The following is a 57,671-nucleotide window of genomic DNA, read 5'->3' on the forward strand; positions in this document are numbered from 1 at the left end:
TCCTGGAGCTATAGTTATAACTCTTACATTTGATTTTGCAACTTCTTTTCTCATATTTTCTGTTATCGCATGAACTGCAAACTTTGTACCACAGTAAACCGCATGATTATCAAAAGTTTTTCTTCCCGCTATAGAACTTATATTAATAATTGTTCCTTCATTTCTCTTAACCATATCATCAAGTACTATATTAGTTCCTGTAAGTATCCCTTTAATATTAACATCTATCATGTTACTCCATTCTTCATAACTTTGTACATTCGGCTCCCCTAATAACATTATACCTGCACAGTTCACTAAACAATCAACTTTTCCAAATTTATCTTCTGCCTCTTTTATAGCCTCTTTCATTTTATTTAAATCCGTAACATCTACTGACTTACATAATGAATTAGGTAAATTTAGCTCCTCCATTTTATCTAATCGTCTTGATAATAATAATACTGGATGTCCATTATCCGATAACTTTTTAGCTATTTCTTTTCCTATACCTGAGCTTGCTCCTGTTATTGCTACTAATTTTTTCATAATTAATCCTCCAAATCATTTCTTTTTTATTATGGATTAATTATATATTCTCTGATAATATATTATAAGTACGCACATAATTGTTATCTAGTGAACTAAAGGTAACTTTTATGTAGTTTCAATAGGTTCACCGGAGGAATTTTATGAAAAAGACTAAATTAACTTGTGAAATAGAAATAACTTTAAGTGTAATTGGTGGTAAATGGAAACCACTAATACTTTATTATTTAATAGAAGAAGGAACTAAACGCTTTGGAGAAATACGTTCATTTATATGCAATACATCTCATAAAACTTTAACTAATCAGTTAAGAGAGTTAGAAGATGATGGTTTGATATACAGAACTGTCTACCCTGAAGTTCCACCTAAAGTGGAGTATACAATAACAGAAAAAGGTATGAGTTTATACCCTATACTTGAAGCTATGTGCGAATGGGGAGAACAAAATTTATCAGATAAATACGAACTTATAAATCCTCAATGCAAATAAAATAATTTTAAAGGGCTTTTAAGCCCTTTATTATAAAATCTCAATATAAACTCCTTTTTTTATCTTATTCATTGCATTTTCGTTTACTTGTTTTATATCTGCATCTACCTCAGATAAAGCAAGTACTTTATCATTAATATAAATACTTGGATCTATTAATCTTACTTTTCCTTTTATATGTATATCATATTTTTCTTCATTTATTCTTAAATTAACATTACTATTTAATGAATCAATTAATTTTAAAATTCTGTTATCATTTGAATTTTTTAATATATTCATAACTTCTTCATCAGTCTTTAAAATATCTTCCATAGTTAATTCATTATTTTCCATTGCAATCTTAATAGCTTTTGATAGCTTATTATATGAATATCCATTCATTGGCTCCATAAAAAAGTCTACTACTTCTTTATAATATAAATCTAAAAACCATTTCGCTCTATCTACACTTTTAACAACAATTTCACCGTTTACTACATATAACTCATTTGTAAATAAATCAATTTCAGATTTGTTAGTATATCCATATCTATACATATCTCTTAATGTATAATCAATTCTGTCTGCACATAACTTAGGAGCATCCTTTTCTAAGATAGTCCATTTTGTCTCATCGTCTAATATATCTTTATAGTTATATTCATATTTTTTTAATATTTTAGGTATTTGAGAATTCGAAATAACTTCATCGTATATCATTTCATGATAATCTTCATTTTTATTATTTAATGCAAAATCTATTACATGTGAAAATGCTGTATGAGATATATCATGAAGCAATCCTGCAATTTGCTCTTCTAAGCTCCCCCCCAACAGTCTAATCAATAACATAACACCTATAGAATGTTCATATCTTGTTACATTTAGCTTTGGATCAATTAGGTACGTTGCACCTACTTGATGTATACCTTTTAATCTTTGAACTGCATTGCTATTTATAAGCTCAACTAAAACTTCATCAATTTCAAATTCCCCATATATACAATCTTTTATTTTATTCCCCATTGTTTTCCTCCTTATTATGTCATTATTACTATTATATATTAATGAATAAAAAAATGTTAGGAATTTAATCCTAACATTTTAAAATTTAAATACTGCTTATAATTTTATGTTTTAACAATTTAAATTCACTTTCATCTATTATATTTAGGTCTAATAAATTTTTTAAATTCAGTAAATTTTCTACTACATTATTATTTTCTTTTTTAACTTCTATTTCTTGACCATAGTCAATTCCATCTTCTAAATCCATAACAGTTTTTACATTTTTTTCACTACTTATTTTATTTTTATTACAATCTAAACTATCTACTGTATTTTTATATATAAATTCAACTTTGCTTTTTATGATATCAGTTTTTTCTATAGTATTTATATCTTTTGAAGCCACTGAGTCATCATAAATTCTGGCACTTTGAACCCTTATTAAATTATCTAAATAGCTTTTTATCATAAGAGCATTTTTTATGATAATATTTTTATTTCTATATAATTCATTTAAAGTTTCTTTTAATGTATCATAGCTATCGTTATTAATTACAAATCCTTTTCTATTTAGTATATCTAAGGATATATCATATATTTCTTTTTCATTGTAATCATTAAAATCAAGGTATAATGGGAAGCGATAGTTTAATGGTTGATTTTGTAAAACTACTTTCTCCATGCCTTTTTTAGATCCAGATAATACTATTATTATTTTATTTTTATTCTTATCAATAAATTTAATTAACATAGATATCATTTCATTGTAATTATATTCATTAATAAGTAAATCAAACTTGTCTATTAATACTAACTTACCTATAGATTTATTTAATATATCATCTATATCTAATCCACTATTTATATTAGCTACAATTTCATCCTTGTCTATTTCTACAATCCCTTTTGACTTTAATATACCTTTGCTATAATACATTTCAGATAGTATGTTAAGTACTGTTTTTTTACCCGTACCTACATCTCCTGTAAATATTATATTTTTATATTTATTTATGTTGCTTCTCTTTCCTATCTTATCTCTTTTTTCCTGTATTCTAATAAACTTATATTGATTTATTAGAAATTCTTTAGCTTCTTCATTTCCTTTTAAAGATTCTAATTTCTCTTTTAAATCAAATGTACTTTCATATTCTAATACATTTATCTTTTCTATATCTTTAACCGTTATTAAGTTCATTTCATATACACTTATATCTTCTTCAGCAATTCTTATACTCTGATTTCTAATTAGATTTTCAACATAATTTCTAACCATTCTTCCGTTTCCAGATTGAGAATCTGCTTCCTCATAAATTGCTTCAAAACTTTTCTTAAGTGATAAATATGCATTTTTAGATAACTTAAATCCTTTATATTCAATTAGCTTTATAGCCATTTCCAGTAATTCATTCGGATTATAATCTTTAAATACTGTCCAAATAGGAAATCTTGATTTCAATCCAATATTAACATCAAAGAAATCTTCCATTTCATCTTCATATCCAGCAAGTATTACTACAACATCTTTCCCGTAATCTTCTATTAATTTTAACAATGTTTCAATAGCTTCTCTACCAAGTGAGTCATTAGCTAGTGTGTATGCTTCATCTATAAATAATACTCCACCTATTGCTTCTTTAAATTTTTCCTCCGTCTTTCTTGAGGTTTGTCCAGGTATTTCTGATACAAAGCTAGATCTATCAGTCTCAACTAACTGACCAACTTTTAAAAGTCCCATACTATTTAACATTTCTGCTACTAATCTAGCTATACTAGTTTTCCCAGTTCCTGGATTTCCTGCAAACACCATATTAAGATTTTGTTCAATCTTAGTATTAACTCCTGCAGATTTTCTTTTTTCTTGTGCTATAATTAATTTATATTGACTTCTAAGTAAATTTTTAACTTCATTTAGTCCTACTATCTCACTTAATTTTTCTTCTAAGTCGAATTTAGTTTTTGCTTTAAAGTTAAAATTATCTCTTTCTAATAAATCGATTTGTTTTGATTTATTAGTTAAGTATTTCTTAGATGCATCAAGAATTGCATTTTCAACTATATTTCTAACAAACCTAGCATTTCCTAAGTCATTCTTTCCACTTATTTGATTTTTTGCGAATAAATCAATTAAATCATTTTTTACATTTTTAGCTATTCTATATCCTTTTGATTTTGCAATATTCACCGCTATTTCATACATTTGTGTAGGTGTATAATCTTTAAAATTTATAACATTAGGAAATCTTGATTTAAGTCCTGGGTTAAATGTTAAAAATTCTTCCATGTCTTTTTCATAACCTGCAAGTATTACAATCAAATCGTCTCTGTTATCTTCTACACCTTTAAGTAGTGCATCTACTATTTCCTTCCCAACCTTATCATTATCACTTTCACATAATGAATATGCTTCATCTATAAATAGTACTCCTCCTATTGCCGAATTTATAATATCTATAGTTCTTTTAGCTGTATCTGCTGGATTTTCGGTTACAAAATCTGCTTTACTTACTTCTTTATAAATTCCTTTTGATAAAACTCCTAATGCATTTAAATATTCAAATGTAACTCTAGCTGCATTTGTCTTTCCAGTACCTGCATTACCTGCAAATATCATATTTAAAGATATATTAGAAGTTTTAAGACCTAGCCTTTCTCTTATTTTTTGAACTTTATAATTATTTTTCACATTATTTAAAAAGTTCTTTAAATCTTCAATTCCAATTATAGAGTTTAACTTATATTTAGCTTCATCTAGAGTAGGCATAGAATACAAACTTAGGTTAAATTCTTCTTTATCCAATTTGCAATATATATCATTATCTTTAACATAAATTATGATATTTTCTCCTGATTTTATGTTTTCTTCTCTTATAAAATTAGTTAGAGGTTTACATAACTTATATGATACATACTCACTTATCCCAAAATTCGAATCTTTTTTATACGTTTCCTGTAAGAACTTACAAATGCCAAAGTAATCATCACTTTTATCATTTTCATTTATATCTAATATTATTTCTATATGATTTTCATTTTCTTTGTTTCTAATTGTTTTTAATACTTCTTTTTTTACAATCTTATTTCTTTCTAATTTGCTAAGTGGTTTTGTATGTAGTATCTTATCTATATTAGATTTAAATTCCTTATTGAAATGCATATCTACATCAAAATCTTCATCATTGCTAGTATATACTAAAAATTTATTATGACAAACTATCTTATCTATTATATCTTTATCTCCATAACTAGCTTCTACCAAAAATTTATTCTTTATAGTGTATTCATCATTTAAGTTTAAACAAGTATTTGGGTATACATTAGATAATATAGATAATATTTCGCTACTTGCATTTTCTATATTCTTAAACATTACACATGCAGAGTTAGAATTAAGCTTTTCATACAAGTCTGTTAAAAAAGCATTATATCCTAAGTTAAAATTGTATGACCCTAAATTTATTTCATCTACATGTGTGCTTTCAACCATTTTAGTATCTTTAAGATATTCAAAAATACGTCTTATACTAGTTTTTTTAGCAGTTTCTTTTTCTCCTACTAAAATTAAAATTCCTTTTTCATTTTTTTCAAATTTATCCTTAAAATAAGTACATAACTCATTTACAAACTCTTTTTGCCCTATTAGCTCTGTATCTAATTTTTTTTGTATTTCTATAAATTTTTTATTTATATCAGTCATCTTTATCCCCTTTTCTAAAAGTTTTATAAATACAACTTTGTATCTAATTTTCTATCATAATCAGACCATCCTTCGCCTTGTGCATTATCTTTTATCTGAACTATTTTATTCATAGTTGCATCTATACCATCTGCAAAATTAATTATAAAAGATTCTTCCATATTACATTCTCTTGGTGATCCATATTCAAGTTTTCCATGATGTTGAACTATACAAGCTTTTATTCGTCTTATAAAGTCTTCATCAAAATCATAATCAATACTATTTATAGCTCTATCAATAAGTTGAACTCCAATAACTATATGACCTTCCAATTCTCCTTGCAATGTATATTTAAATGGTCCATTAAAATCTAGTTCGTATAATTTTCCTATATCATGCAACTTTGCTCCTAATATAGCTATCTCTTTATGATTGCAATCATATCTATCACAAAGTACTTTAGTTATATACATAACACCTAGTGTATGTTCTGCAAGTCCACCTATATAGTTATGGTGCATTGATACCCCACCTATACCCTTTTTAAACTTATCTATAAATTCTTCATTTTTAAAAAAGTAATCATTTAACACTTTCCCATCTTCTGATTTAATATACTCATTACTTATATTCTCTATATCTTTCATTATTTCATTTATCGATCTTTTTACCGTTGGAAGATAGTCATCTAGTTCATAATTAGTTTCTATTATTTTTACGCTTTTAACTTCGTCCATAGTTGGCTCTTTCTTACTATCTACTTCTATAACTTGTCCTGGTTTTAATTTAAACTTATTCGGTATTCTTGCTTTTATTTGTTCGCTACTATCTGTAAGTATATAAGTTGTCATATTGCTATCTCTATGTATCCTTTTCATAACCATAAGAGTTGTTTTAAATTGTTTATCCATTTCTATATCTTTTAAAAATATTTTTTTATGAGTCATGTTAATATCTCCTTATTTTTAATTTAATAAATTTTATACCTATAAACTTAATAAAATATCTTTAACTACTTCTGATGCCATAATTAAACCACCACTAGATGACATAAAGGATATACTTCCAGGTAAAATTCTATGCCCATTTGATATTTTCTCTTTTAGTTCTATTGGATTTTCTGTAGAGAAAACTACCTTTAAATTGTTTATACCTCTACATCTAAGCTCTTTTCTCATTACTTTAGCAAGTGGACAAGTATGTGTTTTAGATATATCACTTATCTCAATTTTTGTTGGATCTAATTTGTTCCCCATTCCCATAGAACTAATAATAGGTATTTTTCGTTTTTTACACTCTTGGATTAAATGTATTTTAGATGAAACCATATCTATTGCATCAACTACATAGTCAAATTTATTATCTTTAAATATAGTTTTACTAGTATCTTCATTAAATATTTCTTTTATAGCTTTTATATTTAAATCTTTGTTTATATCTATTAACCTTTCGTTTACTACTGTAACTTTATCTTTTCCTAAGTTTGAATTGAGACCTGGAATTTGCCTATTCATATCACATTCTTCAACTTCTGAATAATCTACTATAGTTAAGTTTCCAACTCCAGCTCTAACCAATGCTTCTACACAAAAACTTCCAACACCGCCAACTCCAACAACTAATATATGTGATTTTTTTAATTTATATATTCCTTCTTTTCCAATTATCAGTTCTGTTCTTGTTGTAAATTTTCTCTCCATTTGTTTGCTCCTTATCTATCATCTAATAATTATTATTTGCAAAATATATAGAATATATAAAAATTTCATTCTCAAATAAAAACTCTTGATATATCTAATCTTTATAAGTTATATATAAATATTCATTAAAAGTAAAAAAGTGCCTTAAATTTAAGGCACTTTTTTATATCTATCTTTATTTATATTAAATACTCTTATTTAAAATTTAATTCTATATTTCCTAAACTACAGTCTAACTTTATATTATTTTTACTATTATTATTAACTTCCTTAACTTTATTGTCTCCATCTACTTCTCCATTTCCTAAATCACAATCAACTTTATAATTATATAATTTTTTATTTTCATTTATAGTTAATTCTATATTTCCTAAATTATTTTTTAAATCTATATCTCCATAAATCTTTCCATTTACTTCAATGTTTCCCATATCATTTTCTATATTTAGACTATCTGAAATATCATTTTCATTCATAACAATATTTCCTAAATTACTATATGCCCCAATATTTAATGCGTTTATATTATATAGCTCTATGTTTCCTGCATCAGCCACCACTTCTCCATTTTTAATTTTACAATCTCTTACTAATATATCTCCTAGGTTACTCAATATATCTAAAGAATCTATATCCATGCCTTCAATTTCTATATTTGATGCATCACATTTTATATTTAAATTATTCACTTTATCATTTGTCGGTATATATATTTTTATATTATTTCTATTTTCATTTTTCAATAGTTCTAAATCATGATTCTTCATTTTAGTTCTAGGTTTTTGAGTTACTACAAGTGTTTCTTTATTTACTTTATAATTAATTTTCCCATAAGAATTATCATATTTTAATTCTATTTTATATTTATTTGATGGTATAATTTCAATATTATTAAATTCCGTATCAATATCTATATTTTTAAATTGTTTAAGTTCTTTTGTTTCATTTATTAATTCTATACTTTTTTCTTCTTTATTATTAAGATTTCCTAAATCATTTAAACGTAATCCTCCATTCATAGCATATCCAACCCCTGTAAATATAACTCCGACTATCATAAGTGCTATAGAAACTTTAAATATACTTTTTACTTTCATTTATATCACTCCCAATTATATTTTATTTATTTTCTATTAAGCTTCTCGCTTGAAATTTTCACTATGAACTTAGATAATTTACCTACTATTAAAACAAAAGTTGTAAATATTAAAACACTAAATCCAATTATTAAAAATCCTATTCCTAAAGAGCTCAGTGTCATCCCTAAATCACTAAATGCATAACTAAAGCCATCAACTAAAATTGTAAAACCCGCTGTTATCAATGACATACAAACTACTACAAATACAAATCCTAAAATAAAAGTTACAAATATAGAAACTAATATTGTTATCAATATTGGAAATGCCAATGGGAATGCCAGTGGAGAAACTGCTATGGCCAGTATTATAAACCATATAGACGATATATTGTTTTTTATAGATTTATTTTTTGAATCCACTCCTTTTATAGCATGTTCAGCTAAAATTTGTGATGCTATCTCCGAAGGCTTGGAAAGTTCATATAAAACGTCAGTATCATCTTCTATTTGTGCATCATCAAAATACTCTTCATAATACCTTATAGCATCATCTCTTTCACTTTTAGGTAGGCTTTTTAACTTTCTTTTTAATTCTTTTAAAAACTCATTCTTATTCACCTTTGCATCCTCCTAGTAAAATCTTATCAATACTTTTTTTATAATCTTTCCACATTATTAAATATTCTTTATACTGGGATTTTCCTTTGTCTGTTATTCGATAATATCTTCTATTTCTACCTTGAAATGCTTTATCATATGTAATTAGAAATTCATTTTTTTGAAGTCTTCTTAGTACTGGGTATAGAGTTGATTCCGATATTTCCACAACTTCTTTTACCTGTTGTGTCAGTATATATCCATAAGTATCTTCTTTACTTAATATAGCTAAAACACAGGCATCTAAAATTGCTGATCCTAATTGAAAAGACATATTTTTCCTCCATATATATTATTATATCTTTTTATATATTATATGCCGTATAGTATGTTTTGATACTAATATTATACGATATATAATATTAGTATCCCTTTATTTTTTGTAAATTTAAATTTTATAAATATATTTTTAGAACAAAAAAATGCCTTGTAAAGGCATTTTTTTATTCTATTAAATATTTATTTACATTGATATACACCACTTAATTAAATTTGGTATTCCAATCATTATAAAAATAAGAGCTATTATAATTTCCATTATTAAGACAAACTTATCTTCATTAGTCAATTTTGCCTTTGTTATTGCTTTTATGCCTGTAACTTTTTCTACATTTGATACAAACCTAACCGTACTCTCCTTATACCTATATTTCAAATGATTTAAATATATAGTATTTTTATCATAAGTTTCTATGAATGAAGTATAGCCACTAGTTGTATTTACGCCCCAAGCTAAACCTCTTGACCAGCTTCTATTTTTAACAGCTTTACCTATAGTCTTTATATTTTTTACATCTATAATTTTTTTATTGGTTATTTTAAATCTATCAGATATACAGTAATATATCAATTTATCTTTTGTTAAATAAAGTTTGAAGAAAAATGTTGCATCATAGTTTATATAAGATGTGTTTACCTCTGGCATAGATATAAAACTTGGCACAAATAATTCATCTATTATTTCATCTTTTAATGGTTCCATATCTATTTTTATTGTTTTTAAAATTATATATTTTAATATATTAGCATTTTTTATTCCATGTTCAACTTTATCTCCACTTGTACCTAAACTTTCTTTTAAACTCATTATTTCATTTAAAGATATATCTATATTATATTTATCATTAGCTTCTTTTAATTCTTTTAGTAATACTTTCATTTTCTTCTTAGCTTTTTCTAATTGTTGTTTATCTAGTATATCCTTTGATAAATTATCTTCTGTAAATTCTTCTATTTCAAATTTAAAATCATCACTTTTATAACTATCACTCACTATATTTCCCCCCTAATTATACCTTTTTAATTTATTTTTTATTCTCATTATTCTAAGGCTTATTGCCTTTGGAGTTTTTCCTATATCTTTTGCTATATCACTCACTTTTTTATCATTTTCATATCTATCTATAAATATCTTTTTATCTATATCGTTCAAATTTTTAATACTTATCTTAATATTTTCTATAATTTCTTTTGTTAATATAATATCTTCAACACTTGTGTTTTCTTTTAAATCTTTTTTGATCTCAAAATTGTTTTTTATATATTTTTCTTCTTTTCTCATAATATCTATAGCTGTATATTTAGATAATGTATATATCCAGTTTTTAAATAAGCCTTTATCTTTATTGTAAAATTCAATTCCTTCCCAAATTTTCATTAAAACTATATTTAAGCATTCTTCGCTAAGTTCTTTATTATTTAAAACTTTATTAGAAGCTCTATAAATCAAGTTTCCATATAAATCAATCAATTCACTCAATGCAGCTTCATCTCTATTTATAAGCCCCTCAATTATATCTTTATCATGCATACATGCCCCTCCAAATTATCTTCTCATTAATATAATCGTAAATTTTTTAATAATACTTCAATAAATTTTATTCCTAAAAACAAAAAAGACCTATTTAATAGGTCTTTTTATAATTCAATTAATACCTTAATTATAAATTTTTTTACTCTCTAAATTTTGTTGTTTATTTAAATAAGTAAAAATTCCAAATGCTCCTATTCCTAATACTAAAAAGCAAAACATAAAAGTATATTTCAAATATATATCTGCTAAAAAACCAATTCCTATATTTATAAAAGCTGAAAATATACTTCCAACCATTGAGTAAAAAGATAAAATAGTTGCTCTATTTTTACTTATCGATTTATTTTGTATATCTAATACTATAGGATTTATCATAGATACAAAACCACTTATAAACGCTATAGACACAATGCTTAAAATTATGCTATTTGTTAATATTAAAACTCCTACACATAAAATTATACCTATAGTTAATCCTTTTAGTGTATTTCTTTGACCATACTTCTTACTAAGTATATACGTTTTACTAGATAGCATAGACATTATTTCAGATAATGCAGTTATATATCCCAATAATCTAATATCAAATCCTATACTTTCAAAATGTAACTGCCCTAGCGTTATGCTTATTCCATATCCAATTTCTGAAATAATAGCTGTAGATATTACAAATAAAATTATAAATTTAATTGATTTTATATCTCTAAAACTATCTTTTATTTTTATATTTTCTTTTATATTTTTATATTCTTTTTCTGCCTCTTCTGTAAAACACATGAAAATTATACTCATTCCATATGCAATAGCAGTCATAAAAACTGTTAACTCCATTGATACTTTCAATATAAATATAGATAATATTGATGATATAAAAAAACCTATACTGCCATATGTTCTATATCTCCCAAATACCTTTTCATTATCACTTTCATCACAGTTTTTGTATAAAAATGCTATATCACACCCTGATATACCTGATACTCCAAGTGCTATTAATTCTGTTTGTATAAAAAAATCTATAAAACTATCACAAAATAATAAACTCAATCTTCCTAAGAAAAACAATGTAAATCCAATTATTAGAGTTATTTTATATCCATATTTGTCAGCAAAATATCCCCATAAAACTTCAGTTATTACAGTCGTAAGTAATAGTACAAATTCCAAAAAGAAAAACTCACTTACAGAAAGTCCTCTTTCTATTCTATATATTAAACTTACTGGTGCATAAAATACCAACCCTTGAAGAAATGCTATTATATACATCAGTTTTAAATTTTTGTTCATATTTATCACCCCTGGCATAATTAATTTAATTATTCAGGGGGTTAATCATGCAGCATCAATTTTAATCCCTCCAATTTGATAATTCTTTAATATATATTCAATAATTCATGTGTTATTCCTTTAAATTTATATATAAAAATAACTGCCTTAGTTATTTTTAAGGCAGCTATTTTTACTTTAACATTTCTTCTATTGTTTCTTCATTTAATATACTTTTTAAAGTTTCTTTATTTATATCATAATAATTCCACTTACCATGTGAAGTTTTTATTATAAGATTATTATCTAGTAACAACTTAAGATGATATGATAATTTAGATTGAGATAGATCAAATTCATCTACTAATTTACATACACACGTGCTACCTTTTTTATTTAAAGTCTTAAGTATATCTATTCTCTTTTTATCACCTAGTGCTTTAAATATTTCTTCGTAATTCATATGTTCCTCCAAAAAATTGTAATATATATTTACTATTATACCACTTTATATCTACAAAATTATAATAAATATATATTAAACTAATAGTTATTTATTCTTTTAACATAAAAATCGCTCATAAAATATAACAATAATTTATATTTTATGAGCGATTTTTTATTTATATAAGTTCTTTATTAACTATGTTTATCATATTTTCTAAAGCTTCATTTACTATTAATTCACCTTTTTCTTTAGAACTAGTTCTACCTATTGCAAGTAATCCTGACTTAGGAACTAAATCTTTTGGTATAGGATAAACATGGTATGTTGGAACTTGTTCTATTTTCTCATCTATTAGTCTATCCATATGAACTAAATTTGGAGCAAACTTAAGTATCAATGAAGTCTCTGTTATTGCTGCATGTTCTAATGCCCAACCAGGAAATTCTATTTCATCAAATATCTTATCTATAGTTTTTTGAGTTATTAAATCCCACCAACTCATCATTATTATTTTAGTATCTTTAGGCATTCTTTTACTTACTATATCTATTGCTTCTAATAAAAATGCTTGATTTTCAAAATGTGAATTAACTATAGCTATCTTCTTTACTCCATCTCTTATTAATTCATCTAATATATCCATAACTAAGCTTATTAAGGTATTTCCATTTAAGTCTATTGTCCCTGGAAATAGTGGTCCTCCTCCAGAAGCAGGCTGTGACTTATATCCATAGTTTATAGCTGGCATTACTATACCATTAACTTTCTCTCCTAACAATTTAGCAAATCCTTCTGATATTATAGTATCTGTAAAAAGAGGCAAATGTGGTCCATGTTGCTCTACTGATCCCACAGGTAATATCACTACATCTTTATCTTTTCTTTCATTAAATTCATACCATGTCATTTCTGCCATTAGTGTCATATATATATTCCTCCTATATTATTTATTTTCTAAATATCTTATATAATCATCTATCATAATTGCATTTATAAGTTCATTTTTGCTTAAAGCACTATCTAAGTTTATATCTAAAATATTCTTTATCTTATTTATCCTATATATTAGTGTATTTCTATGTATGAATAGCTTATTTGATGTTTTTATTAAATTACAATCATTGTATAAATATACCTTCAACGTTTTTAGCATATTAGAATTTTTATCTTTATCATATTCTAATAGTTTTCCTATTGCTTCATTTCTATATAATTTTAGTTGATCTATATCTTTTATGTAAAATAATAATTTATAAAATCCAATTTTATCATAATCTATAATTTGATCATCATATTCTTGATATCTATAGTAATCAAGTATATTAATACATTCTTCATAACTAATTTTAATGTCAAATATATTTGAATAGCTTCTGCCTATACTTAATATAGATGCATTACACTCATTTAAATTATTATTTATTTCATTTAATACTTGTTTTATTTTAAATTCTTTATCTAAAATATTATTTATAATACATATGATATTATTTTCAAATATATCTAGTAAAAACTTAATATTAATATTTCTTAGTTTAACTTTTACATAATCTATAATATATTCAATATGATTTTTATCTATATCTTCTATATTAAATACAGCTGCAAAGTATAAATCCTTAGTTTTAAATTTACAACTTTTACATAGCTTATATATTCTTTCTTTATCCAGTGAATATGAAAATAATAATTCTTTCAATAGCTCTTTTTCTTTATTTTCAATAAAACTTCTTTCAATTATATAATTAGATATTTCCTTTGTTGCATCTATAAGCTTTATGTCCCATGCCATATTAAATAGTGGTAAGTTTAAATTATTAGCCAATTCAATACAACTGGTTGGTATTTCCTTTATGTACTCACTATTAGTTAATATAACAACCCCTGATATATCTTTTTCTCCACATTCTAGTAAAAATTTCTTCATAGATCTTTCATCTAAATCCATTCCCATTCCTGTAATAAAGATTAACTCGCCTCCATTTACCCATTTACTAAATTCTATTGTTTCACATATATAAGTCCATGTTACTGTCTTATATATACCATTTTTTCCTGCTATTAATTTAATATATTTAAAAATATTAAGATTAAGTAAATCTTTACAAGTTACCATACCTTATAAGTATCCTTTCATAGTATCTATTATTGTATAATTATACCATATATAGATATCATGAAATTCATCTCTATACTAGAAGTAGATTATCAGATTTTATTACCTCTGGAATTCTCTCAAAAAGTATATTTCCATTTCTAATAGAATATATAACACTTACTCTTTCTTGTATAGCTTCAAATTCGCTTGTGGCATTTAATACTATAAAATTAGCTTTATTACCAACTTTAACTCCATATTCATTCTGGATGTTTAAAGTCTTAGCTCCATTTATTGTTATTAAATCTAGCGAATTATTTATTTCTTCAAAACTCATCATCTGACATATATGTAATCCTGCATCTAATATATTCATAAGGTTTCCAGTTCCTAGCGGATACCATGGATCAGATATAGAATCTTGTGCAAAACACACATTTATTCCCTCTTGAACCATTTCTTTAACTCTAGTTACCCCTCTTCTCTTAGGATATGAATCAAACCTACCCTGCAAATGTATATTTTCAGTTGGACATGCTATAAAATTCAACTTTGATTCTTTTAAAAGTTTAAATAATTTATATGTATATGCATTGTTATAAGAGTGCATTGCACAAGTGTGACTTGCCGTTACTTTTTCTCCTATTCCTTCTAGATAAGCATGTGCCGCTAAAACTTCTAAAAATCTTGATTGCTCATCATCTGTTTCATCACAATGTATATCTACTAATTTATTGTATTTTAAAGCTAATTCTATAGTTTTTTTGACTGATTTTTCTCCAAATTCTCTTGTATATTCAAAGTGAGGTATAGCTCCAACTACATCTGCTCCCATTTTTAATGCTTCTTCAACTAGTTCCTCTCCACCTTTGAATGCATACATACCTTCTTGTGGGAATGCTATTATTTGTAAACTTACAATATCTTTAAATTCTTCTTTTAGTTCTAACATAGCTTTTAATGCAGTTAGGTTTTTGTCAGTTACATCTACATGAGTTCTTATATGTTGTATACCTGTAGTTATCTGTTTTCTTAAAGCTATTTTAGCCCTTTCTTTAACATCCTCTTTATTTAGATTATTTTTAGATTCTGACCATCTTTGTATCCCTTCAAATAAAGTTCCTGTTGAATTTTTAGCTGTTGGATTATGTGCCGTATAAACATAATCTAAGTGAATATGCGGTTCTACATATGGTGGTATAGTTAGTCTACCTTTTATATCTATAACCTTTGTATTATTGTAATCTATATTTAACTTATTTAAATCAGTTTCTATTTCTTTTATTATCCCATCTTGAACTAGTATATTACAATTCTCTTTATAATCTCTTAGTTTGGTATTTTTAAAAAGTATATTACTCATTATTTCCCCCTTAAAATCTTTACTTTTTAAAAATATTATCATTTTAATATTTCTTAGTCATTGTACTTACAGTATAATTTTTCTTATATTTATATGTATTTTTAGTACATAAAATAAGCCTGCTTTAAAGCAGACTTATTATTTCTTTTTTAAGATTTATATAATTTTTACTTCCAAACTCATAATTAGATTCTTTTAAGTTAAATTCTTTTTTTACTATAGCTGGCTTATCTGACAATAAATATATTCTATCTGATAATGTTATAGCCTCTTCAATATCATGTGTTATCAAAACTATTGTTGAATTAAATTTTTCTCTAACACTTAATAACCACTTTTGCATATTAGCTTTTGTAATAGAATCAAGAGCTCCAAAGGGTTCATCTAAAAGCATTAAGTCATTACTATTTATAAATGTTCTTAAAAAGTTAGCTCTTTGCTTCATTCCTCCTGATAGCTCGCTTGGATACTTGTATTCATATCCTTCTAACCCAAACTCTTTAAAATATGCTTTTACTTTTTTTGCAGCTATATTTTTATTTTCTTTTTTTAGTATTAATGGTAAGGTAACATTATCTATAATAGTTTTGTAAGGAAGAAGTAAATCCTTTTGTTGCATATAGCTTATATCTCCATTTATATTAACTTCTCCATCATCTTCTTCTATAAGATTAGTTATTATATTAAATATCGTACTTTTTCCACTTCCACTTGGTCCTAATATAGAAACTAATTCTCCTTCATTTACGTTTATACTTATATTTTTTAATATAATTTTATCATCATATTTTTTTACTACGTTTTTAAGTACTAACTTTTCTTTATTGTGGTAAGAATTCATTTGTATATGCATCACTTGCCTTTAAATCCTTATCTATTAAGTTATATTCTTTTAAAAACGAAGTATAATTATTCCATACACTATCTTTCATTTCTCCCCATCTACTAGCGTCTGCTATATACTCATTAGCTAAATATTTTTGACTTTCAATAGCTAAGTTTTCATCTATTTCTGGAGCATACTTTACAAGTATCTTTGCAGCCTCTTCTGGGTGTTCAATTGCATATTCATATCCTTTAGTTGTCGCACTTAAAAACTTTTTAGCAATTTCTGGATTATCATTTAATAAAGTTTCATTAGATATTATAACAGGTGTGTAATAATCTAATCTTTCATCTAAGTCTTTTAGTGGTATATAATTTAATTCTACTCCTTTTTGTTTAGCTTCTATTCCTGTCCAACCTTCAAATATCCACATCATGTCTATGTTTTTATTTACAGCTGTAAAAAAGTCATCTTCTCCAACATTCACAACTTCTAGTTTAGAAAAGTCTTTATTATTTTTTTTCATAACTGCATCAAGTATTGCGTCTTCAGATGGTGATCCCCAACCTCCATAAACTTTTCCTTCAAAGTCTTTCGGTGATGTTATATTCTTATCTTTAGGTGATGCAAATCCAGATGTATTATGTTGTATAATAGTAGCTATAGCTTTAATAGGAAGTGGGTCTTCACTAGTTTTTGCAAATGTAACTTCTTCTTGGTAGCTTATTCCAAAATCAGCTTTTCCTGTAGCTACTAACGTTGGTGCTCCTCCTTCTGATGGTTGCTCTATTTTTACATTTAATCCTTCATCTTTATAGTATCCTTTGTCAAGTGCTACATATAAACCTGTATGATTAGTATTTGGAGTCCAATCAAGAACTACATTTACATCTTTTGACCCATCATTATTTTCACTTTCATTTTTATCAGATGTACATCCTGTTAGTATTCCTATGCTCAGTATTCCTACAAGACCTAATGCTGTAAGTTTTTTTAATTTCATTTATTCTCCTCCAAGCTTTATTTGTGTTTTATTATTAATTTTTTAGCTATTTGTGTAATTCCTACAAATATCAAACTAAATATTACAACTATAATTGTAGATGCAAAAACCTTATCTAGTGCATATGCACTTTTGGCTTTTACCATATATACACCTAACCCCTTGGTTCCTCCTAGCCATTCTGCTACAGTAGCTGCAACTACCATATATGTTGCAGATATTTTTATTCCTGAAAATAAATTCTCCATAGACATAGGTAACTTTAAATGTATAAAAGTTTGAAGTTTACTACTTTTCATAGTCTTAAATAAATTTAAGTAATCCTTATCTATATTCTCAAGTCCATCAACAAAACTTATAAGAATTGGAAAAAAACAAGTTAAGCTTACCATTAATATTTTGGGTAATGTACCAAACCCAAACCAAATTATTAAAAGTGGAGCTATTGTTATAGTTGGTATAGTTTGAGACACTAATAATATTGGATAAAAACATTTTTTTAAAATAGGTAAAAAGTCCATTAATATTCCTATAATTATTGCAATAGTTAATGCCAATATAAATCCCAAAATAGTTTCATATAATGTAACTATTGTATTTAAAAATAAATTTTTATAATCTTGTATGAATACCTCTACTATATCTGTTGGAGTTGGTAATATGTATTGTGGAATATCTTTTACCTCAACAATAATTTGCCAAATTATAATTATAGATAAAAATGTTATAACTGAATAAAAGTAGTTTTTTGCGCTATCTGTGATTTTTAAGCTTTTCATTAATAGTTATGCCCCCACATTTTTCATCTATTCTCACAGTAGTTATAACTCTTTCACAACCTAGCTCAAATGGAAGTTTATGTGCTTTTTTTATAATCTCAAAAACCTTATCAAATTCTCCTTCTATAGTTGTAGAATTTGCACCTATTTCATACTTAAGTCCACTGTTTTGTATAACTTCAATACATTTATCTACAACTTTATACATTTCCTTTTCTCCTTCATACGGTCTTAAAGGTACAACCGCTATATCTGCTATTACCATTTTAAATCACCCTTTCTAAATAGTTTTTTTATTAAAATTTATTAAATTAAAAAAGCCTTATCCGTCTGGATAAGGCTTTCCTTTAAATAGTTTTATAATATGTCTATAAATTATCTATACAGAAGTTTCCCTACGTTGGCATTATCCAAATCAGGTCCAGGGTCGAGATAGTATCTCCTCTCAGCAAATTTAGCTCCCCTATTTATTATATTTTACATTTCTAATTATACTATATTTTTTACTTTTTAAAACATTTTTTTATCTTATTTTTCAAAATATTTTTTAGATTAATATCAAATATATTCTTTGATCATTTTTGTCAAAGTGTTTTTACAATTTAATTTATATTCATTTATATCTATATTTTTTATTTCACATATATGTTTATATACATTTATTATTTCACTAGGCATACCATATTCGCCATTAATCCACTCTAGTGCTGTAGGCCCATCAGTTTCTCCTAGCAATTTTGATATAGGTATGGATTTTGCTATTTCTCTAGATTTTTCAGAATAAGGAAGATCTACACTTGCTGTAAAATAACACTTAGCATCAATTAATTTATTAAGCGTATTTTTATCACCACTATACCAGTGAATTATAGATTGCTCACTTAAATTATATTTTTTTATTAATTCTAATACTAATTCCTCAGCACCTTTAGTATGTATATTTATATACTTATTATATTTATTAGCATATTTTAAAAACGTTTCAAATATTTGTATTTGACTTTTATATGTATTTTTATCTTCTACCCAATAAAAATCTAATCCTACTTCGCCTATTATAGGTGTTTGCTTTACAAACTCTTCTAATTCATCTATTTTATCTATAAATTCAAAAGCTCTTGACGGATGTACTCCAAATGTAGGAATTATAAATTTACTATCTTTAACTAATTCAATATTTTTATTATAGCTATTTAAGTCCATGGAACATGCTACTGTTTTTATATTATTTTTATTTATATCGTTAATAGCTTCATATATAAAATCTTTTTTATAAAAATCTAAATGATTATGAAAATCTATATACAATATTCTCAACTCCTTATTCTACTTTTATTAAATACTAGTATATATTCTATAATCTATAAGTTCAAATTTTTATCATTTGTACAATTTTTATGTTATTATTAATATAGCGAATTTTAAGAAGGAGGATATTTATGAGAATATTATTCACAGAATGGGCTATGAATATAGCTGAACAAACTAAAGTTAGAAGTACTTGTGTGTCTAGACAAGTGGGTGCAGTTATATGTATGGATAAACAGATAATAAGTACCGGTTACAACGGAGCTCCTTCTGGTGCTATACATTGCACAGATATAGGTTATTGTGAGAGAAGAAAAAGAAATATCCCATCAGGTCAAGGTCTAGAACTTTGTAGAGCTGGTCATGCTGAGGCTAATGCAATAATACAATGTGCTAAAAATGGAACAAGCTGCAATGGAGCTGTTTTATACGTAACTACTCAACCATGTGTATTTTGTTGTATATCAATCATACAAGCAGGTATTAAAAAAGTAGTTTTTAAAGGTGAATATCCAACTGGACTAGGTCTTCAATTATTAGAAGAATCTGGTGTTGAGTATATAAAATATGAAGATGAACTTAAAAACGAACAAATAGCTACTGATTTAAAAAAGCAAGCAGAAGCTAAAAGAATAGAAGAATTTCTAGCTACTCCAAAAAAATATTAATATATTAGGTATATAATTCGCGACTTTTAATATAATTGTACAAAGACTTAAAAGGACGTGATATATATGAATGAAAGAAGTGTTAGAGATATATTAAAAGATCTAACGGTTATTATAAATAAAAATTTCAAAGGTGTTGTAATAATAGATGAGGTAGATCATAAAACAGGCAAAAGTTATGGTATAAAAGAGTCTATTATGAAACTTTTATGTAATGAAGTAGAAAAAATTATAAGAGATGGAGACTTTGTTTGCTCATCAGAAGATATACGACTTTCTACTCCTTGTAATCTAGAAAAAGTTATAAAAATCGGTATAACTAAAAAGGTTATTAAAAAAACGGAGCTAGCTCTAGATAAAACCTTGCTTAATAAACAGGAAATACTTAATATAGAATTTACTATAGATGATGAGTATGATGAATATCTGGACTTAAAACTTAATGAATTTAAGTCAACTATAAGAGGAATTATAGTCTCTAAGAAAATTTCTGAAATGGATAAAAAAATGAGAGATATGGAAGTTGAAAAACAACGACTTCTTTCATTAATTTAAATAAGATAGACTGTATCATAATATTTAATGCGAATAAATTTATAATTCGCTATATACTTTGATACAGCCTATCTTATTTTTATAGATTTATAGAGTTTAATACTTCTATTTTTTTAAAGTTAGTCATATCTATGTTTACAGGAGTTACAGATATATATCCATTTTCTGTTGCATATATATCGCTATCTTTATCTTGTTCGAGTTCTTTTACTTTTCCTCCAATCCAAACATAACGCTTACCATATGGACTTTGTCTTTCTTCTACATCATTTTCATATTGTCTTATGCCTAACTTAGTTATTTTTGTTCCTTTTATTTCGATATCAGGTATATTAACATTTAATATACAATCATTAAATATATCCATGTCATTACTAATATTCTTTATAAGGTTTACAACATAAGTGGCAGCTTCTTTATATTTATCCTTAGATATTTTATATGAATCATAAGATACTGCTATTGATGGCTTTTTTTGGATAAGCCCCTCTATAGCAGCTGATACAGTTCCTGAATAAATAACATCTGTACCTAAGTTTGGACCATTATTTATTCCGCTTAAAACTAAATCTATATCTATATCTTTAAATATAGCTTCTATCCCAACTTTTACACAGTCTGCTGGTGTTCCACTTATAGAATAAGCATTTATACCTTCTCCTATGTTCTCTTCTTTAATCATTATAGGATCGTGTATAGTTATTGCATGCCCAGTTGCACTTCTTTGAGTATCAGGTGCAACAACATAAACATTAGCTATTGTCTTTATAGAATTGGCTAACTCAATAATTCCATCAGCTTGAATTCCATCATCATTAGTTATTAATATATTCATAGATATTCTCCTAATTATTTATTTCCCCTATTCGTATACTGAATATTTTTCCCATATTTGTTCTAAATCATCAAAATATGATTTTATATCTTCTTTTTCTTTCATTCCAATTGATACAATAAGAGCATTACAAAGACTAAGAGCTGGAACTAATGAGTCTACAAATGATGCCATATTACTTTTTACTAAAAGAGTAGTATCAGCTATAGTAGCTATAGGAGCAAATAAGCTATCTGTTATTGATATAACATGTGCTCCTTTTTCTTTAGCATATTCCACAACTTGATAACTTTTCTTTGAATATCTTGGAAAGCTTATAGCAACAACTACGTCTTCGTCTGTAACTCTTACTACTTGTTCAAAAGCATCTCCCATATCCATTCTTATAATGTGAACATTATCTAGTATTATATCTAAATAAAACCCTAAATATTGAGCTATACTAAATGAACTTCTCATACCTAATATATAGATTTTTCTTGCTTTTAAAAGTTTATCTGATGCATTTTGAAAAATTGCTTCATCTAAGTCTTCTAGTGTGTGTTTTATATTATCTATATCACTTTTTAATACTTTATTTAGTATTTTGCAGTCATCTGAATATTCTTGATTCATTTCAACTCTTTGCACTGTTGTTAATTTATTTTTTATAAGCTCTTGAAGTGCATCCTGAAGTTTTGGGTAACCTGAAAAGCCTAAAGCGTTTGCAAATCTAACTACTGTAGATTCACTTACTCCCACTTCTTCTCCAAGTTTTGAAGCTGTCATAAATGCAACTTTATCATAATTTGATATTAAATACTGAGCTATAAGTTTTTGACCTTTACTAAGTCTTGGATATTGTTTTTGAATATCATCTATTAGCTGTTTGCTATCTTTAAAATCTTTAGTTTCGTTCATATTTATCTCCTCATAATTACTAATGATTTATATTATATATTAAGTATTTTATTTGCTTTTATATACAATTACATTATATCACTTTTTACTATGTTTTTTAAACAAGATATTGCTTTTTATTTCAATAAATTTATGAAAGTGGTTATAACTCCTGAATTAAAAAACTCAATGAACAATGCACCTACTAATGGTAATATAAAAAATGCAGTTTGCGATGGTCCATATTTACTAGTTACAGATTCCATATTAGCAATTCCATTAGGTGTAGCTCCCATTCCAAATCCGCAATGTCCCGCTGCAAGAACTGCTGCTGTATAGTCTTTTCCCATCATTCTGAATGTTATAAAATATGCAAATAAAGCCATTAATAGTGTTTGTATTGTAAGTAATATTATTATAGGTATAGCTAAATCTACAAGTTCCCATAATTTCAAACTGCACATAGCCATTGATAAAAATAATGATAAACAAATAGAACCTATGCTTGACAGTTCTACCTCATAAGTTTCCCATGTACCTTTAATATCTGATATATTCCTCATTATTGCTGCAACTATCATAGCTCCTATATAAGCTGGCATAGTAATACCAGTTGCCGAGAACATAGATGAAACAATCGTTCCTAGTCCCATTGCTATAATTATTTGTTTTACTGAGCTTACTAGTTTACTATCATATAATTTTATATCAACTTCGCAACAGCTTCCACCTGATTCTATATTTAGTGCTTCACTTTCTTTTATTTCATCATACTTTAAATTGTTTTTTTCAATTAGTTTTTTTGCTAATGGACCTCCAATAATACTTCCTGCAACTAATCCAAAGGTTGCACAAGCCATTGCAATGCTAAGCCCACCTGCTAAACCATTAGATTCTACTAAAGGTCCAAATGCCCCTGATGCTCCATGCCCTCCAGTCATAGATACAGATCCTGCAATTACTCCAAGTAATGGGTCAACCCCTATCGATATAGCAGATAAAACTCCTATTACATTTTGAGATAAAACAAGTAAAACTGCTACAATTAAAAACTTAATAACATCTTTTCCACCTTTTTTTAAAACTTTTATACTAGCTGTAAATCCAACGGTTGTAAAAAATCCCGTCATTAATATACTCTGAAGTGTCGTATCAAAAGTTATAGCAATTATATTAAATTGTCTTAATAAAAATGAAATAATTGCAAATGAAAAACCACCTACAACTGGAGCTGGTATACAATATTTTTTTAGTAACCTTACTCTACTTTTTATAAAAGATCCTATTATTAATACTACAGTTGTAAATGCAATAGTCTGAATCATATCCATTCTCATTTCAAACATACCTAATTCTTTAGAAAATTCAAACATAAATTACCCCCTTTGTTTTTGATATTATAAAAATATTTTCTTCTTTTATTTTTATTTTCTGAAAATTATCTATAAATTTTTTTCATACCCTAACTTTTATTAAATGAATTATTAGAGTATGAAATTCATGTAAAACTAAGAAAGAAAGGATTCTCTCCTTTCTTTTTTAGATTAATATGCATAATTTATTAAATCATGACCAAGCTCGAATGCACTTTGATTTAATTTTTCAGTTCCTTTTGGAACTCTTGCTAATATAGCATCTCTTAATTTTTCTTTATTTAATTCATCAAGCACTTCACTTATAACACCTAATGCTACTATGTTTGAAACCATTTCTTTTCCTAATTTATTTTTAGCACTATCTATGATTGGAACTTTTATAATTTCAACTCCTTCTATATTAAGCATACTTTCATCAACAGTTGAATCTATTATGATAGTGCCTCCAGCTTTTACACTTTGTGAGTATTCGTCAAATGATTTTTGAGTTAATGAAAGCATTAAATCCGCTTTATTAACCTTAGGAAAGTTTATCTCTCCATCACTTATAATTACTTCAGCTTTACTAGCTCCACCTCTTGCTTCAGGTCCATAAGATTGAGTTTGCACAGAATTTAAATTTGATAATATAGCCCCTTCTGCTAGTATTATTCCTGCTAAAATAAGTCCTTGCCCACCAGATCCACTAAGTCTTATTTCTTTTCTCATATTCATATCTCCTTATTTGTTACTCGAATTTATTTATTATTTTTTCATATTCTTCTGTGTATTCTGGCATAACGTCATCTTTAAATATTCCATAAAACGCCTTATTTTCTATTTTTTCTTTAGGTAGTTTATCTTTAACAGATATATCTATATAACTATCTTTTAAAAGATTCATTAATGATACAGCGGACCCTTTTTTGTTTTTTCTACCATAATAAGTAGGACAGATACTAATTCCTTCAACTATAGAAAATCCTTTATGATTGATACCTTTCTTTATATAATCTATCATTTGTTTTGCATGATAAGCAGTTCCCCTCGCTACAAATGTAGCTCCTGCCCCTTTTGATAGTTCACATATATCAAATGGCTTGTCTATATTTCCGTAAGGTGCTGTTGTTGCAAGATCATTAGTATTTGTAGTTGGCGAGAACTGACCTCCTGTCATTCCATATATATTATTATTAAATACTATAGTAGTTATATCAATATTTCTTCTGCATGCATGTATAAGGTGATTTCCTCCTATTGCTGTACAATCGCCATCTCCAGTTACTACTATTACATGCATATCAGGATTTGCAAATTTCACACCAGTAGCAAAAGGTATCGCCCTTCCATGAGTAGTATGTAAAGTGTTAAAATCCAAGTATCCAGAAGCTCTAGATGAACAGCCTATTCCCGAAACTACACATACTTTATCTTTATCAAGATTTAATTCTTCTATAGCTACAGCTATAGCTCTCATAAGTATTCCATGACCACACCCTGGGCACCATATATGTGGTAACCTTTCTGATCTAAAATTATTTTCTATAACGCTACTTGGCATTTTACCACCTCCATAACTTTATCTACTATTTCTTCTGGTGTTATAATTTCTCCATTATATTTATTAATTCCTACTATATTACATAAATTGTTACATACTCTTTGAACTTCTAATATCATTTGTCCATAATTTAATTCTGGAACATATATATTTTGAACATTTTTACTTAATTCTTTGACCTTTTCTTCTGGGAATGGCCATACTGTTTTTATAGTAAATAATCCTGCTTTAATACCTTTTTCTCTTAACATGTCAACTGCATCTTTTGTACATCTACTCATACATCCAAAAGTAATAAATAGTTCTTCGCAATCTTCTACTTTATATTCATCATAAATTAATATATCATCTAAGTTTTCATTTATTTTATTCATTAATCTATCCATTAATATTTTAGTTTCATCTGTGCTATTAGTCGGGAATCCTGTTTCATCATGCATAAGACCTGTTACATGATATCTATATCCATCTGAAAAGTTTGCCATTGGAGGCACTAGAGTTGATTTATCATATGCTTTGTAGTCATTTTTATCTATATTAACTTTACATCTATTAAATACTTCAAGTTCATTTTCTTCTGGTATTTCTACCTTTTCTCTCATATGTCCTATAACTTCATCTAGTAGTAAAATTACAGGTGTTCTATATTTTTCTGAAAAATTAAATGCTTTTACAGTTAAATCAAAAGTATCTCTTACAGTAGTTGGTGATAATGCTATTACAGGATGGTCTCCATGAGTTCCCCATTTAGCCTGCATTAAATCTCCTTGAGCTGGTGATGTTGGTAATCCTGTACTTGGTCCACATCTTTGAACATTTACTATGACACATGGTATCTCTGCAAGCGATGCATATCCTATATTTTCTTGCTTTAATGAAAATCCTGGTCCACTTGTAGCTGTCATTGACTTAAGCCCTGTTAATGATGCTCCTATTGTAGCTGCCATAGATGCTATTTCATCTTCCATTTGTATAAATTTTCCGCCTATTCTCGGAAGCATAAAAGAAGATATTTCAGCTACTTCTGTCGAAGGTGTTATCGGGTAACCTGCAAAAAATCTCATCCCCGCATATAAAGCTCCATGTACACAAGCCTCATTCCCTTGTAATAATTTTACTCTTTTTCGCATATATTTCCCCCCATATTATTTTATGCATTTTTAGATATATAAATTGCATAATCTGGACATCTTAATTCACATAATCCGCAAAGTATGCATTTTTCTATATCTTCTACAGCTATTGTATTATTTTCTAACTTTAATACTTTTTTAGGGCAGTACTCTATGCAAATACCGCACCCTTTGCACCAATTATTGTCTATTATAAGTTTTCCCTTTTCCAAAATTATCCCCCCACAACTTTTTCTTTCACTATAATAGTAGCTACTTTAAGGTAAAAATGCAATTATTAATTCATTTTTTTAAATATTTATATAATTTTGCAATTTTACTTTCTTACATTTCATATCAATAGATTTTTATTATTATATTTATTCAAATAATATTTTAAATCTATATATAAACTACTGAATTCACTTCTTTTTAGAATATATTTTTATTTTTCCATTTTAATGTACTTATTACTAATCAATTGTTCAAAAAGAAATTTTCAAGTAGTAAACTTTCAAGTTTATCTGTATTTTTATGTATATATACATATTTTTCATAAAAATATATTGTATACACAAAAATAATATCAGACCATATTTACGATCTGATATTATTTAACTAATGTTTTTTAGGCTTTCTATATACTTTTTCATGCCTTAACTCTTTTATGAGTGATACTATCATTAATACCAAAATTAAGCTAAACGGAAGCGCTGTTACTATAGACATAGTTTGCAATCCTTCTAATCCTCCGCTCAATAATAATGATGCTGCAACTAAAGATTGTAATATCCCCCATGTAAATTTAACTTTATTAGTTGGATGCATTGATCCATTAGAACTAAACATTCCTAGAACAAATGTAGCTGAATCTGCTGAAGATACAAAAAATGTTATTATAAGTAATACAGCTACGACACTAGCTATAAACCCTAATGGTAAACTATTTAAGGTAATAAATAAAGTAGATGACATATCAGCTTTTAATGCTTCCAATAAACTTAAATTTGTATTTATCTCTAAATTAAGTGCTGTTCCTCCAAATACTGAAAACCATATATAGCTAAATAATGATGGTACTAACAATACTCCTACTATAAATTCTCTTATTGTTCTTCCCTTTGATACTCTAGCTATAAATACTCCTACAAAAGGTGACCACGCTATCCACCAAGCCCAGTAAAATAATGTCCAATCAGCTATCCATGTTGATTCTTTAAATGGTGTTAACCTTAAGCTCATAGATACTATATTTTGTAAATACGTACCTAAGCTATTTGTAAATATTTCTAATATTTTTGATGTAGGTCCTAATATGAATACAAAAACTAATAATAATATTGCTATGCCTACATTTATATTACTAAGTATTTTTATTCCTTTTTCAAGTCCTGTAGAAGCTGATAATAAAAATAATATTGTTGCTATAACTATTATAATAAATTGATTTAAATAATTAATATCAACTCCAAATAATTGATTTAATCCTCCATTTATTTGCATAGCACCTAACCCTAATGATGTTGCAACTCCAAATGCTGTAGCTATTATTGCCAAAGTATCTATAGTCTTTGCCTTTGCTGATTGAATATTATCTCCTATAATTGGAGATAAAGTCTGACTAATAAGTAATTTTTTACCTTTCCTAAATCTAAAATATGCAATAGTTAGTCCTACCAAAGAGTATATAGCCCATGCATGAAGTCCCCAATGAAAAAAAGAAAATACTATAGCACTATTAGCAGCCTGAGGTGTTAATGGCTCGATTCCCATTGGTGGGTATATGTAATGGTCTAATGGTTCTGCTACTCCCCAAAACACCAATCCTATTCCCATACCTGCACTAAATAACATCCCAAACCAAGTAAGATTATTAAATTCCGGTTTATCATCTTCCTTTCCTAGTTTCAATTTTCCATACTTACTAAAAGCTAAAAATATCATAAATACTAATACTAAAAAAGTTATTATGAGAAACATCCATCCAAAATTCGTTGTTGTGAATTTAAGTGCTTCATTTGCACTATTCCCCAACGATGTAGGTGATATAAGTCCCCATAACACAAATAATCCTATTAAAACTACAGATATATAAAATACCATAAAAAAACTCCTTATCCTTAGTATTCTCCTCTTAGCTTTCCATAAATTCACTAATTATATACTCTTTTATATAACTTTAATATGTAAAAAGAGCATAGGCTACAGTAATTAATTACTGTAGCCTATGCTCTTTTTATTAATATTCTTTTTTCTTTTCTATAAGTACTAGTCTTGGTGGATGATTTACTTGATTTATAAAGTTGCAATTTAAAACATTAAATTCACTTTGATTTAAAGAACTAACAAAATCAAAAACTGCATCACATTCATCCATTCCGCCTTCATGCCCTGTATATATAGCTATACTAATTACGCCATGGGCCTTTAAAAGCTTTAAACTCTTTTTTATAGCCTCAAGAGTTGTATTTGGTTTAGTTATCACTTGATGCTTAGCTCTTGGTAAATATCCTAAATTAAATAAAACACAACTTACTTCACAATTCACATACATATCTATGTTTTCGTGTCCATCTAATATTAAATTTGTCCTATCTAATAAATCTTCTTTTTCTAATCTTTTCTTAGTGCTTTTTATAGCTTCTTCTTGTACATCAAAGCTATATACCTTTCCACTTTCCCCTACTTTTTGAGCAAGATATTTAGTATCATATCCATTTCCCATTGTAGCATCTATAACTGTATCACCTTCATTAATTACATCTTCAAGTAATACTTTATTTAAATCTGTAACTTTTGTTAAATACTTAGCCTTAATCATTATTACCATTCCTTCTTATTTAAGTTTTTTTAGGTATTCAACCTCATCTTTTGTCAAATGTCTGTACTTTCCTATTTCAACATCTCTTAAAATTATTTTTCCCATAGCTTTTCTTCTTAAATTCATAACTGGATGATTTATTGCTTTGCACATTTTCCTTACTTGTCTATTTCTGCCTTCATGTATTTTAATTTCACATACTGCATAATTTTTTTCAATGTTCTTTTTTACTATCTTTATTTTCGCTGGAGATGTTTTGTAATCTTCTATATATAGCCCTTTTTCAAAGTTTTCAATCTCACTTTTGTTAGGAATTCCTTTAACTGTAGCTACATATGTTTTATCAACTTCGTGTTTTGGGTGAGTTAATTTATAAGTCAAGTCTCCATCATTGGTTAAAAGTAATAAACCACTAGTTTCATAATCCAATCTTCCTATTGGATATACACGAACTTTTACATCTTTTACTAAATCCACTACACTTTTTCTATCAAATTGATCTTTAACTGTTGTTACATAACCTTCTGGCTTATTTAACATTATATATACAAGTTCTTCTTCTAATCCTATAATATTCCCATCAACTTCCACTTTATCTTTTTTTTCATCTATTTTTAATGATAATTCATTTATAACTTTACCATTTACTTTAACTCTATTTTCAAGTATTAATTCTTCCGCTTTTCTTCTTGAAGCTATTCCACAAGATGCTATATATTTATTGATTCTCATATAATTCTCCTTATATTTTTATTTCTTCACATTAGATTATTATACTATAATTTTAAAATTATTTTAAATTAATTTGTGTTTTTATATTATTTTATTAATAAATTTTGGCTAAATTAATATTACTATGTTTTATTAAATCTAAAGGAGGTGCTTTTTTTGATTTCAAAAGATAATATAAAATACTATATATTTATTATTTTTATATCTCTCTTAATGTTCAAAGCAATAGATAGTCCTTATATTTTTTTGTCTGAAATCAATAGCCTATTTAGATTTTTAAGGCCATTTTTATTATCAATATTTATGTGTTTACTTATAAATCCTTTTGTTATGTATATAGAACGTTTAACTAATATACCTAGAGTTTTTAATATTTTAATATCTTATACTTTATTTTTTTTATTATTTGGATGTGGTTTGTATTTACTAATACCATCATTGACACATACTTTAAATATTATAATTAATGAAATCCCTAATTATATAATTGATTTCGATTTATTATTAAATAAATATATATCTAAAACTGATTTATTTAATAATATAACTCCTAGCTTACAAAAAAATTTAGACTCTATTTTAAATAATTTAATGGAAATTGTTAATAAAACTGCTTCAGATGTTTTAATTTATATTTTGAGTTTAACTTCTTTGTTGTTTAATCTAATAATAGGAATAATATTATCAATATATATATTATATGATAAAGAAAAAATAATAACTAAGCTTAAAAATTTACTTTATGCTACTTTTTCAATAAAAAAATCAAATGAAATAATCGATTTTTTTAATATAATTAATAAAATATTTTATCATTATGTTGTTGGTAAATTTATAGATTCTTTAATTATAGGAGTCATCACCTTCATAGGATTTGAATTTATACTTAATATAAAAAGTAGCTTATTTTTATCATTCATAATATTTTTAACCAATATGATCCCTTATTTTGGACCTTTTGTAGGCGCAGTTTTCCCTATACTTATGACCTTGATTTACAACCCTATAAAAGCCTTTTGGGTTTCTATATTTTTATTAATAATTCAACAAATCGATGGAAATATAATTGGACCTAAGGTAATGGGTGACTATGTAGGACTAAGTCCACTTTGGATTATAAGTGCAGTTTTGGTAGGAGGGTCTTTATTCGGATTTATAGGAGTATTTTTATCTGTTCCCATAGCAGCCATCTTAAAAATTTATATAGATAAGTATATCGATAAAAATATAAATGTAAAAGATTCAAAATAACATTTATAAATATAAGACCCTGTGGTCTTATATTTATAAATGTTTTGTTAAGTTATCTAAATTTATATTAACTATCTTTACATTTGAATTAATGCATTTTAGTCTATGTTGATCTATTGATTTTTCTTGAGTTATTATTATAACTTCAGGTATCTCAAAAAACGGTATTGTCGAATTCATAATTTTGTATGGCAAATTTTTATATTTACTAGCTTTAAAAATATCACTTAGTCTAATATCTATAAGCTTTTGTTTTAGATTTTTATCCTTATCTAAATATTCAATATATATATCATATTTATCTTTATCTATAGATACATTACGATAAAATCTTCTTATCTCATATCCTGAAGCTTCCATCTTAAGTGCTATATCTGATCCTATTATAACCTTTAAAAGTTCTTTACCTTTATATGTTTTTCCTCCATTCAGGTAATATATACCTGAACTATCTTTATATTCTCCATAAGTTACATTACATGGATACTTTCTTAGTGTAAACTCTCTACACATCCTCCTTAATGTCTTTTTATAAGGAGATTTAACTATTTTTCTTTTTTTAGAAAAAAACTTATTAAATTGTTGTTCTGTTGCACATCTAACTTGGCTCATTAAAACTAATATTTCTTTTTCCATACCTATCATTTTTTCTATCTCCTTGATGTATATTATAGCGAGTCTTAGTTTCATTATATTAAATTTATATTATAAAATTTACACTTTAATAAAAATTTGCTTTACCTATATCACTAAATACTTTTTTTAAGCGTATAATTTGTATACTTTTATCTTGTTTTATTCAAAAAAAAGCATAGTCATAAGACTATGCTTTTTACTTATTTATGCTGTTACTTCTTGATCTTTTACTTTAACTTTTTTATAACTTTTTAACTCTTTGTATAATATAATAGATGTTATAACAGTTGCTATAAAATCTGAAACTGGCTGAGCATACCAAACCCCATCTAATCCAAATATTCTTGGCAATACTATTATCATAGGTATTAATAATATAACTTGTCTAAGTAAACTTAAAAACATAGCAATTTTAGCTTTACCAATTGATTGTATATAATTAGATCCTGTTATAGATATACCTATTATAGGCAACATTAATAAGTATATTTTAGCTCCATTTACTGATATACTCATAAGTTTTGGATCTTTATTAAACATACCTACTATAACTTCTGGAATAGTTTGTACTAAAATCCATCCAGTAGTCATTATAACTATCGCTACTAATGCAGATAATTTAAATGTTTTATTAGCTCTGTCATATTGCTTTGCCCCAAAGTTGAATCCTATTATTGGTTGAGCCCCTTGATTTAATCCAAAGATAGGCATTAAACACATCATTGATATAGATGATATTGTAGCCATAGCACCTATAGCTAGATCTCCACCATACATTTTCAATGCATTATTTGAAATCACTTGAACTAAACTAGTAGCTAACTGCATAGCAAAAGGTGCTGATCCTATAGCAAAAATTATTTTAACTAAATTCTTGTCAAGTTTCAAACTAGACTTTTCAAACTTTAAGTTAGATTTTCCTTTTATATAATAACTTAATCCCCATATAGCCGTTACTATCTGAGAAGCAACTGTTGCTATAGCAGCTCCTTGTATTCCTAATTTAAGTACAAATATCAGTAATGCATCTAATACTATATTAGTTAAACACCCAGTAATCATTATCATAGCTGCTAATTTAGGATTCCCATCCCCTCTAATAGTATTGTTAAGTGTATACCCTAACATACTAAATATACTACCACCTAAAATTATATATATATAATCTTTAGCATATTGTATAGTTAAGTCACTGGCTCCAAATAATTTTAATATTGTATCTCCAAATATTATACCAATTACACTTATTATAAGTCCTATTATTATAGATAAAGATATACTATTTCCTATAATTCTTTCAGCGTCTTCTCTTTTTCCTTGCCCTAATTTTATAGATATATTCGTTGTAGCTCCAATCCCTATAAGCATAGAGAAAGCCAATATTATAGTCATTATAGGTAAACAAATTCCAACTCCAGTTATAGCAAGTGGCCCTACATCAGGTATATTTCCTATGAAAATTCTATCTACTACATTATATAATGCATTTACCATCATACCAATTATTGCAGGAACAGAATACTTAAGTAACAACCTTGGTATTGATTCTGTGCCTAGTATTTGTTCATTTTTCATACATATTCCTCCTTTACATAGTTGTACATATTTTCATCAGAAGATTTACTACATTTTCACTTTCTTCTTTATTTAAATTAGAGGTTATTTTTTCCTCCCACTTCATCATTATTTCATATACCTCTTCTTTTATATCCTTACCTTTTTCAGTTAAGTATACTTTATAAGCTCTTTTATCTACTAAATCTCTTTCTCTAGTTAAAAAACCTGCTTCTTCTAATTTTTTTATTGCTCTTGCAGTTGTACCTTTGTCTATATTAAGCCTTTCAGCAAGTTCTTCTTGACTTTTACCATCACCTCTATATAGTTCTAGTAAAAACATTACTTGTCCTGAACCTATACCTAAACTATTAAGTTCTTTTGATATAAATATACTTCCCTTCCTATGTATTTGGGATATATATCTACCTATACATTTACCTTCTTTTCTCATGGTGTTCCCCCTATCCAAATACGAAATAAATTATTTAATATTAAAATAGTTGTCATTGCAACTATATTAGTATACATTAATTTAGTTGTTATTGCAACTATTTATTTAAAATCAAATTTAAAAATAAAAAAGCTGCATAAAATGCAGCTTTTTACATTATTCTTTTTTATCAGAATTAATACTCAAGTTATCAAAATCCATAATATCTATTGCTCCTTTTTGATCTTTTTCATATGAAATTTTGACACTATCTCCTTCTTTAGTTATAGGTACTTCAGTTGAAACTTTAGATGATACTACAAATATAGAATCCTTTATACTATCTATTGTAAAATAATATGATGTGTTCCCATCTATTACATCTGAATTGATTCTTTGTATAATCCCTGTGTTACTTATCTTTGTTGTATCATTTTCTATATTTACATTATTTCCTTTTGATTTTAATTGTTCTCTATAACTTCTTAAAGCTTCTTCTTTAGTATCTCCAATCCCTACTATATTAAAATCTTCAACAGATACAAAGGCAACCATCTTAACTAGTCCAGCTTTATCCTTTAGCGACATTACATATGTAGGTTTTCCTAATATATTATACATAACAGGGAATGTTGCTTCGTAATTTTTCTCCTGAACTTTACCAGTAGCAGATACCATAGCTGCTGTTTCTGTTGCTCCAGGTTGTTTATACAATCTAGCTTCTTTTGTTCTAGTATCTACTAGCATAAATCCTATAGTAGAATCATCTGCTCCTGCTGATGTTATACCAGTATACCAATATGATTTTCCATCATCTCCATAAACTAGAGATGTACCTTCTGTTGCTACTAATACTCCTTTTTCTGATATAACAGCATTTAAAAATCCATTTACATATGTTCCCCAATCATTTATTTGTTGTGTTACAAATTCTTGAGGCTGTATTCTATCTATCCATTTAGGCGCATTTTTTATATCATAACTTTTAACTTCACCAGTTTGTGTATCTACAGTAGCAATACCTGTAGCATTCTTACCATTGTATCCAACAGCATTTTCATAAAGTGTAACTACCCAATAAGGTTTTCCTTCATCATTTATTTCTAATGTAAAATCTGTCATTCCTACATCTACATATCCTTTTAAATACATATGTCTTCTTAAATCTTGATGTAAGTATGCATCTGGTTGATAAACTATTTTTATAGGCTTACCATTTACTTCTTGTACTAATCTTACATCTTGAGGATTACTTGCTGATACCATAACGTATCCATTTGTCCCACTCATATTTGTTACCCACTTTATTATATCTCTATGTACTAAAGGTGCTACCCAATACAATTCTCCATCTACATTTTGTATATGAAATTTACCTAGTTTAGATACACTTCCTATAGCTGGGACCTCACCTAGTTTTTTATCTCCTAATTTCATAGCCATATCTTCATCAACTAATCTAATATCATTTACACTAACAGGACTTACATCTTTTGCAAAATTACTTTCTTTAACTTCTCCAAGTAAATTTCTATATGCCTTTGAATGCAATATAGGTGATGAAGTTATGAATGGAACAATAATAATATAAGCAATTAAAACTATAGCTATAGAAAAATTTCTTTTAGCTAATTTAGATGTACTCTCTCCTTTATCCAGCATCATGTCTAATATTCCAGCAATTATAAAAAATATTGTTAATGTAGAAAATAACGATGTGAAATCTAATCTAAGTACAGGTAATTGAATAATTGCATATATAGAAACAATTATTAATGCAGTACCATAAATCTTTATAAGTTTTTTCATTTATTACTCCTTCCTATTTTTTTAATTTTTGTAATTATTTGTTAATATTAATTATATCCATTTTTTACAAAAAAATAAATACTCCCTGTAAATTATAGGAAGTATTTATTTTAATTTATACACTACTTAAGCTATACTCAAATATTTTTTCCTTTGCTCTGTATTCACTTAATAATCCTTCATATTCTAAAGTAAGTCCTTCATGATTGAAAAAGTCATTTGGTCTTATTGCATATGATGGCTTATCAAATAAGTTTATTCTACTTTCTTCTAGCATATCTGCTACAAAGTGAGAACACACATATTTATATTCTGCTTCTCTAGGTTTATTTCTAGATAAGTATATAAGAGCCAAAACATCATAATCATATTTGTTTCTATTTGCACTTACATTTAATATGTTTTTATATAAATTATTATATTGTTCATTCGTTACGTATAAGGAATATACTCTACATCTTGTATTTGTTTTTATAGCATACAACCCTTCATTTATGTTTTCTTCTACAAAACCTGCAAATAAAGGTGTTTTAGGATTTAATCTACCAAATGAATACATCGGTCTTAAATCTTGATTAAGAGCTATTGATACATGAGCATAAGGAGTTTTGCTTATTCTCCTTATTAGGTAAGAAAGAGCAGTTCCTGTATATGTTGTTATTATATATATCTTCTGCATTTTATTACCCCCAACATTTAGGTTTATAATTTTTTATGATAACTACTCTATTCTACCACCATTTTATTAAAACTTCAAATATTCTTTTTGTTATTATTTTAATTATTAAAGCTATTATTAATAAAACTTTCTTTTTTTAAATATTATAGAAAATTTTTAAATTTAGTGTTTATATTAAACAATTATATTTAAATTTACTTAATATTATTGTTATTAGTATTATTTTACTTAGCTTTCTTAGGACTTTGTCTAAAAGTGTCTCAATTTTCATTTTTTTTAATATAATAAAGTATATATAATTTTTTCGATTTTTTTTTATATTTTTTAAAATAATATTAAATATAACTTTATTTTTTAAAGACAATTTAGGAGGTATATACTATGAAGCTTAGCCAAGAGCAATTAATATTAAAAAGAGATAATAGATGTATAGAGTGTGGATGTAAACTTAACGGTCTATCTTATTCTACTGATTTTGAAATGAATACCAACATAAATAAATTTAAATCAGATTTTTGTCCAAACTGCCTATCCAGTAAAAAATAGACTATACTTTATGTATAGTCTTTTTTTATCCATTTATTCTTTTATTTACCTTATTCCCTAATACCCAGAATATTACAATTATTATTAATAAAGAAGCTACTTTAATAGGATCTTTTATAAAATTTGTAAAATCATTACCTATATAGCTTATTCCTAAAAACATTATAAATTTTCCTAATATCATCCCTGGTATAAAATTAGCAAGTTTCATCTGAGACATCCCTGATGTTATTGTTATTAAAAAGTCAGGTATAAATGGACATAGATAAGTTATAAATATCATACTAAATCCTTGTTTTTTTACCCAATCTTTAAACTTATAAATTTTATCATTATTTATTCTGTTTATAATTTTAGCATTTGAAATTTTACTACTTATTAAAAATAAACCAATAGACCCTACTACCGAACCTACCCAAGATATAAAAAAACCAAGCCATATTCCAAGTACAAAAGCATTAGCACCTACTATAGCCACCAATGGAAGTGCTGGTATAAAAGTTTCTACTACTATTATTATAAATCCAATCAAAGCTACTAATAATTTATATTCTTGTAAATTATATATTATTTGCTCCATCAATTTTCACTCCATTATCACCTACAAATTTTATTAAATCATTAATAGAAATATTTGCAGTTATATATATATTATTTTTATTTACATTTATATCTTTTAAGCTTAGTGGAGTTATAATATCTTCATTTATCACTATAATATTTTTTTCAGCTTTTAAATTTGGGCTACTTATATTGTCTTTTATAATTTTACTTACTATATTATCATTTATATTTATTTTTCCTAACTTAGCATCGTCTATAGTTATGTAAAATTTATTTTTATCTACTTTTGGTATAGCTTTAAACTCTATTTGTGTATCAATTAAATTAATAATTTCATATGGTATATATACATACAAGTTATTTTCATTTAAATTTACATATATACTTTCTATATTACTATTACTTTTATCTAACATTGAGTTTAATACGCTGTTAAATTTATTTTCTTCTACAACTAGCTTTATACTTGCTTCTAAACCTTCTGGATATATTTCAAAATCTTTTAAGTATATCTCTTCTAAATCCTGTTTATTTTTTATTTTTTCATCTTTACCTTCTATATAAGCATAGTTATCTGGTGTAAGAAAATAATATACAGTGCCTACTAATATCATAATACATATAAATACTATTATTATAACTTTATATTTTCTTTGCATTTTTTATCTCCTGTTGAATATATTCTATACTCATTATTATATTCAATAGTTATTTATATATTTATATAATTGTTAAATACACAAAAAGCTTTGTTCATTAAAATGAACAAAGCTTTTTTGTGTTCTATATATTCTTCGAATTAAATATTTCTTTATCTAATTTGCCTAATGAATTACCTACCGCTATAGAAGATGTTGTTGCTCCATTTACATTTATCATTGTTCTTCCCATATCAAGTATTGGATCTATTGCAAGTATTCCTCCTGCTAATGGGAAATATGCTCCTAGTCCAACTCCTGATACAACCACTGACACAGCCATTGTTGCAGTTCCAGGAAGTCCCGCTATACCAAGTGAAGATATAGTTATAACAACTAATAACATTACATAGAAACTTATATCTTTATCAATTCCTGCCATATTAGCTATAGTTATAGCCATTAATGCAGGATATATTCCAGCACATCCATTCATCCCCATGTTAGCTCCTAAACTAGCAGTAAAACTCGCTACACCTTCATCAACTCCTTGTTTTTCAACAAGAGCTTCTATAGTTACAGGAAGCGTTCCTAAACTTGATCTAGAAGTAAATGCTAATAATAGAGGTTCTGCTGCATTCTTTATATAAGTTACTGGGTTTAATCCATTTAAAGTTATTATTACTAAATGAACTATAAAAAGTATAGCTGTTGCTACATATAATGCAACTACAAATTCAACAACCGATATCATAGATGCTATACCTCGTGCAGTTATAGTATTTGCAAGTAATGCTACTACAGCATAAGGCATGAATTTTATAACTGTCATTGCGACACTAACAATTATTTTATAAAACGCTTCTACTAAATCTATAAAAGGTTTTACAACATCCATATATTTTTTCTTCATTCTATTAGTTGCAAGTCCTAAAAATGTCGCAAATATTATTATAGCAACTATATTACCTTCAGCCATAGCCCCTACAGGATTTGCCGGAAGTAACCCTCTTAATGTATCTACTAATGGTGTTATTTCTCTCATTTCAGGAGCTTCAATACCAGCTACTTCTGCTCCTACACCTAATTGCATAATATTTCCAACTACTATTCCTATTACTGCAGCTAATGCTGTAGTACCAAGTAACATCCCAATTGATCTAAATGTTAATGCTTGTAAGTTGTCTCCTTCTTTCATATTAATTATAACTCTTATAATTGATACAAATACCATAGGTACAACTAACATTTTTAATAAATCCATAAATCCATATCCAAATAATCCATACCATTTAGTAACTTCTTGTAACCAAACAACTTGTGATGGATCTTCTGGAAGCCCTGCCACTACTTGAATTATAATTCCTAATAAAAGACCTATTATTGTTGCATAAATTGTTCTCGTTGAGAACTTGACCTTCTTCTTTTCAAACTGTTTTACTATGAAAAATGTCCCTAATAAAACCCCCATGAAAAGTACAGTTTTAATGTCTGTTACCATTAAAAATTGTGATAAAAACGAACTTTCTCCCATTATTGGTTTCCTCCAAGATGTATTATATTATATAATTGCTTCGATTAGTTATTTTTTTAACTAATCCCCCTTTGCTTACTTATATTATATTATTCTTTTATCAATGTCAATATTTTCCCATTCAATTTTTAATATTTTTACAAAATAATACTTATTTTTTATTTTCTCTATTCATTCATTATTGTAAATAATCTTAAAATTACCAAAATAGGAAATCATATTCCCAACATATGTATTTATTTGTTATACTATAGCTTGTGTAATTATAATATATATTGCGAGGTGTTATATGAAAAAAAACGTTTTTAAAAGTTTAGCTTTCGAATCCATTGGATTAATTTTTGGATGTATCTTCATGAGTATCGGTATTAACATGTTCCTTAAACCTTATACTATAGCACCCGGGGGCCTTAGTGGTTTATCTGTAGTTATAGGAAAGTTAACAGGTTTACCGATATCAGTAGTAATGATGGGAATAGGTATTCCTCTAGTTATTTTTTCAGTAAAAATATTAGGAATAAAAGATTCTATAAAAACATTAATAGGTATGACAGTATTTTCTTTAATATTAAGCATTACATCACCACTATCTAATGCTCATGTTACTGAGGACGTACTATTATGTGCTATATCTGGAGCTCTTTGCTTAGGAGTCGGACTTGGTATAGTACTTAAAATGGACGCTTCTACAGGCGGAACAGATCTTATCGCTCTTATGTTAAATAAAGTTTTCCCTAGTGTACCGATTTCAAAGTTTATGGTTATGCTAGACGGAATGGTAGTTATATCGGCAGGTATTGCTAGTAAAAACTTGGAAACAGCACTATATTCGGGAGTTGCTCTTTATATAATAGTAAAATTAGTAGATGCTATAGTATCTGATTTTGACTATTCTAAAGCATTCATGATTATATCTAATCAACCTGATAATCTAAGAGATGGTATCACTAAAGAAGTTAAAAGAGGTGTTACATTCCTTCAAGGTAAAGGCGGCTACACTAATGAAGATAAAAATGTATTATTAGTAGTAGTTTCTAAAAATGAAGAAGTTCATCTTAAAAAAGTTATAAAAAGTATAGATCCTTGTGCTTTTATAATTGTAAGTGATGTTCACGAAGTTTTAGGAGAAGGTTTCAAAACTATGGCGTAGTAACATTATCCTTCTAAAATCATAATTTATTATATATGATTTTAGGAGGATTTTTTATGCCCAAAGCTAATTATGGAGACTTAATATTTGTAGATCATGGACTGTATAAGCATTTTGGCATATATATAAATGATGATTGCGTTATACATTACGATGGAAAAATTGATGATAGATTTTTAAGGGAAATGTGCATAAGACAAACTACTCTGGATAGATTCTTAGCTAGTAAAGATAGTTTTTCAATATATAATTTTAATTGTAGTGATATAGATGCTTGTGAAGTTGTAAGTAGAGCAAAATCTCGTATTGGCGAAGAGAATTTTAATTTAATATTCAATAATTGTGAGCATTTTGGACTTTGGTGTAAGACTGGTGTAAGCAAGTCTAACCAAGTAAACTTAATAGTAAATTTAATATTATTTACTATTTTTTTTGATTTTATTTTAAATAAAAAATGCTAGTTAATAGTATTGTTAACTAGCATTTTAATGTCCTAATAGATTTCTCCCTAAATATATACCACTAGCTGCAGCTTGTGATAAAGAATATGTAGTCCCTGAACAATCACCTATAATATATAGTCCTTTTTCCTTAGTTTCAAAATACTTATTAGTGCTTACCTCTGGCTCATATAATTTTACATCTACTCCATAGAGTAATGTATCTTCCTCAATAGATTTCCCTGTCATCTTTTCTATACACTTAAAAATACTTAATATTCCATCTATATAAATTTTAGGTATCTCATTATATAAATTACATCCATCAGCTTTTAATGTAGGCTTTACAGTATTTTTATTTAATATATCCATAGTTGTAACTTTATTATTTAGTAAATCTTTAAGTCTTTGAACTATTATTCTATCCTTATTCTTATTTATAGAACTTAACATAGTTTTTACATATATAATTGATTCTTCCTTTGAATTAAAATACCTCGGTACAAAAACTGTAAAGTTCAAATTAGAAGTTGGGTTATCTACTTCATTGCAATTCTGTCCATCCGCCATGACCATATTGTTTTGATACTTTTTAATCACTCTACCATTTGGGTTCATACAATATGTAAAAGCCTCGTAATCTTTACATTTATAGTGTATTTTAGTTTCTTTTGAATATTTTAATATATCATCAAGTTGTTTTCTCTTCATTTCTACCCTTATACCAATATCTACTCTAGCTTTTCCATAATCTATTTTAAACTCTTCACAATAATTTTTAAATTTATCTTTTCCACTTGTCCCCATTGCTAAAACTACATTTTTCGATTTAATACATATATCATTATTAGACAGTATAAAAATATCCTTACTTTTAGTTATTCTATTAATTTCCGTTTCACATATTATATCTATCTTATCCTTAAGATGAGTATACATTTTTTGTACAATTTCATAAGATAGCTTTGTTCCTAAGTGCCTAGTCTTTGTAGTCAGTATTTCAAAACCATTTTCTTTAGCTATATTTTTTAATTTTTCATTTTCAGTGTTATATAAGTCAATTTTATCTGCTCCAAATTTACATAAAATTTCATCTACCATATTCATTAGCTTTAACGATAATTCATCTCCTATTTTTTCATTCAAGCTACCTCCGAAATCATTAGTATAATTGAACTTTCCCTCTGATCTTCCTAATCCTCCAAATCCTTGTATCCTACTACAAATTTTACAATTTATGCATTTATTATTAATTTTATATTCTATAGGACATACTCTTTCTTCAAATTTTTTACCCTTTTCTATCATTAATATTTTTCTATTATTACCTTGTGCTAAAGTATATGCTAAAAATATGCCACTAATTCCCGAACCTAGTATACAAATATCATATATGGTTCTATTTGATATTTTTGATAACATAATTCATAAACTCCCTAGACTTTTTATTTTAATTTAGCTTTTTTATTATATATTAATTATACTATATTCACATAAAATAAGTAAACCAACTATATTTTTAGGTTTACATTTTTTTAAAATAGATAAAAATACTGTAAAATAAAAAACACTCATTAGTGCTAGGTAGAATTTTTTACTTAACATATAAGTTTAATTTCTATCTAACACAAATTGAGTGTTTCTAATTAATATAAAGACTTATTATTTTGCTTCTTTATACATTTCTTTTAATTGCTTTTGTATATCTTTATTTTCTAAGTACTCTTCAAGAGTAGTTTTTCTATCCATTATTCCATTTGGAGTTATTTCTATTATTCTATTTGCAAGAGTTTGTATCATCTCTTGGTCATGAGAGTTAAATACTAATACTCCTGAGAACTTCTCTAAACCTTTATTTACAGAAGTTATACTCTCTAAGTCTAAGTGATTAGTTGGGTCATCTAAAACTAATACGTTAGCATTAGATAACATTAACTTAGATAACATACATCTAACTTTTTCTCCTCCAGATAAAACTTGAGCTTGTTTTAAAGCTTCTTCTCCAGAGAATAACATTCTACCTAAGAATCCTCTTATGAAACTCTCGCTTTTTTCTTCAGAGTACTGTCTTAACCAGTCAACTAATGAGTATTCTACACCATCAAAGTATTTATTGTGGTTTTTAGGAAGGTAACTTTGAGAAGTTGTTACTCCCCACTTGAAATCTCCACTATCAGCTGTATCTTCTCCCATTATTATGTTAAATAATGTAGTTATAGCTATCTCATCACCTAAGAACGCTACTTTATCATCTCTTTCTAATCTAAAAGATACATTATCTAAAACCTTAACACCATCTATAGTTTTAGTTAAGTTATTTACTTCTAAAACTTCATTTCCTATTTCTCTTTCAGGAGTGAATCCTACATATGGATATCTTCTTCTTGATGGTTGTATATCTTCTACTTCTAACTTCTCTAATTGTTTCTTTCTAGAAGTTGCTTGCTTAGCTTTAGAAGCATTTGAACTGAATCTTGCGATGAACTCTTTTAATTGAGCTATTTTTTCTTCAGCTTTTTTATTTTGGTCTTTAGCTAATTGTAATGCTAATTGACTTGACTCATACCAGAAGTCGTAGTTACCAACATACATTTGTATTTTACCAAAGTCAACGTCAACTATATTTGTACATATTTGATTTAAGAAGTGTCTATCATGTGATACAACTATAACAATAGAATCTTCTAAATCCATTATGAAATTATTTAACCAGTTTATTGATTGAAAATCTAAGTGGTTTGTAGGTTCGTCCATTATTAGTATTTCTGGCTTACCAAATAAAGCTTGAGCTAATAATACCTTAACTTTATCTCCACCTGTTAATTCCTTCATTTGCTTGTAATGTACGTCTTTAGTTATACCTAGACCCATTAATAATTTTTCTGCATTTGTTTCTGCATCCCATCCATCAAGTTCAGCAAACTCACCTTCAAGTTCAGCAGCTTTTATACCATCTTCTTCAGAAAAATCTGGCTTCATATATAACTCATCTTTCTCTTTCATTATTTGGTATAATCTAGCATGTCCCATTATAACAACATCTAAAACTGTATCTTCTTCATATTTGAAGTGGTCCTGTCTAAGAACTGACATTCTTTCCTTTTCAGTTATAGACACACTTCCAGTATTTGCTTCTATATCACCAGCTAATATTTTTAGGAAAGTTGATTTTCCTGCACCATTAGCTCCTATTATCCCGTAACAATTTCCTTTAGTGAATTTTAAGTTAACATCTTTGAATAACTCTTTATCACCAAATCTAAGTCCTACATTAGTAACTTGTAACATTCGCACTTTTCCTTTCTAACACTAAAATTTATAAAATTTTACAACTCTTCTAATGATATAACAAATTTGTAACTTAGTCAATGTGTAGCAAGAATAAAGTTCGTATATTTTATACTTTATTCTTTTATTTTATCAATTGATATATAAAAGAATAAAGTATTTTTAATTTATATTATAGTTTTTTCATTTTTTCTATAATATCCATATATAGCTTTTCTCTGTCATTTTCTACTATTTCTTCAGCTATAATACCATCTTTTAGCCATATTACCCTATTACAATAACTTGCAATAAATGGATCATGAGTTACCATTATTAAAGTCTTATTGAGTTCTGTATTTGTATTCACTAAGATGTCTATTATTAGTCTACCTGTTTTTGAATCTAAATTTCCAGTGGGCTCATCTGCATATATAATACTAGGATTATTTATTAAAGCTCTACAAATAGCTGTTCTTTGTTTTTCTCCACCAGAAATTTTAGATGGTTTCTTATTTAATAAATGTTTTATACCTACTTTTTCAGAATAATAGTTACATTTTTCTAGCATATATTTTTCTTCTTCTCTATTTATTATCATAGGTAACATAATATTTTCCTGAACTGTTAAGCTTTCTAATAATCTAAAATCTTGAAACACAAAACCTATATCATTTAGTCTTATTTCTGAAATTTGATCTTCAGTTAAGCTTTCTTTGCTTTTTCCTTTGTAGTAAATATCTCCTTCAGTTGAATTTTCTATTAGTCCTAGTATTTTTAACAATGTAGTTTTTCCACAACCAGAGTTCCCCATAATTGCGATTCGTTCACCCTCTTTAATTTGAAAGCTTAGTCCTTTTAAAACCTCCGTTTTTCCAAATGATTTTTTTAAATTAACTAATTTTATAATTGGCACAATCACTTACCCCCAATCTCTTTTATTAAAAAACGAGATATTATAAAAATTGACACAGCATATATAAATAAAAAAACTAACATTATACTTATATAAACTTTAGAACTTGAAATTAATTCAAAATAATTAAATCCACGTATTTTTACAGTTATTACAATAAATATAAATGAAGTGATTATAGCTAATATACATGGTATTAGAGAAAATAGCCTTATTTCTTTTCTTATTATATTATTAGAATTTTTTCTTTTTTCACCTAGGTAACTAAGTATTTCATAACGATTTTTATAATATGAAATATTACCAAAAACATATACTAGAATAGTCATTATGCCTGCAATTGTAAAAATAATACAAATCGAGATGTTTATAATTAACTTAAATATTTTTTCTCCTTGAAAAGCTTCCTTCAAATTCTTTGATTCATAAACAGATTGAATATTACCATCAACTGTTTGTTCTTCAGTGTGTGTATTTTTATAGTTTTCTAAATAAGTATCTAAGTTTTTATTATTTTTTATCTTACTATTTATAGTACTTAACCATTTAATACCATCTGTTTTTTCATGTTCTATTTCAAAATATTCATCTGAAAAAACTACTATGTTTTCATACATTATATTTGATAGTCTACCAAAAACTATTTCTCTTTTTTCTCCAACTAAGTTATAGTCATTACTAAAAAAAGACTTCCTATATCCTGGGTTATAGCTTTGTGGCTGACCTATTCTAATAAGTGGCTTTGACCTTATGACATAAAAATCTAATGGATGAGCTTTATTTGATTTATCTTCTTGATATAAAATATAAATTTCTTTATCTTTTAAATCAAGTTTTTTTCCTGTTAATAATTTGTAAGTACTTTCTGAAATTCCAAGATGATGTCCTATAGGTAATGTTTTGAAAAAGTCCCCATAACCACCATCCTCTCCACCTGGCACTGTTACCCTTACAACAGGATATAGTTTACTTTCAGCCTCAAAGTTATTTCCTATACTCTGAAGTTCTGTTTTATCTTTGTCATATCCCAAACATACATAATCATATGGATAAAGTGTATCCGTGTTCAAAGGAATTAAAGTTGATATCTGAAAAAAATATACATAAAACATTATAAATAATAAAGAATATAATATCAGAGAGTTTTTTAAATAACTTCTTGACTTATAAATTATAAGATTCCAAGTTAAAAATTTTTTAAAATAATATTTCTTTTTAGATTTATACTTCCGTAATATATCTCCAATAAAAAAATAAATAAATACTGTAAATATTATAAGAAACATATAGATTATATATTGTTTTTCAGCTATATGTGGATTAGAGTAAAGTACGGTCAATATAATAATAAAAATTGGCAATGCATAAATTAATTTTCTATGTCTCGGGAGTTTCTCTTCTAGGTCTGAATCTATTCCATTTAATATACTTGATTCAATAGCAATTTCCTGTACTATTGCCATAATAAAACCTAATACTAATACACATATAATAAACGACCACATCATTACGGATATTACATTCACACTAGGAATACTATCAGTTTGTAAGTAAAAACCATATATTTTTCTAAAGATAAATATCATCATGTTCCCTAAAATAACACCTATTAAATAAGAAGTAGCTAAACTTATAGTTATTAAAAAAACTATGATTTGATTTACTTTTTTCTTTTTCATTCCTAATAGTATCAATGTTTTAAAATCATACATTCTATTTTGAATGTAGCTTTTTAATGCGTAAAATTGAATTAGTATATTTATAATTGTAATAATAACAAGTGCACTTACTACTATCGAGGTAATTCCTTCACCAAGATACATAGTACGGGTTTGTTGTATCCTATGTATAATGAAAAGATTTCCTAAAAAACCATATACACATGTAACTGTTAAAATAGAACTTATTATAAAGGCAATATAGTTTTTAATATTAACTTTAAAATCTTCTAATAAAATTTTATAAACCCACTTATTACTTTTTTTAATCACTGCTTTTTCTTTGCTTTTGTTATCTTTAATGTATAGCTTTTCTTTTAACTTTATTTTTTTTAATATTTTTTCATTCGAGTCTATATACATATTTCTAGAAGCAATTATAAAAATGATAAATATTAATCTAAAAATAAGTACTAATGGAATTATTTTAATATCCGATTCTTGCCCCTTAATAAATAAAGCTGCATATGTTATAGCATGTACTGCTATACTTCCTTCTATTGATAAATACTTTAATATGTTTTCATATCGGATATTCCTTTTCTCTCTAATAGCACTTAAAAATAAATATAAATATAACATAGCCATAATAAAATGGAATCCATAATAAAATAGTACTATCTTTTTATCTGCTTCATGAAATATAGCTGATGGAATTATCCATAATAAAATCCCACAAAAAATTATTGCATTAAATAAATTTTTCTTGTTCATCCTTTTTTCTACCCTCTTTAATATAAATTTAGTAAAGTTGATAAAGCTATCAAGTTTTATGAATAAAATGTAAGAAATATTGTTGATAATATATTAATTTAATTGTAGCAGAATGCATACATGTATGTGTATTAACGTAAAAAAGAAGGTAGATTTATATTAATAAATCTACCTTCTAAAATTAAAAACTACTTAGCAAAATTACATGCTGGATAAGTACAATTTTCGCAGTTCATACACAATCCTCCATGCCCGTATCTTGCTATATCCTCTTTAGTTAACTTTTCATCTATTAAAATTCTAGGAAGAACAACATCTAAAACGGTAGTTTTAGAATACATAGCACATCCTGGTATTCCAAGTATAGGTATATCTTTATTGTAAGCTAGTAAAAACATAGCTCCTGGAAGTATCGGTGATCCATAAGTAATAATATCAGCTCCAGACTGCTTTATTGCTGCTGGAGTTAAATCATCTGGATCTACACTCATCCCTCCTGTGCAAAGAATTAATTCTGCTCCTTTATTTAAAAATTCATTTATTGCATTTTTAATCATTTCTGTATCGTCTGGACATATAGTTTGCCCTAATATTTCACAGTCATATGCTTTCATTTTATCTTTCATAACAGGTCCAAATTTATCGACTATTCTTTTGTGATACACTTCATTCCCTGTAGTTACTATTCCAACTTTCTTTTTCTTAAATGGTACAATATTTATTATTTTTTCTTCTCCTATAACCTCTTTAGCTTTATCAAGTTTTAATTGTTCAACCATTAATGGAATAACTCTTGTTCCTGCTACTTTAAGCCCCTTTTTAACTATGTAGTTATTATGAAGTGTTGCCATCATAATATCATCAATACAGTTTAATTTAAACAACTTATCTACATCTATTTTTAAAAGTCCATCTACTGTTGATATAAAATCTATCTTACCTTCTTTTATTTCACTAAATTCTAAATTTTCGCCGGCTGTAATATCTTTTAAAAATATAGCTCCATCATTTTCATGCACCATACCTTCAATATTTTCAAAAACATATAAGTTATCTTTACCAAGTGATAAAAGTTTTTCTATATCTTCTTCTCTTACTATATGTCCTTTTTTAAATGCTCTACCTTTAAATTCTCCTGGTATAATTTGTGTTATATCATGACATAGCACATGTCCTACAGCATCTATTGTTTTTATCTTTTTCATAATACCTCCCCTGATGATTATATATTTATTAAATCATCATAATCCTTTTTAGTATCTATATCCATTAAAGTTTCTTTATTTACTTTCACATATTTTATTTTATCATATTCATTTATTACTTTTTTTCCTTTTTCATCATTTTTTAGCATAAGTAAGCTATCCTTTAAAGAACTCGGAAATATAACTGGATTGCCTTTTGTCTCTTTATACGTAGGTATAATTATATACTCCTTATTATTTTCAAAACATTTTATAATATTTTTCACATCTGATATATTTAATAGAGGTTGATCTCCTACAAAAAACATATATCCCTCACATTCTTGACTATTCATTATCCCTAATTTTATAGACTCACTTTGTCCTAAAATTGCATTCTGATTTAATATAGCTTTAAACCCATATGTATTAGCAATTTTTAAAATTTCTTGATATTGACTAACCACTATAACTTCTTTAAAATCATACTTATTTAATATATCTAATGTATTTTCAATTATAGTTTTATCATTATATTGCATCAACAATTTGTTTTTTCCCATTCTAGTTGAAAATCCAGATGCCATTACTATTGCACTTATCATACTTATCCTTTCCTATAGTAGCTTCTTATTAGACTTCCATATAATATATCTATAGTATCATTTTCTTTTCTTATTAATTTAATTAAATCTTTAGCCAGTTTTTCTCTGTATACATTTTCCACTTTATTTATAAATAAAATTTTCTGTCCTCTAGAATTTTTGAATAACCCTTGTTCTTTTAATACTATGTTTTTCAAATTTTCTAAAGTAATCTTATTATTGTATAATCCACATATATTAAGAAATTTATCTAACCTATGTATGTTTTTATCATTTATATACATATCATATGAAGTTATATCTAATACTCCTATAGTTTTTGTTGTCTTTTTATATACTAAAGGCTCATTATCCTTCCATCCTTTTAACTTCTTTTTTTTAGATCCATCACCTTCTATAAAACTTATATCAAACTCACTTACTAATTTATCTAGTTCATCAAAGGTTAATCCTACTACTTTATTTTCATCATTTAAATACCTACCACAAAGAGTGATACCTTTATTAATAATAAAGGTATCACTCTTTTTAGTTAACATAATTTTATTATCATAATCACTACTTTTAGGTAAATATATTTTTGTAGTTGTAGTTAATAGTACTTTATACTCACTAGAAAACTGTTTAGTTAAGTAAGTTATTAAAGAAGTTTTGCCGCCTGCTCCAACAACGGTTATAATATCATTTTTATCGATCTCTAATAACTCTTTTAACATATCTCCTCCATTAATTATATGTCTTTTGATGCATTTTTTATTCTATTTAAAGCTTCTTTAAGAGTATCTAAAGGACAGCCTATATTCATCCTCATAAATCCACTTCCACCATTTCCAAATGCAGTTCCACTACTTAATATTACTCCTGCTTTGTCTATAAAGAATCTTGATAGCTGTTCATCTTCTAAGCATAATTCTCTGCAATCTAGCCATACTAAAAAAGTTCCTTCTTGTTTTGTAACTTTAATTTTAGGTAAGTTTTCATTTACATATTTAACAATATAATTATAATTATTTTCAATATATTCAAGAAGCTCTTCTAACCAATATTCGCACTTGTTGTATGCAGCTATTAATGCAGTTGCTCCTAATACATTAGGATCTGTTGAAAATAAGTTTTTATAATCACTTCTTATTTTTTCATTAGTTATTATAGCATTAGATGTGTATAATCCTGCTAAATTAAACGTTTTACTAGGTGCTGTCAATGTAACTATATTATCTTTATAATAAGGAGTAACTTTAGTCAATGAATTATGTTTATTTCCTTTAAATACTAGGTCTGAATGTATTTCATCACTTATTATAAAAACTTTATAGCTTTCGCATATTTCTACAATTCTTTCAAGTTCTTCCTTAGCCCATACTCTTCCAACTGGGTTATGCGGGTTACATAATATAAATACCTTAACTCCTGTTGATATTTTCTTTTCAAACTCATCAAAATCTATTTCATATCTATTATTGTTTATTACCAATTCACTTTGAACTATATCACATTTATTTTCATTTAACACTCTAAAAAATGAATGATATACAGGTGACTGTACCATAACCTTATCATTTTCTTTTACAAGTATTTTAAGTAAGAAATTAATAGCAGTTACAACTCCCGGTGTATATACTATCTCTTCTATATTTATATTTAAATCATGTCTTTTTTTCATCCAGTTTGCTACAGCTTCGTAATATCCATTTACTGTATCATACCCTAGATTTCCAATTGTTAACTTGTTTTGTAGCGCATTTGTTATTTCATCACATGTTTTAAAATCCATATCTGCAATCCACATAGGAATTACATCATCTTTATCTGTGTTAAAATTTTCTTTATACTTATCATATTTAATAGCATTTGTGTTTAATCTATTTACCCCTTCATCAAATATCTTTTTAGACATATGAATCACTCCCCCAAAGCGTATTTTATATACTTCTGATTTTATATTAATAATTCAAATTTATCAATTAAAAATCTACCTACATTTTTTATAAGAAATTCTATAAATTAAGTATATATATAGTATATCAAATATTTGTATCAAAAATATTATAAATAACTCTGTTATTGTATATGGCAAAATACCACTAAACTTTAAAATAGCTATCATTAAAGTTCCAATCCATTTAAATAGACCTATATAAATAGACTGTCCTTTTAGGTTTCCTCTTCTTAAAATCATATTTACGAACAATATAGACATTATTAAATTTTGTAGATTTGCTATAAATCCAGCCGCCTGATAAATACTATTTTCATATAAAATCGAAAAATCATTTGATGCTAATATCATAAATACTATTGAAAAGCTTATTAAAATTAATATACTTACAATATATATCTGCTTATTAATTATATTTTTACAATATATATCTCTATATCCGTATCTTAATACCGTATATAAAATAACAAAATCTAAAGTTAGCCATGTCATAAATATAACTTTAGCGAGTAAAAAATTTTCTGGTGGATATATAAAACTAAATGTAAATTCCCATGCCAAATTTAGAACTAATGCAACGATAGGCATGCCATATGTATTATCTTTAAAACTTTTTAAAATTATCATTATATAAGTTATAATCCAAAATACACCACATAATAATTCTAGTAACAACTCTATATTCAAAAAAACACCCCATATTAAATCTATTCATAAAATTTACACACATACATATTATTAGAAAATAAAAAAAGACCTATACAAAATATGTATAAGTCTTTCAGCATTTATCTATTAATTAATTCAATTTTAAGTAAGCTTCCAATCCTTCTTTTAAGATTTTAGCTGCTTTAGCTAAATCTTCTTTATTTAATATATAAGCAAGTCTTATCTCATCTACTCCTAATCCTTCAGTCTTGTAGAATCCTTCTGCTGGACAAGGCATTACTGTTTCTCCATCTACTTCAAAATCACTTAACATCCACTTAACAAAGTCATCTGCACTCTTAACTGGAAGTTTTGCAACTATATAAAATGCTCCTGTTGGTTTTTTACATATAACTCCAGGTACCTTTACAAGCTCATCATATAATACATCTCTTCTCTCTCTATACTCTTCGTTTACTTCTTGTAAGTAAGAGTTTGGAGTTTTATAAAGTTCTACTGCTCCTACTTGCTCTAATGTAGGAACTGATAATCTAGCTTGACAAAGTTTTAGTATTTCACCCATAAATTCTTTATTTTTAGATGCTAAAGAACCTATTCTAGCTCCACATGCACTATATCTCTTAGATACACTATCTACTATTATAACTCTATCTTCTACTTCTTTTACATTACCTAAGCTAGTGTAGTCTCCTTCATATACAAATTCTCTGTAAACTTCATCTGCTATTATCCATAAATCGTTTTCTTTAGCTATATCAGAAATCATCTTTATTTCTTCCTTAGTGTAAACAACTCCAGTTGGGTTTCCTGGATTAGAGAATAATATAGCACGAGTTTTATCATCTATTTTAGCTACTATTTCCTCTTTACTCGGTAAATGGAATCCATTTTCTGCAAGTGTAGTTATAGGTTTTATTTCAACACCTACTGCATTTGCAAAGCTGTTGTAGTTTGAATAAAATGGTTCTGGTACTAATATGTTTTCACCTTCATTACATATTGTTAACATAGTGAAAAATAAAGCTTCACTACCTCCATTTAATATTAATATATCTTCTAGGTCAAAGTTTATATCATACTCTCTATAGTATTTTTGTATAGCTTCTCTAAGTTCTGTTAAACCTTCTGATAAAGCATATTCTAATACGTTTTCCCTGTCATTAGAAATTGCTTCAAAAAAGTTTTCTGGTGTTTTTATGTCTGGTTGACCTATATTTAAATGGTATACTTTTTTACCTTTTTTCTTAGCTTCGGCTGCATAAGTTAGTAACTCCATTATAGTTGAAGCTTCTACTGATTTTATTCTTGAAGAAAATTTCATATCTCATCCTCCTATTGTCTTTATATCCCTGTATCTAGTATACAATATTTTCTTTATAGCCATATTCTAACATAATATTCCCAATTAGTTAAACGTTTTTTTGCTTTTCTCAAAAAGTTGTTATTTTCTGTATTTTAAGTAAATTTTCAAATGTATTGAAATTTCTTCAATGTAAGTATATATTAATTAAATAGAGGTATGAAAACAATTACCTATCATTTTTAAATTTAGGAGGAAAATTTATGACAAACTTAGTTAGTGCTCAATGGTTAAAGGAAAATTTAAATAATGAAAACTTAGTCATAGTTGATTGTAGATTTGATTTAATGAACAAAGAATATGGAAAAGAAAGCTATGAAAATAATCATATAAAAGGTGCGGTTAGAGTTGATATAGAAACAGAATTATCAAGTAAAGTTGAAGAACACGGCGGAAGACATCCACTTCCTAGTATTGAATCACTTAAATCAACTTTTGAAAGCTTAGGAATTAATAACGATTCTTTAGTTGTATGCTATGATGAAGGCGACCTAGCTGGTCCATCTAGATTATGGTGGATATTAAAGTATTTAGGTCATGATAATGCATATGTATTAGATGGTGGAATAAATGAATTTACAAAAATAGGTGGTGAAACAACTTCAGAGGTACCTACTATTTTAAAAGGAACTTTTGTTGTTAATGTAAATGATTCAATTAGAGTTGATATGGATTATGTAAAACAAAGATTGTATAAGGATAAAATAGCTATAATAGATTCTAGAGATCCTAAAAGATACATAGGTGAATTTGAGCCCGTTGATAGAAAGGCTGGACATATACCTAGTGCTATGAACTACTTCTGGATGGATATTCTTGATAAAAAAGATAACTCTGTAAATATAAAATCAAAAAAAGAGTTAGATGAACATTTTTCTAAATTAAAAGATTATGATGAAGTTATAGTTTATTGCGGTTCTGGTATAACTGCATGCCCTAATAGTCTAGCTCTTACTGAAGTTGGTATAGATCATAAAGTTTATTCAGGAAGCTTTAGCGACTGGGTAAGTTATGATGATAATAAAGTAAACACTACTGAAATATAATAAATAAAAGCTATGTAAAACATCTTTACATAGCTTTTTTATTATTCTTTAGAAATACTTACTTCTGGATAATTTATGTATATATAATCAGTTTCATCTATATTAAATATATCCATATAATCTTTTAATATTCTTTTTTGATTATCATAAATTATTTCATTCATATTATATAAGTTTACTAGCCACTTAAAAAAGCTTAATCTTTCTATATTGTAGTTATAACCATAATACTTTTTTAAACTTTTATTAAATTTATTTATTACTTCACTCGTATATTTTTCACTTGTAGTTTCTTTAAATATTATGGCACACCATTTTATCTTATTTAAATCTAGTTTTACCTCTTCTTTTACTATATGGTATATGTAATCTAATTTCTCATTTGATATAAATCCATCAACATTGCTCATATGAGTTATTAGCTTTATAAAATAATACAAAATATCATTTATAGTTTCTTCATCTTTATATACTTTATCATTATAAATTCTATAATTGTTTTTACAGTTTACACAGGTATTATATCCTATAAGTTCTTTTATATTATATTCACAATATGGGCAAGTGTATTTTGAATAGGTTTCATTTAATAAGTCATTGTCATTGCCTTTATTTATTTTATTATCTATGTTTATCTTAATATTTTCCTTCAGTTTATTAAATACCATCTTCTATCTCCTTATATTAGTTTATAATATATGATATTTAAGTTTTAATTATAGTATTACAACTATTGTAAAAAAATAAGACGTATTATAACGTCTTATTTTTAAATATTTTGAGCTAATTCTCTTTCAGCATCTTTTCTATCCATATATTCATTTAATTTTTTCTCAGCTATTTCTTTTATATCATCATGACACATATTGTTTTCTTTATTTTTTACAATTTCCATTCCTATTTCAAGTAATTCTTTATCTGTAAATTTATTTTGTATATATTCTTCTATTCGAGGTATATCTTTTTCTTCTATTTTTTCATATACCTTAGTCATAGCTATTAGGCTATTAACTAAGTTAAAGTCTGTAACTATACTCAATTTACTTAAATCTATATTTTTCATTATAATCCCCCACTTCCCCTGTATTATTATAAGTATATCATATATTTATATGGTTTTTATATTGTATTTTTATAATTTTCATAATATTTCAATACTATATGTAACCTATTTGAAACTATTATTGCATATATATATTGTATCATTATATTAAATTTTATTATTTGGGGTGAATTTTTATGAACTGTTTAAGGTGTAATACAGAACTAAAATTTTTAAAAGAATTTAGGTTTGATAGTCAAGATGCCAATAGAGGTTTATTCAAAGCAATTTTCGACGTTGAAGAACATCTAATATTTAAAATATATGTATGTCCTGATTGTAAGCATACAGAGTTTATATATTCAGGGTCAGATACTTGGATTGATTTTTAAATAAAAAAGTTAGGATAAATTATCCTAACTTTTTGCTATTACTTATTCATGCCTAAAAATACTTTTTCCGGTGTTATAGGTAAAGTGTTTACTCTAATTCCTGATGCATTATATACTGCTTCTTGTATAGCCGGTAATGGAGTATTTATAACAACTTCTCCTACCGATTTGGCTCCAAATGGTCCTGTTGGTTCATGAGTTTGAACAAAATCTACAATTACATTTCCAACATCACATCTAGCAGGTATTTTATATTGCATAAATGTATTAGTATCCATATGACCATCCTCTGTATATCTAACTTCCTCAAACATGGCCATACCTATACCTTGAACTATTCCGCCTTCAACTTGTATTTTAGCTAAGTTTTTATTTATAACAGTACCACAATCTACAACTGCAACATAGTCGATAACTTCATATTTACCTGTTTCTACATCAATTTCAGTTTCAACGAATCCAGCTATAAATGGAGGTGGTGATACATCACTACCGTGAGATGCATATCCTATTAGTTGTTCTTTTTCTGGTCCAACAGTAAAATCTAGAGCTATATCAAATACAGATACTTTGTTGCATTCACTGTGTACATATTCTCCATCAAATTCTGCATATTCATTATCTATTCCAAGCTTCTTAGCTCCTACTTCTATTATTTTGTCTCTAAGTATATTACAAGCCTTTACTACTGCCATACCTGTTACATACGTTGTAGATGAAGCATATGAACCTGGATCATATGGTACTACATCTGTATCAGCTGATATAACATTTATTCTTTCCATATTAGTTTCAAGTATCTCACAAGCCATTTGTGAAAGTATTGTGTCACTTCCAGTACCCATATCAGTAGATCCTATTAGTAACGTATAGTTTCCATCATCATTTAACCTTATTTCTGCACTTGCTGTATCTATACCCGCTATACCAGAACCTTGCATAGTAAGAGCCATTCCAACACTTCTTACTTTTCCGTTTTCCATCTTTGTAGTTGGATATTTTTCATCCCATTTTATAAGCTCTTTTCCTCTATTTAT

60 protein-coding genes and 1 riboswitch (2 of these 61 running past the window's edge) are annotated in these 57,671 nt (G+C 26.6%); of the genes, 9 read left to right on the forward strand and 51 right to left on the reverse strand.

The window, feature by feature from the left end:
• On the reverse strand, positions 1–528 hold the 5' portion of the coding sequence (locus tag ACEXNK_RS00995) for an SDR family oxidoreductase (RefSeq protein WP_373601157.1). Its footprint begins 192 nt before the window's first position; the window shows 528 of its 720 coding nt (coding positions 1–528); its start codon is at positions 526–528; the stop codon falls past the left edge of the window.
• Between the two features lie 143 nt (positions 529–671).
• On the opposite strand from ACEXNK_RS00995, the gene ACEXNK_RS01000 reads away from it, so the two are divergent.
• Positions 672–1,019 (forward strand): winged helix-turn-helix transcriptional regulator, encoded by a 348-nt coding sequence (locus ACEXNK_RS01000; RefSeq protein ID WP_373601158.1) that lies wholly within the window; start codon positions 672–674, stop codon positions 1,017–1,019.
• Positions 1,020–1,049: 30 nt separating this feature from the next.
• On the opposite strand, the gene ACEXNK_RS01005 is transcribed toward ACEXNK_RS01000, so the two are convergent.
• The 19 genes from ACEXNK_RS01005 to ACEXNK_RS01095 form a co-directional block, all read right to left on the reverse strand.
• Positions 1,050–2,027, reverse strand: coding sequence for an HD domain-containing protein (locus ACEXNK_RS01005; protein ID WP_373601159.1), 978 nt, complete (start codon positions 2,025–2,027; stop codon positions 1,050–1,052).
• Positions 2,028–2,112: 85 nt separating this feature from the next.
• Positions 2,113–5,706: an AAA family ATPase gene (locus tag ACEXNK_RS01010; RefSeq protein WP_373601160.1), complete on the reverse strand. Its 3,594-nt coding sequence runs from the start codon at positions 5,704–5,706 to the stop codon at positions 2,113–2,115.
• A 23-nt stretch (positions 5,707–5,729) separates the two neighbouring features.
• Positions 5,730–6,635, reverse strand: coding sequence for an HD domain-containing protein (locus ACEXNK_RS01015; protein ID WP_373601161.1), 906 nt, complete (start codon positions 6,633–6,635; stop codon positions 5,730–5,732).
• Between the two features lie 39 nt (positions 6,636–6,674).
• Entirely contained in the window at positions 6,675–7,388 is a 714-nt protein-coding gene (locus ACEXNK_RS01020) for a tRNA threonylcarbamoyladenosine dehydratase (protein WP_373601162.1), read from the reverse strand.
• A 194-nt stretch (positions 7,389–7,582) separates the two neighbouring features.
• Positions 7,583–8,485 (reverse strand): DUF4097 family beta strand repeat-containing protein, encoded by a 903-nt coding sequence (locus tag ACEXNK_RS01025; RefSeq protein WP_373601163.1) that lies wholly within the window; start codon positions 8,483–8,485, stop codon positions 7,583–7,585.
• A gap of 26 nt (positions 8,486–8,511) precedes the next feature.
• Positions 8,512–9,087 (reverse strand): DUF1700 domain-containing protein, encoded by a 576-nt coding sequence (locus ACEXNK_RS01030; RefSeq protein WP_373601164.1) that lies wholly within the window; start codon positions 9,085–9,087, stop codon positions 8,512–8,514.
• Positions 9,080–9,400, reverse strand: coding sequence for a PadR family transcriptional regulator (locus tag ACEXNK_RS01035; RefSeq protein ID WP_373601165.1), 321 nt, complete (start codon positions 9,398–9,400; stop codon positions 9,080–9,082). The genes ACEXNK_RS01030 and ACEXNK_RS01035 overlap by 8 nt, the downstream gene beginning before the upstream one ends.
• A 189-nt stretch (positions 9,401–9,589) precedes the next feature.
• Positions 9,590–10,399: a hypothetical protein gene (locus tag ACEXNK_RS01040; RefSeq protein WP_373601166.1), complete on the reverse strand. Its 810-nt coding sequence runs from the start codon at positions 10,397–10,399 to the stop codon at positions 9,590–9,592.
• A gap of 12 nt (positions 10,400–10,411) precedes the next feature.
• Positions 10,412–10,936: a sigma-70 family RNA polymerase sigma factor gene (locus tag ACEXNK_RS01045; RefSeq protein WP_373601167.1), complete on the reverse strand. Its 525-nt coding sequence runs from the start codon at positions 10,934–10,936 to the stop codon at positions 10,412–10,414.
• A 126-nt stretch (positions 10,937–11,062) separates the two neighbouring features.
• Complete coding sequence (locus ACEXNK_RS01050) at positions 11,063–12,226, reverse strand: MFS transporter (RefSeq protein WP_373601168.1); 1,164 nt, start codon at positions 12,224–12,226, stop codon at positions 11,063–11,065.
• A 172-nt stretch (positions 12,227–12,398) separates the two neighbouring features.
• Positions 12,399–12,668, reverse strand: coding sequence for an ArsR/SmtB family transcription factor (locus ACEXNK_RS01055; protein WP_373601169.1), 270 nt, complete (start codon positions 12,666–12,668; stop codon positions 12,399–12,401).
• A 160-nt stretch (positions 12,669–12,828) separates the two neighbouring features.
• Complete coding sequence (locus ACEXNK_RS01060) at positions 12,829–13,578, reverse strand: creatininase (RefSeq protein WP_373601170.1); 750 nt, start codon at positions 13,576–13,578, stop codon at positions 12,829–12,831.
• Between the two features lie 18 nt (positions 13,579–13,596).
• Positions 13,597–14,769: a PucR family transcriptional regulator gene (locus ACEXNK_RS01065; protein WP_373601526.1), complete on the reverse strand. Its 1,173-nt coding sequence runs from the start codon at positions 14,767–14,769 to the stop codon at positions 13,597–13,599.
• Between the two features lie 73 nt (positions 14,770–14,842).
• The gene (gene codA / locus ACEXNK_RS01070) at positions 14,843–16,114 is read right to left on the reverse strand and encodes a cytosine deaminase (protein ID WP_373601383.1); all 1,272 of its coding nucleotides are present in this window, start codon (positions 16,112–16,114) and stop codon (positions 14,843–14,845) included.
• Between the two features lie 124 nt (positions 16,115–16,238).
• Entirely contained in the window at positions 16,239–16,955 is a 717-nt protein-coding gene (locus tag ACEXNK_RS01075) for an ABC transporter ATP-binding protein (RefSeq protein ID WP_373601382.1), read from the reverse strand.
• Complete coding sequence (locus tag ACEXNK_RS01080; RefSeq protein WP_373601381.1) at positions 16,936–17,943, reverse strand: ABC transporter substrate-binding protein; 1,008 nt, start codon at positions 17,941–17,943, stop codon at positions 16,936–16,938. The genes ACEXNK_RS01075 and ACEXNK_RS01080 overlap by 20 nt, the downstream gene beginning before the upstream one ends.
• Positions 17,944–17,960: 17 nt before the next feature.
• Positions 17,961–18,722, reverse strand: a complete 762-nt coding sequence (locus ACEXNK_RS01085) for an ABC transporter permease (protein WP_373601380.1) — start codon at positions 18,720–18,722, stop codon at positions 17,961–17,963.
• Positions 18,697–18,987, reverse strand: coding sequence for an MTH1187 family thiamine-binding protein (locus ACEXNK_RS01090; protein WP_373601379.1), 291 nt, complete (start codon positions 18,985–18,987; stop codon positions 18,697–18,699). Before ACEXNK_RS01090 ends, ACEXNK_RS01085 begins: the two co-directional genes overlap by 26 nt.
• A gap of 109 nt (positions 18,988–19,096) precedes the next feature.
• Positions 19,097–19,197: riboswitch (TPP riboswitch) on the reverse strand.
• 83 nt (positions 19,198–19,280) lie between these two features.
• Positions 19,281–20,030: a TatD family hydrolase gene (locus ACEXNK_RS01095; protein WP_373601378.1), complete on the reverse strand. Its 750-nt coding sequence runs from the start codon at positions 20,028–20,030 to the stop codon at positions 19,281–19,283.
• A 131-nt stretch (positions 20,031–20,161) separates the two neighbouring features.
• On the opposite strand from ACEXNK_RS01095, the gene ACEXNK_RS01100 reads away from it, so the two are divergent.
• Entirely contained in the window at positions 20,162–20,698 is a 537-nt protein-coding gene (locus ACEXNK_RS01100) for a deoxycytidylate deaminase (RefSeq protein WP_373601377.1), read from the forward strand.
• Positions 20,699–20,764: 66 nt separating this feature from the next.
• Positions 20,765–21,253 carry a hypothetical protein gene (locus ACEXNK_RS01105; protein ID WP_373601376.1) on the forward strand — a complete coding sequence of 163 codons (489 nt, stop codon included), beginning with the start codon at positions 20,765–20,767 and terminating at the stop codon, positions 21,251–21,253.
• Between the two features lie 79 nt (positions 21,254–21,332).
• On the opposite strand, the gene surE is transcribed toward ACEXNK_RS01105, so the two are convergent.
• The 10 genes from surE to ACEXNK_RS01155 form a co-directional block, all read right to left on the reverse strand.
• Complete coding sequence (gene surE, locus ACEXNK_RS01110; RefSeq protein ID WP_373601375.1) at positions 21,333–22,088, reverse strand: 5'/3'-nucleotidase SurE; 756 nt, start codon at positions 22,086–22,088, stop codon at positions 21,333–21,335.
• 27 nt (positions 22,089–22,115) lie between these two features.
• Complete coding sequence (locus ACEXNK_RS01115; protein ID WP_373601374.1) at positions 22,116–22,988, reverse strand: MurR/RpiR family transcriptional regulator; 873 nt, start codon at positions 22,986–22,988, stop codon at positions 22,116–22,118.
• 116 nt (positions 22,989–23,104) lie between these two features.
• Complete coding sequence (gene gltS, locus ACEXNK_RS01120; protein WP_373601373.1) at positions 23,105–24,340, reverse strand: sodium/glutamate symporter; 1,236 nt, start codon at positions 24,338–24,340, stop codon at positions 23,105–23,107.
• Positions 24,341–24,511: 171 nt separating this feature from the next.
• On the reverse strand, positions 24,512–25,051 hold the full coding sequence (locus ACEXNK_RS01125) for a 2-oxoacid:acceptor oxidoreductase family protein (protein ID WP_373601372.1): 540 nt from the start codon (positions 25,049–25,051) through the stop codon (positions 24,512–24,514).
• A gap of 19 nt (positions 25,052–25,070) precedes the next feature.
• Positions 25,071–25,883: a 2-oxoacid:ferredoxin oxidoreductase subunit beta gene (locus ACEXNK_RS01130; RefSeq protein WP_373601371.1), complete on the reverse strand. Its 813-nt coding sequence runs from the start codon at positions 25,881–25,883 to the stop codon at positions 25,071–25,073.
• Positions 25,865–27,013 carry a 2-oxoacid:acceptor oxidoreductase subunit alpha gene (locus ACEXNK_RS01135; RefSeq protein WP_373601370.1) on the reverse strand — a complete coding sequence of 383 codons (1,149 nt, stop codon included), beginning with the start codon at positions 27,011–27,013 and terminating at the stop codon, positions 25,865–25,867. Before ACEXNK_RS01135 ends, ACEXNK_RS01130 begins: the two co-directional genes overlap by 19 nt.
• A 20-nt stretch (positions 27,014–27,033) precedes the next feature.
• On the reverse strand, positions 27,034–27,228 hold the full coding sequence (locus tag ACEXNK_RS01140) for a 4Fe-4S dicluster domain-containing protein (RefSeq protein ID WP_373601369.1): 195 nt from the start codon (positions 27,226–27,228) through the stop codon (positions 27,034–27,036).
• Between the two features lie 385 nt (positions 27,229–27,613).
• Positions 27,614–29,098, reverse strand: a complete 1,485-nt coding sequence (locus ACEXNK_RS01145) for a glycine betaine uptake BCCT transporter (RefSeq protein WP_373601368.1) — start codon at positions 29,096–29,098, stop codon at positions 27,614–27,616.
• Between the two features lie 136 nt (positions 29,099–29,234).
• Positions 29,235–29,816, reverse strand: coding sequence for a class I SAM-dependent methyltransferase (locus tag ACEXNK_RS01150; RefSeq protein ID WP_373601527.1), 582 nt, complete (start codon positions 29,814–29,816; stop codon positions 29,235–29,237).
• A gap of 15 nt (positions 29,817–29,831) precedes the next feature.
• Complete coding sequence (locus ACEXNK_RS01155) at positions 29,832–30,548, reverse strand: pseudouridine synthase (RefSeq protein ID WP_373601366.1); 717 nt, start codon at positions 30,546–30,548, stop codon at positions 29,832–29,834.
• 213 nt (positions 30,549–30,761) lie between these two features.
• Between ACEXNK_RS01155 and ACEXNK_RS01160 the strand changes: the two genes are divergently transcribed.
• Positions 30,762–31,799, forward strand: coding sequence for an AI-2E family transporter (locus ACEXNK_RS01160; RefSeq protein WP_373601554.1), 1,038 nt, complete (start codon positions 30,762–30,764; stop codon positions 31,797–31,799).
• A 33-nt stretch (positions 31,800–31,832) separates the two neighbouring features.
• Here ACEXNK_RS01160 and ACEXNK_RS01165 read toward each other — a convergent pair whose 3' ends face one another.
• The 5 genes from ACEXNK_RS01165 to ACEXNK_RS01185 form a co-directional block, all read right to left on the reverse strand.
• Complete coding sequence (locus ACEXNK_RS01165) at positions 31,833–32,444, reverse strand: hypothetical protein (protein ID WP_373601459.1); 612 nt, start codon at positions 32,442–32,444, stop codon at positions 31,833–31,835.
• Positions 32,445–32,639: 195 nt separating this feature from the next.
• The gene (locus ACEXNK_RS01170; protein WP_373601458.1) at positions 32,640–34,010 is read right to left on the reverse strand and encodes an MATE family efflux transporter; all 1,371 of its coding nucleotides are present in this window, start codon (positions 34,008–34,010) and stop codon (positions 32,640–32,642) included.
• Between the two features lie 13 nt (positions 34,011–34,023).
• On the reverse strand, positions 34,024–34,443 hold the full coding sequence (locus ACEXNK_RS01175) for a MarR family winged helix-turn-helix transcriptional regulator (protein WP_373601457.1): 420 nt from the start codon (positions 34,441–34,443) through the stop codon (positions 34,024–34,026).
• A gap of 156 nt (positions 34,444–34,599) precedes the next feature.
• Positions 34,600–36,231, reverse strand: a complete 1,632-nt coding sequence (locus ACEXNK_RS01180; RefSeq protein WP_373601456.1) for a hypothetical protein — start codon at positions 36,229–36,231, stop codon at positions 34,600–34,602.
• Positions 36,232–36,346: 115 nt separating this feature from the next.
• Positions 36,347–36,910, reverse strand: a complete 564-nt coding sequence (locus ACEXNK_RS01185; protein WP_373601455.1) for a hypothetical protein — start codon at positions 36,908–36,910, stop codon at positions 36,347–36,349.
• A 381-nt stretch (positions 36,911–37,291) separates the two neighbouring features.
• Here ACEXNK_RS01185 and ACEXNK_RS01190 point away from each other — a divergent pair, with 381 nt between their 5' ends.
• Positions 37,292–37,456: a hypothetical protein gene (locus ACEXNK_RS01190; protein ID WP_373601142.1), complete on the forward strand. Its 165-nt coding sequence runs from the start codon at positions 37,292–37,294 to the stop codon at positions 37,454–37,456.
• Between the two features lie 25 nt (positions 37,457–37,481).
• On the opposite strand, the gene ACEXNK_RS01195 is transcribed toward ACEXNK_RS01190, so the two are convergent.
• The 3 genes from ACEXNK_RS01195 to ACEXNK_RS01205 form a co-directional block, all read right to left on the reverse strand.
• Positions 37,482–38,036 (reverse strand): TVP38/TMEM64 family protein, encoded by a 555-nt coding sequence (locus ACEXNK_RS01195; RefSeq protein WP_373601141.1) that lies wholly within the window; start codon positions 38,034–38,036, stop codon positions 37,482–37,484.
• Positions 38,017–38,679, reverse strand: coding sequence for a hypothetical protein (locus ACEXNK_RS01200; RefSeq protein WP_373601140.1), 663 nt, complete (start codon positions 38,677–38,679; stop codon positions 38,017–38,019). The genes ACEXNK_RS01195 and ACEXNK_RS01200 overlap by 20 nt, the downstream gene beginning before the upstream one ends.
• A 124-nt stretch (positions 38,680–38,803) precedes the next feature.
• Positions 38,804–40,192 carry a cation:dicarboxylate symporter family transporter gene (locus ACEXNK_RS01205; RefSeq protein ID WP_373601139.1) on the reverse strand — a complete coding sequence of 463 codons (1,389 nt, stop codon included), beginning with the start codon at positions 40,190–40,192 and terminating at the stop codon, positions 38,804–38,806.
• 289 nt (positions 40,193–40,481) lie between these two features.
• Here ACEXNK_RS01205 and ACEXNK_RS01210 point away from each other — a divergent pair, with 289 nt between their 5' ends.
• Together ACEXNK_RS01210 and ACEXNK_RS01215 are read left to right on the forward strand one after the other, a co-directional pair.
• Positions 40,482–41,342 carry a YitT family protein gene (locus ACEXNK_RS01210; protein ID WP_373601138.1) on the forward strand — a complete coding sequence of 287 codons (861 nt, stop codon included), beginning with the start codon at positions 40,482–40,484 and terminating at the stop codon, positions 41,340–41,342.
• Positions 41,343–41,398: 56 nt separating this feature from the next.
• A complete protein-coding gene (locus ACEXNK_RS01215; RefSeq protein ID WP_373601137.1) occupies positions 41,399–41,803 on the forward strand; it encodes a lecithin retinol acyltransferase family protein in 405 nt (134 codons plus the stop codon).
• Between the two features lie 24 nt (positions 41,804–41,827).
• Here ACEXNK_RS01215 and ACEXNK_RS01220 read toward each other — a convergent pair whose 3' ends face one another.
• From ACEXNK_RS01220 to ACEXNK_RS01265, 10 genes are all read right to left on the reverse strand, one after another.
• Positions 41,828–43,204, reverse strand: coding sequence for a hypothetical protein (locus ACEXNK_RS01220; RefSeq protein ID WP_373601136.1), 1,377 nt, complete (start codon positions 43,202–43,204; stop codon positions 41,828–41,830).
• Positions 43,205–43,444: 240 nt separating this feature from the next.
• Positions 43,445–45,070 (reverse strand): ABC-F family ATP-binding cassette domain-containing protein, encoded by a 1,626-nt coding sequence (locus ACEXNK_RS01225; RefSeq protein ID WP_373601135.1) that lies wholly within the window; start codon positions 45,068–45,070, stop codon positions 43,445–43,447.
• Between the two features lie 172 nt (positions 45,071–45,242).
• Positions 45,243–45,965: an ABC transporter ATP-binding protein gene (locus ACEXNK_RS01230; RefSeq protein ID WP_373601134.1), complete on the reverse strand. Its 723-nt coding sequence runs from the start codon at positions 45,963–45,965 to the stop codon at positions 45,243–45,245.
• 2 nt (positions 45,966–45,967) lie between these two features.
• A complete protein-coding gene (locus ACEXNK_RS01235; RefSeq protein ID WP_373601133.1) occupies positions 45,968–48,397 on the reverse strand; it encodes a hypothetical protein in 2,430 nt (809 codons plus the stop codon).
• Positions 48,398–48,585: 188 nt separating this feature from the next.
• On the reverse strand, positions 48,586–49,602 hold the full coding sequence (locus tag ACEXNK_RS01240; RefSeq protein WP_373601132.1) for a molybdopterin-binding protein: 1,017 nt from the start codon (positions 49,600–49,602) through the stop codon (positions 48,586–48,588).
• 17 nt (positions 49,603–49,619) lie between these two features.
• On the reverse strand, positions 49,620–50,186 hold the full coding sequence (gene mocA, locus ACEXNK_RS01245) for a molybdenum cofactor cytidylyltransferase (protein WP_373601131.1): 567 nt from the start codon (positions 50,184–50,186) through the stop codon (positions 49,620–49,622).
• Positions 50,187–50,188: 2 nt separating this feature from the next.
• Positions 50,189–50,902 carry a selenium cofactor biosynthesis protein YqeC gene (gene yqeC, locus ACEXNK_RS01250; protein WP_373601130.1) on the reverse strand — a complete coding sequence of 238 codons (714 nt, stop codon included), beginning with the start codon at positions 50,900–50,902 and terminating at the stop codon, positions 50,189–50,191.
• Between the two features lie 14 nt (positions 50,903–50,916).
• The gene (locus tag ACEXNK_RS01255) at positions 50,917–52,083 is read right to left on the reverse strand and encodes a MalY/PatB family protein (RefSeq protein ID WP_373601129.1); all 1,167 of its coding nucleotides are present in this window, start codon (positions 52,081–52,083) and stop codon (positions 50,917–50,919) included.
• Positions 52,084–52,158: 75 nt separating this feature from the next.
• Positions 52,159–52,812, reverse strand: a complete 654-nt coding sequence (locus tag ACEXNK_RS01260; protein ID WP_373601128.1) for a transmembrane-type terpene cyclase — start codon at positions 52,810–52,812, stop codon at positions 52,159–52,161.
• Positions 52,813–52,924: 112 nt separating this feature from the next.
• A complete protein-coding gene (locus ACEXNK_RS01265; protein WP_373601127.1) occupies positions 52,925–54,115 on the reverse strand; it encodes a pyridoxal phosphate-dependent aminotransferase in 1,191 nt (396 codons plus the stop codon).
• 242 nt (positions 54,116–54,357) lie between these two features.
• Here ACEXNK_RS01265 and ACEXNK_RS01270 point away from each other — a divergent pair, with 242 nt between their 5' ends.
• Positions 54,358–55,200: a sulfurtransferase gene (locus tag ACEXNK_RS01270; protein WP_373601126.1), complete on the forward strand. Its 843-nt coding sequence runs from the start codon at positions 54,358–54,360 to the stop codon at positions 55,198–55,200.
• A gap of 41 nt (positions 55,201–55,241) precedes the next feature.
• Here ACEXNK_RS01270 and ACEXNK_RS01275 read toward each other — a convergent pair whose 3' ends face one another.
• Together ACEXNK_RS01275 and ACEXNK_RS01280 are read right to left on the reverse strand one after the other, a co-directional pair.
• Positions 55,242–55,868, reverse strand: a complete 627-nt coding sequence (locus tag ACEXNK_RS01275) for a hypothetical protein (protein WP_373601125.1) — start codon at positions 55,866–55,868, stop codon at positions 55,242–55,244.
• A gap of 101 nt (positions 55,869–55,969) precedes the next feature.
• Complete coding sequence (locus tag ACEXNK_RS01280; RefSeq protein ID WP_373601124.1) at positions 55,970–56,263, reverse strand: hypothetical protein; 294 nt, start codon at positions 56,261–56,263, stop codon at positions 55,970–55,972.
• A gap of 176 nt (positions 56,264–56,439) precedes the next feature.
• Here ACEXNK_RS01280 and ACEXNK_RS01285 point away from each other — a divergent pair, with 176 nt between their 5' ends.
• On the forward strand, positions 56,440–56,634 hold the full coding sequence (locus ACEXNK_RS01285) for a hypothetical protein (RefSeq protein WP_373601123.1): 195 nt from the start codon (positions 56,440–56,442) through the stop codon (positions 56,632–56,634).
• 38 nt (positions 56,635–56,672) lie between these two features.
• Here the strand turns inward: ACEXNK_RS01285 and ACEXNK_RS01290 are convergent, their stop codons facing one another.
• Positions 56,673–57,671: the end of a xanthine dehydrogenase family protein molybdopterin-binding subunit gene (locus ACEXNK_RS01290; protein ID WP_373601143.1), read on the reverse strand. The gene runs 1,266 nt beyond the window's last position; 999 of the gene's 2,265 nt are visible here — the last part of the coding sequence; its start codon lies off the right edge, out of view; it ends in the stop codon at positions 56,673–56,675.

Source organism: Paraclostridium bifermentans (assembly GCF_964259345.1).
In the GTDB taxonomy this organism is placed as follows: domain Bacteria; phylum Bacillota; class Clostridia; order Peptostreptococcales; family Peptostreptococcaceae; genus Paraclostridium; species Paraclostridium bifermentans_B.

What these genes read in the sequence shown, in the direction of transcription:
- ACEXNK_RS01000 (WP_373601158.1), top strand. Translation starts at nt 672, where the DNA reads ATGAAAAAGACTAAATTAACTTGTGAAATAGAAATAACTTTAAGTGTA.
- ACEXNK_RS01005 (WP_373601159.1), bottom strand. Translation starts at nt 2,027, where the DNA reads ATGGGGAATAAAATAAAAGATTGTATATATGGGGAATTTGAAATTGAT.
- ACEXNK_RS01010 (WP_373601160.1), bottom strand. Translation starts at nt 5,706, where the DNA reads ATGACTGATATAAATAAAAAATTTATAGAAATACAAAAAAAATTAGAT.
- ACEXNK_RS01015 (WP_373601161.1), bottom strand. Translation starts at nt 6,635, where the DNA reads ATGACTCATAAAAAAATATTTTTAAAAGATATAGAAATGGATAAACAA.
- ACEXNK_RS01020 (WP_373601162.1), bottom strand. Translation starts at nt 7,388, where the DNA reads ATGGAGAGAAAATTTACAACAAGAACAGAACTGATAATTGGAAAAGAA.
- ACEXNK_RS01025 (WP_373601163.1), bottom strand. Translation starts at nt 8,485, where the DNA reads ATGAAAGTAAAAAGTATATTTAAAGTTTCTATAGCACTTATGATAGTC.
- ACEXNK_RS01035 (WP_373601165.1), bottom strand. Translation starts at nt 9,400, where the DNA reads ATGTCTTTTCAATTAGGATCAGCAATTTTAGATGCCTGTGTTTTAGCT.
- ACEXNK_RS01045 (WP_373601167.1), bottom strand. Translation starts at nt 10,936, where the DNA reads ATGCATGATAAAGATATAATTGAGGGGCTTATAAATAGAGATGAAGCT.
- ACEXNK_RS01050 (WP_373601168.1), bottom strand. Translation starts at nt 12,226, where the DNA reads ATGAACAAAAATTTAAAACTGATGTATATAATAGCATTTCTTCAAGGG.
- ACEXNK_RS01055 (WP_373601169.1), bottom strand. Translation starts at nt 12,668, where the DNA reads ATGAATTACGAAGAAATATTTAAAGCACTAGGTGATAAAAAGAGAATA.
- ACEXNK_RS01060 (WP_373601170.1), bottom strand. Translation starts at nt 13,578, where the DNA reads ATGACACTAATGGCAGAAATGACATGGTATGAATTTAATGAAAGAAAA.
- ACEXNK_RS01065 (WP_373601526.1), bottom strand. Translation starts at nt 14,769, where the DNA reads ATGGTAACTTGTAAAGATTTACTTAATCTTAATATTTTTAAATATATT.
- codA (WP_373601383.1), bottom strand. Translation starts at nt 16,114, where the DNA reads ATGAGTAATATACTTTTTAAAAATACCAAACTAAGAGATTATAAAGAG.
- ACEXNK_RS01075 (WP_373601382.1), bottom strand. Translation starts at nt 16,955, where the DNA reads ATGAATTCTTACCACAATAAAGAAAAGTTAGTACTTAAAAACGTAGTA.
- ACEXNK_RS01080 (WP_373601381.1), bottom strand. Translation starts at nt 17,943, where the DNA reads ATGAAATTAAAAAAACTTACAGCATTAGGTCTTGTAGGAATACTGAGC.
- ACEXNK_RS01085 (WP_373601380.1), bottom strand. Translation starts at nt 18,722, where the DNA reads ATGAAAAGCTTAAAAATCACAGATAGCGCAAAAAACTACTTTTATTCA.
- ACEXNK_RS01090 (WP_373601379.1), bottom strand. Translation starts at nt 18,987, where the DNA reads ATGGTAATAGCAGATATAGCGGTTGTACCTTTAAGACCGTATGAAGGA.
- ACEXNK_RS01100 (WP_373601377.1), top strand. Translation starts at nt 20,162, where the DNA reads ATGAGAATATTATTCACAGAATGGGCTATGAATATAGCTGAACAAACT.
- ACEXNK_RS01105 (WP_373601376.1), top strand. Translation starts at nt 20,765, where the DNA reads ATGAATGAAAGAAGTGTTAGAGATATATTAAAAGATCTAACGGTTATT.
- surE (WP_373601375.1), bottom strand. Translation starts at nt 22,088, where the DNA reads ATGAATATATTAATAACTAATGATGATGGAATTCAAGCTGATGGAATT.
- ACEXNK_RS01115 (WP_373601374.1), bottom strand. Translation starts at nt 22,988, where the DNA reads ATGAACGAAACTAAAGATTTTAAAGATAGCAAACAGCTAATAGATGAT.
- gltS (WP_373601373.1), bottom strand. Translation starts at nt 24,340, where the DNA reads ATGTTTGAATTTTCTAAAGAATTAGGTATGTTTGAAATGAGAATGGAT.
- ACEXNK_RS01125 (WP_373601372.1), bottom strand. Translation starts at nt 25,051, where the DNA reads ATGAGAAAAGAAATAAGACTTAGTGGATCTGGTGGGCAAGGACTTATT.
- ACEXNK_RS01130 (WP_373601371.1), bottom strand. Translation starts at nt 25,883, where the DNA reads ATGCCAAGTAGCGTTATAGAAAATAATTTTAGATCAGAAAGGTTACCA.
- ACEXNK_RS01135 (WP_373601370.1), bottom strand. Translation starts at nt 27,013, where the DNA reads ATGCGAAAAAGAGTAAAATTATTACAAGGGAATGAGGCTTGTGTACAT.
- ACEXNK_RS01145 (WP_373601368.1), bottom strand. Translation starts at nt 29,098, where the DNA reads ATGGTATTTTATATATCTGTAGTTTTAATAGGATTATTTGTGTTATGG.
- ACEXNK_RS01150 (WP_373601527.1), bottom strand. Translation starts at nt 29,816, where the DNA reads ATGATTAAGGCTAAGTATTTAACAAAAGTTACAGATTTAAATAAAGTA.
- ACEXNK_RS01155 (WP_373601366.1), bottom strand. Translation starts at nt 30,548, where the DNA reads ATGAGAATCAATAAATATATAGCATCTTGTGGAATAGCTTCAAGAAGA.
- ACEXNK_RS01160 (WP_373601554.1), top strand. Translation starts at nt 30,762, where the DNA reads ATGTTCAAAGCAATAGATAGTCCTTATATTTTTTTGTCTGAAATCAAT.
- ACEXNK_RS01165 (WP_373601459.1), bottom strand. Translation starts at nt 32,444, where the DNA reads ATGATAGGTATGGAAAAAGAAATATTAGTTTTAATGAGCCAAGTTAGA.
- ACEXNK_RS01170 (WP_373601458.1), bottom strand. Translation starts at nt 34,010, where the DNA reads ATGAAAAATGAACAAATACTAGGCACAGAATCAATACCAAGGTTGTTA.
- ACEXNK_RS01175 (WP_373601457.1), bottom strand. Translation starts at nt 34,443, where the DNA reads ATGAGAAAAGAAGGTAAATGTATAGGTAGATATATATCCCAAATACAT.
- ACEXNK_RS01180 (WP_373601456.1), bottom strand. Translation starts at nt 36,231, where the DNA reads ATGAAAAAACTTATAAAGATTTATGGTACTGCATTAATAATTGTTTCT.
- ACEXNK_RS01185 (WP_373601455.1), bottom strand. Translation starts at nt 36,910, where the DNA reads ATGCAGAAGATATATATAATAACAACATATACAGGAACTGCTCTTTCT.
- ACEXNK_RS01190 (WP_373601142.1), top strand. Translation starts at nt 37,292, where the DNA reads ATGAAGCTTAGCCAAGAGCAATTAATATTAAAAAGAGATAATAGATGT.
- ACEXNK_RS01195 (WP_373601141.1), bottom strand. Translation starts at nt 38,036, where the DNA reads ATGGAGCAAATAATATATAATTTACAAGAATATAAATTATTAGTAGCT.
- ACEXNK_RS01200 (WP_373601140.1), bottom strand. Translation starts at nt 38,679, where the DNA reads ATGCAAAGAAAATATAAAGTTATAATAATAGTATTTATATGTATTATG.
- ACEXNK_RS01205 (WP_373601139.1), bottom strand. Translation starts at nt 40,192, where the DNA reads ATGGGAGAAAGTTCGTTTTTATCACAATTTTTAATGGTAACAGACATT.
- ACEXNK_RS01210 (WP_373601138.1), top strand. Translation starts at nt 40,482, where the DNA reads ATGAAAAAAAACGTTTTTAAAAGTTTAGCTTTCGAATCCATTGGATTA.
- ACEXNK_RS01215 (WP_373601137.1), top strand. Translation starts at nt 41,399, where the DNA reads ATGCCCAAAGCTAATTATGGAGACTTAATATTTGTAGATCATGGACTG.
- ACEXNK_RS01220 (WP_373601136.1), bottom strand. Translation starts at nt 43,204, where the DNA reads ATGTTATCAAAAATATCAAATAGAACCATATATGATATTTGTATACTA.
- ACEXNK_RS01225 (WP_373601135.1), bottom strand. Translation starts at nt 45,070, where the DNA reads ATGTTACAAGTTACTAATGTAGGACTTAGATTTGGTGATAAAGAGTTA.
- ACEXNK_RS01235 (WP_373601133.1), bottom strand. Translation starts at nt 48,397, where the DNA reads ATGAACAAGAAAAATTTATTTAATGCAATAATTTTTTGTGGGATTTTA.
- ACEXNK_RS01240 (WP_373601132.1), bottom strand. Translation starts at nt 49,602, where the DNA reads ATGAAAAAGATAAAAACAATAGATGCTGTAGGACATGTGCTATGTCAT.
- mocA (WP_373601131.1), bottom strand. Translation starts at nt 50,186, where the DNA reads ATGATAAGTGCAATAGTAATGGCATCTGGATTTTCAACTAGAATGGGA.
- yqeC (WP_373601130.1), bottom strand. Translation starts at nt 50,902, where the DNA reads ATGTTAAAAGAGTTATTAGAGATCGATAAAAATGATATTATAACCGTT.
- ACEXNK_RS01255 (WP_373601129.1), bottom strand. Translation starts at nt 52,083, where the DNA reads ATGTCTAAAAAGATATTTGATGAAGGGGTAAATAGATTAAACACAAAT.
- ACEXNK_RS01265 (WP_373601127.1), bottom strand. Translation starts at nt 54,115, where the DNA reads ATGAAATTTTCTTCAAGAATAAAATCAGTAGAAGCTTCAACTATAATG.
- ACEXNK_RS01270 (WP_373601126.1), top strand. Translation starts at nt 54,358, where the DNA reads ATGACAAACTTAGTTAGTGCTCAATGGTTAAAGGAAAATTTAAATAAT.
- ACEXNK_RS01275 (WP_373601125.1), bottom strand. Translation starts at nt 55,868, where the DNA reads ATGGTATTTAATAAACTGAAGGAAAATATTAAGATAAACATAGATAAT.
- ACEXNK_RS01280 (WP_373601124.1), bottom strand. Translation starts at nt 56,263, where the DNA reads ATGAAAAATATAGATTTAAGTAAATTGAGTATAGTTACAGACTTTAAC.
- ACEXNK_RS01285 (WP_373601123.1), top strand. Translation starts at nt 56,440, where the DNA reads ATGAACTGTTTAAGGTGTAATACAGAACTAAAATTTTTAAAAGAATTT.